29 protein-coding genes are annotated in these 45,214 nt (G+C 48.0%); 15 read left to right on the top strand and 14 right to left on the bottom strand.

The window, feature by feature from the left end; translation table 11 throughout:
* On the top strand, nucleotides 1-1,632 hold a 1,632-nt coding region (locus L0156_14685), incomplete at its 5' end, for a hypothetical protein (GenBank protein ID MCI0604241.1).
* Between the two features lie 3 nt (nucleotides 1,633-1,635).
* Here the strand turns inward: L0156_14685 and L0156_14690 are convergent.
* A complete protein-coding gene (locus L0156_14690; protein ID MCI0604242.1) occupies nucleotides 1,636-1,863 on the bottom strand; it encodes a hypothetical protein in 228 nt (75 codons plus the stop codon).
* Between the two features lie 54 nt (nucleotides 1,864-1,917).
* On the opposite strand from L0156_14690, the gene L0156_14695 reads away from it, so the two are divergent.
* Complete coding sequence (locus L0156_14695; protein ID MCI0604243.1) at nucleotides 1,918-3,735, top strand: sulfatase-like hydrolase/transferase; 1,818 nt, start codon at nucleotides 1,918-1,920, stop codon at nucleotides 3,733-3,735.
* 117 nt (nucleotides 3,736-3,852) lie between these two features.
* Here the strand turns inward: L0156_14695 and L0156_14700 are convergent, their stop codons facing one another.
* The 5 genes from L0156_14700 to L0156_14720 form a co-directional block, all read right to left on the bottom strand.
* Nucleotides 3,853-4,620, bottom strand: coding sequence for a glycosyltransferase family 2 protein (locus tag L0156_14700; protein ID MCI0604244.1), 768 nt, complete (start codon nucleotides 4,618-4,620; stop codon nucleotides 3,853-3,855).
* A 67-nt stretch (nucleotides 4,621-4,687) separates the two neighbouring features.
* On the bottom strand, nucleotides 4,688-6,253 hold the full coding sequence (locus L0156_14705) for a GMC family oxidoreductase (GenBank protein MCI0604245.1): 1,566 nt from the start codon (nucleotides 6,251-6,253) through the stop codon (nucleotides 4,688-4,690).
* Nucleotides 6,250-7,554 (bottom strand): glycosyltransferase family 39 protein, encoded by a 1,305-nt coding sequence (locus L0156_14710; protein MCI0604246.1) that lies wholly within the window; start codon nucleotides 7,552-7,554, stop codon nucleotides 6,250-6,252. Before L0156_14710 ends, L0156_14705 begins: the two co-directional genes overlap by 4 nt.
* Nucleotides 7,555-7,561: 7 nt before the next feature.
* Nucleotides 7,562-9,085: an alkaline phosphatase family protein gene (locus tag L0156_14715; GenBank protein MCI0604247.1), complete on the bottom strand. Its 1,524-nt coding sequence runs from the start codon at nucleotides 9,083-9,085 to the stop codon at nucleotides 7,562-7,564.
* 197 nt (nucleotides 9,086-9,282) lie between these two features.
* On the bottom strand, nucleotides 9,283-9,885 hold the full coding sequence (locus L0156_14720; protein MCI0604248.1) for a transposase: 603 nt from the start codon (nucleotides 9,883-9,885) through the stop codon (nucleotides 9,283-9,285).
* Between the two features lie 49 nt (nucleotides 9,886-9,934).
* On the opposite strand from L0156_14720, the gene L0156_14725 reads away from it, so the two are divergent.
* Nucleotides 9,935-10,075 (top strand): hypothetical protein, encoded by a 141-nt coding sequence (locus tag L0156_14725; GenBank protein ID MCI0604249.1) that lies wholly within the window; start codon nucleotides 9,935-9,937, stop codon nucleotides 10,073-10,075.
* Here the strand turns inward: L0156_14725 and L0156_14730 are convergent.
* Genes L0156_14730 through L0156_14740 form a run of 3 tightly spaced genes read right to left on the bottom strand, consistent with a single transcriptional unit; the run spans nucleotide 10,072 to nucleotide 13,968 of the window.
* The gene (locus L0156_14730) at nucleotides 10,072-11,241 is read right to left on the bottom strand and encodes a glycosyltransferase family 4 protein (protein MCI0604250.1); all 1,170 of its coding nucleotides are present in this window, start codon (nucleotides 11,239-11,241) and stop codon (nucleotides 10,072-10,074) included. The two genes, L0156_14725 and L0156_14730, sit on opposite strands and share 4 nt — an antisense overlap.
* Nucleotides 11,238-12,464, bottom strand: coding sequence for a DUF2029 domain-containing protein (locus L0156_14735; protein MCI0604251.1), 1,227 nt, complete (start codon nucleotides 12,462-12,464; stop codon nucleotides 11,238-11,240). Before L0156_14735 ends, L0156_14730 begins: the two co-directional genes overlap by 4 nt.
* Nucleotides 12,457-13,968 (bottom strand): GMC family oxidoreductase, encoded by a 1,512-nt coding sequence (locus tag L0156_14740; protein MCI0604252.1) that lies wholly within the window; start codon nucleotides 13,966-13,968, stop codon nucleotides 12,457-12,459. The genes L0156_14735 and L0156_14740 overlap by 8 nt, the downstream gene beginning before the upstream one ends.
* 99 nt (nucleotides 13,969-14,067) lie before the next feature.
* Between L0156_14740 and L0156_14745 the strand changes: the two genes are divergently transcribed.
* On the top strand, nucleotides 14,068-15,378 hold the full coding sequence (locus L0156_14745) for a hypothetical protein (GenBank protein MCI0604253.1): 1,311 nt from the start codon (nucleotides 14,068-14,070) through the stop codon (nucleotides 15,376-15,378).
* Nucleotides 15,375-16,889 carry a hypothetical protein gene (locus L0156_14750; GenBank protein MCI0604254.1) on the top strand — a complete coding sequence of 505 codons (1,515 nt, stop codon included), beginning with the start codon at nucleotides 15,375-15,377 and terminating at the stop codon, nucleotides 16,887-16,889. The genes L0156_14745 and L0156_14750 overlap by 4 nt, the downstream gene beginning before the upstream one ends.
* A gap of 70 nt (nucleotides 16,890-16,959) precedes the next feature.
* Here the strand turns inward: L0156_14750 and L0156_14755 are convergent, their stop codons facing one another.
* Complete coding sequence (locus L0156_14755) at nucleotides 16,960-17,385, bottom strand: hypothetical protein (protein MCI0604255.1); 426 nt, start codon at nucleotides 17,383-17,385, stop codon at nucleotides 16,960-16,962.
* A gap of 252 nt (nucleotides 17,386-17,637) precedes the next feature.
* Nucleotides 17,638-19,224, bottom strand: a complete 1,587-nt coding sequence (locus L0156_14760; protein MCI0604256.1) for a hypothetical protein — start codon at nucleotides 19,222-19,224, stop codon at nucleotides 17,638-17,640.
* Between the two features lie 262 nt (nucleotides 19,225-19,486).
* Here L0156_14760 and L0156_14765 point away from each other — a divergent pair, with 262 nt between their 5' ends.
* The 5 genes from L0156_14765 (at nucleotide 19,487) to L0156_14785 (ending at nucleotide 29,538) form a co-directional block, all read left to right on the top strand.
* Nucleotides 19,487-21,529: a sulfatase-like hydrolase/transferase gene (locus L0156_14765; GenBank protein MCI0604257.1), complete on the top strand. Its 2,043-nt coding sequence runs from the start codon at nucleotides 19,487-19,489 to the stop codon at nucleotides 21,527-21,529.
* A 184-nt stretch (nucleotides 21,530-21,713) separates the two neighbouring features.
* Complete coding sequence (locus L0156_14770) at nucleotides 21,714-22,421, top strand: glycosyltransferase family 2 protein (protein ID MCI0604258.1); 708 nt, start codon at nucleotides 21,714-21,716, stop codon at nucleotides 22,419-22,421.
* A complete protein-coding gene (locus L0156_14775) occupies nucleotides 22,418-23,803 on the top strand; it encodes an FAD-dependent oxidoreductase (protein MCI0604259.1) in 1,386 nt (461 codons plus the stop codon). The genes L0156_14770 and L0156_14775 overlap by 4 nt, the downstream gene beginning before the upstream one ends.
* A gap of 10 nt (nucleotides 23,804-23,813) precedes the next feature.
* The gene (locus tag L0156_14780; protein ID MCI0604260.1) at nucleotides 23,814-24,701 is read left to right on the top strand and encodes a glycosyltransferase; all 888 of its coding nucleotides are present in this window, start codon (nucleotides 23,814-23,816) and stop codon (nucleotides 24,699-24,701) included.
* Nucleotides 24,702-25,086: 385 nt separating this feature from the next.
* Nucleotides 25,087-29,538 carry a protein kinase gene (locus tag L0156_14785; protein MCI0604261.1) on the top strand — a complete coding sequence of 1,484 codons (4,452 nt, stop codon included), beginning with the start codon at nucleotides 25,087-25,089 and terminating at the stop codon, nucleotides 29,536-29,538.
* Nucleotides 29,539-29,550: 12 nt separating this feature from the next.
* On the opposite strand, the gene L0156_14790 is transcribed toward L0156_14785, so the two are convergent.
* Nucleotides 29,551-32,466, bottom strand: a complete 2,916-nt coding sequence (locus L0156_14790) for a carboxypeptidase regulatory-like domain-containing protein (GenBank protein ID MCI0604262.1) — start codon at nucleotides 32,464-32,466, stop codon at nucleotides 29,551-29,553.
* Nucleotides 32,467-32,637: 171 nt separating this feature from the next.
* On the opposite strand from L0156_14790, the gene L0156_14795 reads away from it, so the two are divergent.
* Nucleotides 32,638-34,668: a tetratricopeptide repeat protein gene (locus L0156_14795; GenBank protein ID MCI0604263.1), complete on the top strand. Its 2,031-nt coding sequence runs from the start codon at nucleotides 32,638-32,640 to the stop codon at nucleotides 34,666-34,668.
* A gap of 256 nt (nucleotides 34,669-34,924) precedes the next feature.
* Here the strand turns inward: L0156_14795 and L0156_14800 are convergent, their stop codons facing one another.
* Nucleotides 34,925-36,775, bottom strand: coding sequence for a sulfatase-like hydrolase/transferase (locus tag L0156_14800; protein MCI0604264.1), 1,851 nt, complete (start codon nucleotides 36,773-36,775; stop codon nucleotides 34,925-34,927).
* A gap of 4 nt (nucleotides 36,776-36,779) precedes the next feature.
* Nucleotides 36,780-38,729, bottom strand: coding sequence for a hypothetical protein (locus L0156_14805; protein MCI0604265.1), 1,950 nt, complete (start codon nucleotides 38,727-38,729; stop codon nucleotides 36,780-36,782).
* A 199-nt stretch (nucleotides 38,730-38,928) separates the two neighbouring features.
* On the opposite strand from L0156_14805, the gene L0156_14810 reads away from it, so the two are divergent.
* From L0156_14810 to L0156_14825, 4 genes are all read left to right on the top strand, one after another.
* Entirely contained in the window at nucleotides 38,929-39,765 is an 837-nt protein-coding gene (locus L0156_14810; protein MCI0604266.1) for a hypothetical protein, read from the top strand.
* Between the two features lie 2 nt (nucleotides 39,766-39,767).
* Nucleotides 39,768-42,785, top strand: coding sequence for an O-antigen ligase family protein (locus tag L0156_14815; protein ID MCI0604267.1), 3,018 nt, complete (start codon nucleotides 39,768-39,770; stop codon nucleotides 42,783-42,785).
* A complete protein-coding gene (locus tag L0156_14820; GenBank protein ID MCI0604268.1) occupies nucleotides 42,782-44,248 on the top strand; it encodes a flippase in 1,467 nt (488 codons plus the stop codon). The genes L0156_14815 and L0156_14820 overlap by 4 nt, the downstream gene beginning before the upstream one ends.
* A 302-nt stretch (nucleotides 44,249-44,550) precedes the next feature.
* Entirely contained in the window at nucleotides 44,551-44,775 is a 225-nt protein-coding gene (locus L0156_14825) for an addiction module protein (protein MCI0604269.1), read from the top strand.
* Nucleotides 44,776-45,214: the final 439 nt, after the last annotated feature.

Consider the following 45,214-nt stretch of genomic DNA (forward strand, 5'->3'; position numbering starts at 1 on the left):
CTTTCCATACTACCTGAGAAAGGACTGATGGCAGTTAATCGCGAGCGACTGCTCTTTATTTTCTTGTTAGTCCTGCATGTGCTTCCCATCTGGAGCGTCCAATACTTTCCATCTCAAGATGGACCTTCTCATGTTGGAAATGCCGTTGTTCTGCGGGAGTACAACGAACCGCATATTTCTATTTTTCGGAAATACTACCGAATGAATGAGCGGCCTGTACCAAATTGGATCACTCACGGTCTTCTTGCCGGCCTCCTCTATGTCGCATCTCCCCTCACTGCAGAAAAAATCGTTCTATCAGTATATCTTCTACTGCTTCCTGTCTCCCTCCGGTTCGCTCTCAGCCAGATTCATCCGGAGTCGCGTACCATGTCGATTCTTGTTTTTCCTTTTCTTTACAACTATCTGCTGCATAAAGGCCTCTACAATTTCTGCTATTCGATTGTTTTGTATTTCTTTGTACTTGGTTACTGGATGAAGCACTTGAAAAACTTCGGAGCAAAACAGGCAATCGTGCTTGCTGCTCTGGCTGTCGCCCTCTACTTCTCGCATCTCTCATCTCTACTTCTGGCATGCCTGGCGATCTTCTTTCTCGCGATCTGGTTTACGTCGGTGGAATTGTTATCAAAGGAAAATCATGGCGCGGCGAATACGGTTGTGAATAGAAAAGCAATCATTTCGCGCCTCTTTCTTCCGCTACTGAGTTTATTACCTGCACTTTTGCTGGCAGTCGCGTTCCTCTTGCCTGAAGAGAAACGGGTATTGGGCAACCAATCAGTCGGCGTGCTCTTGAGCAATCTCTGGCATCTGCAACCACTCGTTTCTTTTACCGAACGAGAGATCTGGCTTGCCCTGTTTGTAGTTTTCCTCTTTGTCTTGATTTTGACCAAAAGCATTCTGTTCAAATTTTTTCACCGAAACTGGAATCGCTGGGATGGGTTTCTGGTTCTCTCGTTGTGCTATTTCATTCTTTACTTTTTTCTTCCGCGACGTACGACCGAAGGCGGAATGATCAACGACCGTATGGCGTTATTCTTTTTGCTGACTCTGATCCTGTGGTTCGGTGCCCAGACGTACAAAGCGTGGTTCATGCATGGAATGCGAACAATCGCAGTTGTGCTGAGTCTTCTCTTCCTTGTTTCTCACTTTGTTGTGTACCGGGCGCTCCAGGACCCCATGCAAGAGTTTCTTTCGGGAATCGATCTGATTGAACCGAATACAACTCTTCTGCCACTATGCTTTTCACCGGATGTGCCTGCCGGCTGGAAGATGTTCTCAAAAGTAAAGATGTTTCGGCATACGTCCGGTTACATCGCGGCTCACAGGCGAGTTGTCGTAATGGATAATTATGAAGGAAACCGTAATTCCTTTCCCATTCAGTTTCGCGAGGAGCTGAATCCCTACAGGTTCCTTGGCGGGATTGAAGACGTCCCGCCGCAAGTTCGCCTGGACTCGTACGAAAAGCGGACCGGTGAAAAGATCGATTACGTTCTGGTCTGGAAATTTTCCGAAACGTTTCGCGGCAATCCCAATGTGAAGTCAATATCCGAACAATTACGGGAGGAATACAAATTGATCCACCGCTCAGACAATGGACTGATGCAACTTTACCGGCTGTCTGCGAAGAAATGAGCGCTAATTCTGTTCAATGAAACTTTCTTTACTGGTACCATTTGAAGAATGAAAATGATCCACTTCGGAAATCATATGAAATATGCCGTCATGACTTGCACGGTTCTCGTACTTCTGCAAGCCGTGATGGAATGGATCTACGTTGCCGGCATATACAGGGATCATATCTTTCGTCCAGTAGACGTAATTTTTCGGTTTCGAGTCTCTTCCTTTTTTCAGTGGATCTTTCATATTGGGAAACCTACCTCCTTTGGGCCGGTACTTAACGAGTATTTAGCGCCCGGCTTGCTGAACAAACTTCCCTTGCTGATAAGACTTGCTGCTGTTTATTCTCTGATTGGTCTTTCCATCGGCGCTTTTCAGGGATGTATTCTCTGGCTCGTGTCCCGACTGCGAAAAAAAGACTCCGGAGGTCGGGCCTCCGTGCCCGCCGGCTATGAGGAAAGGAATCTTTCCCTGATGCACTTCAGTGTTGCTATGGGGATTGGGTGTTTCCTTAATTTGCTTCTTCCTATCTTTCCCAGATATTTGCAACGGAGTTCTCTTCTTTTTCAGATCTTTGGATGTGGCGTCATGATTCTGGGATCCGTACTGCTGGCCATTGCCTTATACACTGTGGGCAAGCGACTGCTTCAACATTTCCCGCCGAAACAGGATCAAAAAAGGTTTGTGTTTTCAAAAGGAGCAATATTGCTTGCTCTGGTGGCATGTCTGCAGGCCGTTTGGATTCCGAATTTCAAAAGCCGCCAGGAGAAACAAACGGAAGTTCTTGTTCAGAAAGATAATCTTGCGAACCATGCGAATGTCATCCTGATTTCCGTGGACAGTCTTAGGGCCGATCATCTCAGCTGCTATGGATACAGAAGAGAGACCAGCCCAAACGTGGATTCGCTCGCGCGCGAAGGTACTCTGTTCACTCGCGCCCTCAGCGTGACGTCCTGGACTCTTCCAGCTCACCTATCGATGTTGACATCATTAGCGCCCGAGGCACTTGGTGTCGTTGGCACGCATGATCAACTTGATCCTCAAAGGATCACTCTGGCCGAAATTTTGCGGAAAAATGGATATGCCACTGCTGGTTTTGTATCTGCCCCGTTTCTCTATTCGGACTTCGGATACAATCAGGGTTTTGATCATTACGATGACTTCACCGTCAAATTCGATGCCAAAAACATCCGGGAAGCCAATAAGATCGCACACAGAGGAATCACTTCTCCCGCGTTAACTGCCGCGATCCACAAATGGCTCAGCAACAATCACGAAAGAAAGTTCTTTCTCTTTCTGCATTATTGGGACGTTCATTACGATTACAGTCCTCCTCCTCCCTTCGATAAGATGTTCGATCCGAAATATAACGGCACCATCAACGGCCGGAATTTTCATCTGAATCCGAAAATCAAAACAGGCATGAAGCAGAGAGACCTGGCTCACATACTCGCCTTGTATGATGGGGAAATTGCTTACACTGATTTCCATATTGGTGAGCTGATCACGACCCTTAAGAGGCTGAACGTTTTTGATGACTCACTCATCATCTTTACGGCAGATCATGGAGATGAATTTCTGGAACATGGTGGAAAAGGGCATAGACGGACGCTTTATGATGAAGTTTTGCGCGTGCCGCTGATTATAAAATTTCCATCCGGCGCGGAATTCGCGAAAGGGAAGGTTGTAGATACACCGGCCAGTATCCTGGATATCATGCCTACAATCTTGAAGTACCTTGGCCTGAAGGTTCCGATTGAAAGCGATGGAGACGAATTGTTGTCCGCATTGAATGGTCACAGGACGAATTCGAACAGAAGTCTCTTTGCCAGCCTGCGATATGATCTTTATGCGGTACAGTCCGGAAATACGAAGTTCATCGCGAACCTGGAATCATTTCAAAAAGAGCTTTACGACCTCACCAACGATCCCCAGGAACAAAACAATCTGCTTCATGAAGGGAACCAAAATAAAATAGAAGAGCACCAAAGAATCTTGTTGAACTGGCTCAATAAGGAAAGACAAAAATATCGTTCCTTGCCTCGCAACCAAATGGACACATTCGAAATGAGTGAGGAGATGAAGGAGCAGCTTCGATCCCTTGGATACATTCAGTAAAATTCAACGCAAAGCCGCAAAGAATTGAGAATCCTTGCATTACTATGAGTCCGAATTGCGTTTTTCGGCAAACATTGCAACTAGCTTTGCCACCCTTTGCGACTTGGCGCCTTTGCGTTATCGTGCGAGTTTCTTGCCGTTTTGCAGATCAAAAATTTTGAACCGGCCCAGACCCCATTTCTGCAGGCGGTAGCACAATGAAACTCGAAGCACACCAAAACCATACTGGACACTTCGACGGAAATTGATTGTGCTGGCCTCTTCAAAATAGCGGGTCGGGCAGGTTACTTCTCCAATGCTTTGGCCCGCAAACAGAATCTGAGCGAGCATTTCATTGTCAAAAACAAAATCATCGGAATTTTCTTCCAGCGGTAATGTCTCCAGAATCTCGCGTGTGAAAGCACGGTAGCCTGTGTGATACTCCGCCAGCTTTTGATTCAAGAAAATGTTTTGTATCAATGTCAGCAAGCGATTGGAAATGTATTTATAGAGCGGCATTCCTCCGGCAAGCGCACCTCTTCCTAAAATGCGCGAACCGAGCATCGCTGAAAAAAGACCGCGAGCGATCGGGTAAACCATCGCTTCCAATAAGAGTGGCGTATACTGATAATCCGGATGCAGCATCACAACAATATCCGCCCCCGCCTTTAAAGCTTCCCGGTAACAGGTTTTCTGATTTCCTCCATATCCTCGGTTCTCTTCATGCCGGATCACTCGCTGAATGGAAAGTTGTTGAGCTTTTTTTACCGTATCGTCCCAGGAAAGGTCATCAACCAGAATCAATTCATCCACTACATCCATCGGGATTTCGCGATATGTTTGTTCCAGTGTTTTTACTGCGTTATAGGCAGGCATCACGATAACTATTCGTTTGCCTAATATCATTACTCGCTCATCCTTACAAAGTAGCGCGGGCCTCTGGCCGGCGCATTCCGCAGGCGGGACGCCTGCGCTACTTTGTTTTGAATTTCGAGCTTAAGATGTAATTGCATGCGCGCAATGCAAGTGCCATGGTGGTAAGAGTGGGGTGTTGGAAACTGATTGCCGGAAAACAAGAAGAATCCACGACAAAGAGATTAGGGATTTCCCACATTTGATTGTGCTTGTTGAGAATTGAGTCTTTGGGAGTTTGCCCCATTCGGACGCCGCCACTCTCATGAATAGCGGCTCCCGGAACTGGTCCGTCGTTGATCAACCCTGTAGCGTGCACGAAGGCCGAAAGCATACGAAGCGGCAGAGGAACGAAATCGCGGGAAGTGGAGAAGCCTGCTTCCTGTGCCATTTCTCTCATTGCTTGAACAGCATCTTCGCGCAAAGCAAATTCATTTTCGGAAAACTTGCATTGAATATGAGCAGCCGGAACTCCCCATTTGTCTTTTACGTTCGGATCCAGGGTCACACGGTTTTCCCTTCTGGGTAACATTTCACAGTTTGCCCCCATAGACCAGAATTTTCCAGCACGCCCCAGCGAACCTTGCACTCCGTATGTGCCGATGAAACCTCCATCGCTAAATTCCCGTCTACGGATTCGTGGCAGATAGATTCCCATGTCAGAGGACAGATTAAACCAATTCGGTTTGATGTGACTGCTTTCGGAAGTCGATCCTGAAAGCCAAACATTGATATGGTCCATCAGATAACAACCAAGAAGTCCTGATGAATTTCCAAGACCATTGGAATTTAAAAGGAGTCTGATTGTTTCAATCGTTGATGCGCAACAGACAACGATCTCACTATAGAAATGCATGCGTTTATCGGTTGAAATTTCTATACATGAGACGCCGGTGGCTCGCCCTGCCTTGGACTCTGTAAGGATACGATCCACAACCATGGATGGTCTCAATACTGCGCGTCCTGTATTCAACGCGCTCTGCAGCATTGGAGAGACCGGGCCATGCGGATAACCCAGCACGCGAACAGGAATCACCGGTCTATGGGGCCATTTCTTCTGAACTGCTTCCTTGAATCGTTGCTCCGTTGGCGTTAGCTCATGCTCTCTGACATATTTGCCGTCGGGTAAACTCTCAATAGAGTCTTTCCGCCCTTCCAGCAGCAGAAATTCCTCCACTTGACCGTAATACGGTTCGAGGTCTTCATAACAAATGGGCCACGTCGCCCCATCCTCTGCTGTGGTTCGAAAGTCTACGGGAGCGTACCGCAGTGCAAGGCGTCCCCATGTGTGTCCGCGCCCTCCTACCTGTCTCCCCCGGAACCATCGAAACGGCTTGTCACCCGGATGCGTATATGGATTCTGTCGTTCATCCACATAGAACCGGCTCGTTGCCGTATTCAACACCGCGGCGGCTGCGATGCGACGATGCTTGCCCAAAAAGAAACCCGCACGTTGCAGGATCCCATCCTTTGGAGTACGCGCAAAATCGCGTTCTTTCATCAATGGGCCAGCATCAAGAACCAGAACACGAAGCCCGCCTTCTGACAGACCTTTGGCCATCCATTCGCCGTTTGGCCCCGCGCCAATGATAATGGCATCATATGAATCTTGATTCAGCATCTTCATTTTACGTGCGCCCGGATCGAGTAAAAATGTTTTGCAAGCAAGAAACTAAAATACACGGAGGGCAACACAAAAAACGGCAGGAATGGAAGACTATACCTGACCTCACCAAAGAAAATCAGGGTGATCAGCAAAAGATTCAGAAAAAAAATAACAGGAAAGATGGGAACTCTTTCTCCATCACTCCTGAACAAACGAACAAGATAATATAAGAACATACCGACCATGATGAGGAAAAAAGGGATGCTCTTATGCACAGGAAAACCTTGTAACAGTTTGTACAAGAAAAATTTGGGAAGATCGTTTATGTTTTGAGAATAGAATATGAAAACCTTCTTGAGCGGGGAGTAACCGGTATTCTTTAACCGGTTGTACAAATAGGTATGATCCCCTGCTTTCGCCCTTCTCCATTCGGTATGCCTGCATCCGTCTTTTAGAGAATCTTCGTTATTTCCTTCAAAGAGAACCGGTCCTCCCTGAGTTGAAATCAGAACCAGACGTCCGTTTTTCGAGCTCGCATAGACGCTCCAAGGCAAAATGAGACAAGCCATTGCCAAAAAGAAAACCGAGACCGGCAGCAATCGTTGCCGTGGTTTTCGAATCCCGAGCTGCAGAATGAAGAAAAAGGGGATGAAAATATTTAACCCTTTGATGAGAAGCAGGACGCCCGACACCGTACCAAGAACAAAAATCCTGAGAAGCTTCGGCTGCTTTTCCCACAAAATAAAAGCCACCACCCACCCGGTCAATGCGAATGTACTGAGACTTTCCGCCTGGATATTCACCGGAGGTGGACAAAAATAGTGCAGAAAGGCAAAAGAAGAAGCAATACCGCTCGCAATTCCCCATTTTCCCCAATAATGTGCGGCAATCCATGGCATTACAGCGGCAACCATAGCGAGCAATATCACCTGGAAAATCTTTACCATTCGAGGATGTACATCAAAGATCCTGTAAACAAATGCTAAGAAAAGAGGATAGCCCGGGGGTTTATCAATCGTATAAGGATTGCGATTGATGAAGGATTCATAGTAAGTGACACGACTTCCATCCGGCTTATAACGGTCGATATCGGAACGTTTCTTTGCTCTCTCATTAAACCGATAGGTCTCAAATGGCTCGACTCCGCGGTCCTGATAACCACGACCGTAACGAATATTGACGGCAAGAACCTGGTACGCCCAGCCATCGCCTACGCCGAAAAATACCGTATCGTCGCTTAAAGCGGCTTTGTTTCTAACATACAAGTAAACAAACGCGGCACAAAACACGTGGAAATAGATTAAGACCGCCCGAGATTTCATGGTTGCATCATAGGCCAGCGAGGAGCTGTTCCGCTGGGCGGCCTTTCATTTCGGGCGGAATCGGCTCCTTCATGAGTGTAAGAAAGGTAGGAGCTAGATCCAATATCTGAACTTCGCCAATATTTCCCGCGCTGCGGATGTTCGGTCCCATCGCGGCAATGAAACCAAAATCAGAATGCCCGCTGTCACGGATCGGCTCGGGATTTTGATTCAATTCTCCTTTAGGGTGCCGGACCGTTTTCAACAGATCTGCGTGCGGCTTCCACTTCACAAAAAGATCTGGAAGAATCTCAGGCGTACTTACGCCGAATAACTGAAGAGAGGAAGGAACAGTATCAATGGGACTCAGGCCGGTCTTTGGATCAATCAATTTGGATAACTCCCTTTGCAATTCCTCCATCAGATCGTCATATTTCTCACGTGTAACGACTCCCATCGGTTCGCGTCCCTTTAAATTGACTCTTAGCCAGCCTGAGTAAAAAGAAGGTGGCGCAAAAGCGGTCGTCCTGGCCCAATCGGTACCGGTTGTAAATTGTTGTCCGACCAGTTGCTCTCTCGTTTCACGCGGTAAATGACGGCTGATCGCAATACGCAAGGATTCGGGTAATATTCGGCGCAGTATCGACATTGGATGTAAAGAAGGGGAGGTCGGAACCGGATAAGGCTGGTAGGCAAGCACCCTGCAAAAAGATTCAACGAGTCCCGAGGTCGGATAATAATTTTCCATGCCTGCGGATGTAATGAGAAACACAGTAGTGTCTGAAGGAAATTGCGCGAGTAATTCTTCGATCTCCTGATCGATTGACTGGTAGATAGCCCGTAACGAATTCATCATTTCTGCATCAGGAACACTGGATGCCTTTCCGGATTCGGGAACGTATTTCCAAAATTGATGACCGCCTGTGTGCGATTCCCCAAAAGATGCAACAACGAGATCAAAACTGTCCTGTTTCAGCAAATGTCGGAGCAGAACTCCCTTTCTTTTCACACGCTCTATCAGTTTGCGATACATCACTACGTCTTGATCCAACGTAGAGTACCAATTGATTTCTGTCTTTATTTGAGGCCCGAAAATCTTGCGAACTTCCGACAGGATCCCTTGCGGCTCAGCAGCCGGACCAAATGCCGGCTCATGAGTTGACCAGTTGGAAATTTGTATGCCATTCAATCCCAGAATCGGATACATTTCCTGCGCATCAATGATTGCTACTTTCTTATCGCGGCCGCGAAGATGAAACCAGAACGGATTTGCTTTTGCATCTTTCGATGTTTTCAGTTCCAACTGGTATGTTCCCGGCTTCAATTGGCGGAAATCATAGTAGCCGGTTTGATCGCGGGAAAGGCCACTAAGTATCGATACCCAGATGCCATGCTCGATCATCAAGTCCGATCCGACTGTCGTTCCCCACGATCCCTTTTGCATGAAACGGGAAAAAGTCGGCAAATGGCCTTCTCTAACCCAATGTTGAATCAACCGAACATCCCCTGCATCAATCGCCAGGATGACTAACGGCACATTTTTTCCGCTCATGGACTCTGAAATGTTAGCACGAGATGAGCGCCGGCTTTTAGCCGGCATTAATGACCGCCGGCATTTTGCCGGCAAGACGCCTGCTGAAAGCCGGCGGACATCAATCCCGCCAGAATGGCGGCGGACATTAATGCCGTCAGAATGGCGGCGCTCATCAATGCCGTCAGAATGGCGGCGCTCATATTTGCCGGCAGATATTACAAAAAGAACCTTCGCGCAATCGCTTGCATTTCCTCAGAGCAACCAGTCCATGGCCATTGAAAAATCTCGCGACATAGACCTGCCTTGACCGGATTATTTAGAACATACCGCAAAAAAAATTCCAACTGCCGTTCGCTTGCAACCAGTATGTCAAAATACTCACGCTGCCAGAATTCGCCGCTTCTAGCTAGCAAACGATTTCCTTTTCTTGCACTGAAACTCTTCCAGCTGTGAAGAATGGAACTTACCGAAAACTCTCCCATCAATCTGAAAATGACGTGAACATGATTGGGCATGATGGTCCACGCAAGTAGTTCATAACGTTGATGGTTGAAATATCTGATTGCGTTGCTAACGATCGATGCAATTTGGGTATCTTTCAACCAACATTGACCGTAGGAGGCGTCCAGGTATTTTTGAACGGCTTCCTGGTAACGATAACTAGCTTTCTTGGGAAAAGTTGGGAATTCACGAGCCGCTTCTTCTTTGTATTGAAAGAGTATCGATGCAGGAAGACTATCCGCAAGTCGAAAGGTTACGAAGTAAATCGACCGTTGCTGAATAATGTGAGGTAAATAACCGCGGGCGCGGGAGTACATTTGTCATCGCTCCTTCCCGCCTGAGGTTTATCAGTATCAGATTATTGCGGTGAAAGCAATGCATGAGATGCCGGCTGAAAGCCGACGAAATGCCGGCAGAATGCCGGCGGTCATTTATGCCAGCCTGGAGGCTGGCGCTCATCTGAAGAGCGCCGCCATTCTGGCGGCATTGATGACCGCCGGCTTTTAGCCGGCTGGTTTCTGCAGAACGTGTTCATAAAGAGATATGAATCTGTTTACGGACTTTTCCTCAGTGAGGTGACTCAGGGCAAATTCGTGTGCTGCCTGGCCGATTTCTAGATTGTCGAATGCTCTTTGTATTGCCGCGGCAAGATCCTGAGGATTGCCTGGTTCAACCAAAAAACCTGTTTCGCCATCCTGAATAATTTCCGGGAGGCCTCCGATCCTTGAAGCGACAACAACGCTTCCATTCATCATCCCTTCCATCGCCGCGATTGGTAGAGGTTCCGGCCACACTGATGGTATCACTTGCACCCGGGCCGATGCGAAACGCTGCTGCACTTCTTCAGAAGAGATGTGGCCCGTAAATGTAACGCAAGAATCCAGATGAAGTTCCTGCTTCATGCGTTCCAGTCTCGTACGTTCCGGACCATCCCCTGCAATTACAAGCTGAGCATGCATACACTTATGTCTCACGATTCCAAAAGCCCTCAGCAGAATGTCGCAGCCTTTCTCCTTGACCAGGCGTCCGGCAAAAACAACCTGCGGAGTTGGGGACTTCTCCGGAATCTTCTCTTGAATCGCGACTCCAGGCCAGTTCACATGCGTGGCCGGCACACCTTCAGCCACAAGCCGAACACGAACAGCCTCGCTCACCGCCACAACCAGTTCGAAAACTCCTTGCCAGCGGCGTTGCATTTTCATTTGATACATCAGCGGAATCCAGTCACGCAGCGGTAGACAGCCAGTCCTAAGGCAGATTCGGCCAGCTGGATAAAAACACGTACGGTTGTCGGGTAGCATCTTTGTTCCAATTGGGCAAATCGAACGATACCAGACAGCGTAGTAAATCGAAGGAATATTTTGCAGCAGTGGAAGAATCGATGGAGAAAGCTGAGTCAGATAAATATTCGCCTGAACGACATCCGGACGAAAATCCTCCAAGACCTTCTTTAAGGATTGATAGGCCCATCGATTGTATGTTTGAAGGAGCGTGCGGAAGCTTGAAATCGTCCCAAAGCATTCGTAATCCGAAACAGACTGCTTCTTGCTCGCAGTGCTTGTAAACAGACGCGCGTCATGCCCCCTTTTCCGAAGTTCATTTCTTAATCCCAGAAATTGCTTTTCAGCTCCTCCACCGGGCGGAGGATTGTCGTGCAGTAAAAGGATTTTCAAGATGAAACCAATTTGGCTTCTACTTTTTGCCGTTGGGCAAGATATAGAAGAAAAGCAGTCGTCAGCATCCACAAAATTACGTTTGTTGAGGTAATCAGCTCAAATCGTAGTTTTGAGATGTTGTGCAGCCGGGCTAAGTTGAAAAAGGCAATCATGGAAAGCAGAAATCCGGCAACAAATGTAGCGCGGGCGTCTCGCCTGCGATTTCCCAGTCCGGAAGACTTTGCGATCCTGAATAAAGAAATCATCGGTAAGATGATCAACACATCGTCATAGTATCGATGATACGACCAGAACCTTGCAACGAGAGCTGTGATTCCTATGACCAACCATATTTCCACCTTGCGGTGGAAATAAACCCAGAGCCCGAACAACCCGAAAACAAACAGGGAAGCCGGAGCCATCCAGGAATCCAGGTTGATGGAGCTAAGAAAAGCGTGAAGGTTACCGTATCCTCTTTCGAGAGCCACAATTGAAGCCCGATGAAACCAGCTTTCGAAAACAGCAATCGCCGGCTGAGGTTGAAACGAGAGTGCCAGCCAGGTGATCGCAAGATAAGCGATGGAGGTCAGAAAAAGAATTCGCTTCCCATGCGGTGCAAAAAGCAGGATCCACAGGAATGGAACAGAAATCGTTGGCTTAGCCAGAGCAAACAGTACAAGTAAAGACGCGAAGAATTGATTTTGGATTGATAAGTCTTTGTGTTGAATCAGGAGAAGGGCAGTGACCAGTGCTGGCAAGATGTGAAGTCCGAGTTGCCCGTTTCCGATCGTAACTCCCGTACCGTTCATTGATAACAGAAACAGAGCCGCCAGGATCCGTTCCGTGTGACTAGTTGCCTTGCTTTCGCGTATGATCAGAACGATCAACCAGGCTAGAACGGCTACAAGGGTGATTGCCCAAAGCAATCGTGCTTTTGATAAGTCCAGCCAGCCCAAGAAAGGCCAGAAGATCGCATAACTTGCCGGCGGATAGGGAGACGTGCCGAGTTCTTTGTAGATGGGTTGTCCGGCAAATAGGCCTTTCATGGCGTTTTGGAAATTTCGTAAATCGTTGGGACCACCCAGTGTAGACAAATCCCAAATCACCAGCCGAAGAGACTCGTGCAACAACCGGAATGTGGCGGCAATCGCAAGCAACACAACAGCCATTCGAAGGATCCTGTTCCCGTACTTCTCCCAGAAAATTTGCATCTTCTTTAAAAGATGGGACTGACTAACCATTGCTAAGATACGATCCGAGCCGAATGGCAAGTGCAGCAATGGTCAGAGTCGGATTCGCCGCAGAGTAGGTAGGAAATGCGGAGCCACCAAGAATGAAAACGTTGTCGTAAGGATGATATCGTAAATTGGGATCCACAACTCCATTCTCCGGCTTTCCGATTTTACAAGTCCCAAGAAGATGGCCGGCAAAATACGGATCGTGTCTTACAATTCCTTTGGGCCCCAACGGTGCAAAGAATTGTTCCACTCCCGCAGCAATGTCTCTGTGAGCCCGGTCCACATAGGAGGAATACTTGTTGTAATAGATCTCCGTTTGCGGAAGCCCCAGAGAACTACGGTTTCTACCAATTCGAACAAAGCTATCGGGATTGGGAACATCTTCGAACATGAAGGTGAGGCTGATCTGATTTCGAAATTCGCGAAGAACTTTGTTGTGCAGATCTCTTCCACTCAGGCCATGATTCATTGCGACATCCCTTACAAAATCGCTCACGGGATAGCTGTTCCGAATCAGTGCCAGTGACGAGGCTCGACCAGACCGGAACGGACCATCAGCGAAAGAGTAACAGAACGCAGTAGAAATGCTGTAACCATAGTTTGGGAATCCGTCTTCCTTAATTTGGGCGGTAAGCGATAAGACCGGATGGTCGAAAAGGTACTTGCCGACGTACGGGTTTTGTTTAATCGTTGGGCTGCGTAAAAGAATGGCTGCATTCTCAACCGCATTTGCCGCCAGAACAAAAGTTTGAGCCTCAATCATTATTTCCGAGCCATCTTTCGCTTTCGCCGTTGCCCGGTTTACATGACGATTCCCATTCGACACCAGAGAAAGGACTACAGTTTCAGATAGAAAACGGATTGCCGGGTTTTTTTCCAACTCAGGAATGTGTGCATTCATGGGAGTGTACTTTGAATCGACCGGACAAATATCACAAACTGCAGAACCGCAGCAAGCAGGGCGGTTTCCGATCGCAGATGAAGGACGAGCCTGAGGAAGTGAAACAACATCTCCTTCAGGAAAACATCTCTTTACAAGGAGATCGGCCGGACTAAATGGATGGGGCAATTGAGGGTAGGATTTGGAACGGGGGATTCTCTTGTTATCATCTGCGCCGGCGATCGCCATCTCCTCCTCAGCCAAACAGTAGTAATGTTCCAGTTCCTCGTAGCTGATCAGCCAATCTTCCGTAATGCCATACAAAGTTCTCACGCGAAAATCGCCGGGTAGAAAACGGGGCGAATGTCCCATCCAGAGATTGGTGGTGCCTCCCATGGCGTAAACATATTGAATGTTTTTCTTGAACTTTCCTTTTACGATGTGGTTATGCTCGGCAGTTGGAATCGGTTGTTCGTGCCGGCGCGTCTTCACGCGCCAATCATGAGTTACGCGGGCTCCACGCTCTACAATCAGTATGTCGTCAATTCCTCGTGCAAGAAACTTCGCACAAAGGCAACCTGCAATTCCCGAACCAATGATGCAAACTTTTGTCTTAATGACATTCATTCTTTTATCAATATTTGAAGATGAGCGCCGGCATTTTGCCGGCATAGATGTCTGCCGGCCTGTGGCCGGCAGATGCCGGCTGAAAGCCGGCGGTCATTTATGCCAGCCTGGAAGCTGGCGCTCATTTGTAGTCTGATAGATGGTACCATTCGAACGAGAGGATATATAGATCTGGCTTTCATCGAACGCTTCTGGTTGCGATACAGGGCTGCTCTACTGTGGGTTGGCATCGTTCTTATGATTCTGGCCTCCGCGCACAGACTAACAAACGAGTTTCATCGACTTTTATTTGACCAGGGGCCAGATGGCGCGATTGACCTGAGGTATCGTCACAATGACGTTCAGCGCTGGTTCAGCGGTCTTCCTTTGGACGAACACGCCATTTATCCGCCTGCAACTTATCTGATGTTATGGCCGTTACTGAGTTGGGTAACGCAGGATCAGGCGAGATGGCTCTGGGCAGTCACAAGCGCTGCAGCCATGGTCTGGTTGATGGTTCTATTGGTGAGACAGAGCCAGGCGAAGGATTTGCAGCAGCGGCTATTTGTAGCGCTGCTTGTACCATCGATATACGCGACAGGAGCTACGATCGGCAACGGACAGTTCATCCTTCATCTCCTTCCTTTTCTAATCACTGCCTTGCTTCGTTGTAGCGCGGACGTCTCGTCTGCGCAATGTTCGCAGGCGGGACGCCCGCGCTACTTTTCTAATGATTTGTTGATTGCAATTTGCTTTCTTGTTGCACTCATCAAACCTGCGCTAACTGCTCCTTTCTTCTGGATACTTATGTTTTGTCCACCCAGAATGCGCCCCGCATTGTTTGTATGCGCAGGTTATACCGTTTTGACTATGCTCGCGATACTTCCGCAACAATCTGAGTTCGGCGTGCTGATTTCTGATTGGCTGGCACGAGGTTCTGCAGCTGCTCTAAGAGGCGGATACGCGAATCTCCACAGCTGGCTGAATCTATTAAATCTACAACACTGGATCCTACCTGCCTCGCTGCTATTGCTGGCAGCACTGGGGTTTTGGATTTTTTATTTCCGGAACAGCGAATACTGGATCTTAATGGGAGTGACCGCGTATTTCTCACGTTTCTGGATTTATCATCGCCTTTATGATGATTTTTTGGTGCTGATTCCCATGATTTCTCTGTTTCGAATTGCGGTCACAAATTCGACAGTATCGCTCAAATTCTGCGCGGGCGTTATTCTGACAATTACATGGGCAGCTGCTCTGGCGCCCGCGCGACTGTTGTCCTTTCCTCTTCCGTATAACATTCTCTTTGAGGCCGGCCAGACTTCTATTTGGATGGTTGGACTGGTATTCCTGATGTACATGGCAAAGCAACGAGAGTATCGGAAATTCGCAGGCGGGACGCCCGCGCCACTTTTCGAGCAGAACTCGTGATTCTGAAGAGAATAGCTTTTCAAAGTATTCTTTCGCTGCTCATTGTCGTCCTGTATTGGGGAACTTTCTCGTACCCATACATCATGGATGATTGGCGCTTTTTGTACTATTTCGATTCCACGCCGGACTGGATGAGGTTTCTTGATTATTATGATCCGAATGAGTTTTACCGGCCGTTCGGATGGTTGTATTTCTACTTTATCGTCAATACGTTCGGAAATCTTTCTATCGGTTTCCGGATATTGAATCTCCTGGTACTTTTCGCCAGTTCTCTCGTTTTCAAAGCAATTGCGTTTCGTTTGCTACGAAATGAGGTTCTTGCATGGGCTTCTGCCGCATGGTTTGTTTTTTCGGGCACTCTCCTGATGGATCCGTTGATGTGGATGGTTGGAATGTACGATCTGGGTGCACTGTTGTTCTTCCTTTTGTCGATTCTGTTCTTTTTGGAAAAGAAACCCTGGTTCTCCGCAGGCTGTTATCTTGCCGCGCTTCTGTTTAAAGAAGGTCCTTTTTTTTTGCCGGTCATACTTTTTGCGTATTCCATATGTAGCGCGGACGTCTCGTCTGCGCAGTTCCGCAGGCGGGATGCCCGCGCTACTTTTTCCAACATTCTGCCTCACGGAGTAGTGATGTTCCTTTACGTCTTACTGTGGTTCACCAGAGCTGGCGCAACGGAAAAACATGCGTATCAAGTTGACTTTTGGGGGATGCATTTCATTACAAACTTCATCAAGTATCTCATTTGGATAGTAGAAGGATTGACCGGCCGGGCGAATTTGCATGACAACTGGAACTGGGGCATCCCGATTTTTGCCGTGGTTCTGGCGCTCCTACTCGCGCTCTTTAAGAATTTGGAATCTCTACACTCCAGAATTCGGGAGAATCTTCGTTTGATTTATTTGCTTCTTTTATGGGGAGCCGTCTGCTTGTTGCCGGTTCTTTTTCTGCCCAATCATTCCTACCGTTACTACCTGATTTATTCTTATCCCGCCATCATTCTTCTATTAGTCTTACTTTTCGATCTCGCATTCCCTCCTTCGCAGAAACGGAATCGGATTGCTGTTGTGTTCCTGATTCTCCTGTATTTTTCAAACCTGGCAACGCTCAACTTATTCTTTGGAAGAGAACTGAAAGCGCCTGTGCTTTCCGGCTCCAATGCTCTAGTGCAAAGAGGAGCGACAGTTCAACTGATGCTTTCGTATGTTCATCAGGAATTGAAAAAAGTTCCGGAAAACTCTGTCTTTATTTTCGATGGAGTAAACGAGCGAGCAAAATCATTTCGGGGGATTGATCCGGTTTCTTTTCGCGGAAGAAACTTCCTTCGATACATCTATCATGACAACTCCATTGATTACATCAATCTTCGAGAAAATGACTACGCAGCTTCCAAAAAAAAGTTAACACTGGAACGTGAAACAACAGTGGTACTTGGCCTGAAGGAAGGGAAGATCAAGCGTTACACTTTGGAAGATCTCTACAACCCACAATCCGCGTTCTACACGGATAATTAACCGCCAAGACGCCAGCCGCCAAGAATTGAAAACTTGCTCCTAACTTGGCGATCTTGGCGTCTTGGCGGTTCTACTCAGGGCGGATCAATCCATCGCAAATTGGATCGTCGCTTACAGAAGGGTAGTTGACATACTTCCATCCGATGCTGCGTCGAGAAAGTAATCTCCAACTCCAGTAGTTGACGATTCGATACCGTATGCGGCGAGGGACAATAGCCTGGAAACCCCAATCTGCCAGAGTAAAAAAGAACACAGAGGCGGCCCACCAGGAAAAGTGTTCCTTTTTCAATGATTCTATTTCACTCTTGATCACTACCTGTACCGAATGATCCAGACCGAAAAAATTCTGAATCGACAGAACGGCTGGAGTCCGGCGATACATCCAGGCGACGAAACCGAATAGTCCTCCCAGAAGAACTATGAAAAAGAACCTGCGAGAGAATCTGACCCCTTTCAAACCATCAGGTGGTAATTGGCTGCTCGTTTCGTCGCTCATGGTAAATACAGATTCTATCAAAAACTCCAAAGTTTTAGGAAAACGACGATGCCGGCAGAATGCCGGCGGTCATTTATGCCAGCCTGGAGGCTGGCGCTCATCTACCGGCAGCAAAGATGAGCGCCGCCATTCTGGCGGCATTGATGTCCGCCGGCTAAAAGCGGCGGATACTGTAAGCAGTATCCTTTTCGTTGGATTTAAACCAGTCGATTTCATCGTTCGGACCGGCAAAGAAACCATCCACTATTGATCTCATTTCGGAAGACCGAGTAATTCCTTATCCTTTTCCTCCATGTCCTGGAGCCTTACACCGAACATCATCTTCTCGCAATAAAAATAAGGAAGTGCATAGGGCGCCGAAGGTTGAAAAACGGGGTTGGACTGTAGTTCAGGCGTTCTTGCCACTTGATGAAATATTTCGCGAGCCGGATTCCCAACGGACGCATTTCTGTAGTTGTAAACGGCTTGAATGCTCTGGTACATCATCGGTTTCAGCACACCAACGGATCCGAGTATCAATAGTAGCGCGGCTCCCAGTTTTGCCTTCTGAAAAGGAATTTGTGAAATATGAGTCGCAAAAAGGAAGAAGAAGATCCAGGTGGGAAGCAGCATCCCTCTCATGCAAAAATTGTTGAATCCCGAGTAGGCTACGAAATCGGTCAGAACAAAGAAAAAAAACGAGCATAGAAAGTAGGCTCGCTGCTTCGCGCTGAATTGTTTGTAAATAGCAAGCAGCATCAGCGGAATTCCACAAAATTCCACCAGTGGAATGAGAGTAAGGTACAGGGGAAAACCAAGTGCTTTGTCGATCCAGAAATGCTTCGTTAGGGGAAGATTGAAGCTGGAAATAACAAAATGCTGTGAGCCTACCTTGCCTAAATACAAAAACATTGGAGATAACAAAAGCAGAAAGGCCAGCACCGTCACGATAGGCGATCTGCGGGCACGATGCAGAACCACCTTCCGTTCGATCCATAGAAGAGCAAGGACCGGAAGAAATGCAAAAATGCTGGAATAGAAGGAATGAATCAACAATAAGAATATCACCGCAGTTTTTTTGGTTGCTGACCCAACCCGATAGAATCGTGCCACAACAAAAAAGAGAATCAGTGAGTAAAAAGCAGCGAAATGATGAATAGTCCAGAACATGGTTGTGTAAAACGAGGAGATCTGAGTGTTTCCACGAAACCAGGAGTACTTCTGCCACCATTCGAAATTCTGGAGGCTTAGCAGGGGAAAGAAGATCCAGTCGAGGCCGCCAAAAAAAGAGCAAAGAAATAAAAAGAGTCGCACTTGAAAACGAGTTCTGAAAAACAAAAGCGCAACTTCCAGCAGGCTGAAAACAATTAAATAGGAATAAATCAGATTTCCTAGAAAAATGGCGTCCTTGATCGTGATGAATGGAATCAGCAACTTCAGAACTGCAAAAGGAATCAATGAGCAGTAATAAAATGAGAAGAGGTAGTCCTGATTTAGATAATGTTGGAGCGGGAAGGAAGGGGATAGAGTCATACTGATTAGTTCTGCAAGTCTGTAATAGTCGTCTCCTAAAGCTCGAACCACGCCGGGAACCTGCCATTCCATGGGATAAGATAGCCGGGGGAGGTTCATTAAGATCCAGAACAGAAGGCTCATGGCGGTTGTGATCGAGTCGGAGTGAAGTGCTCTTCCTCGCACACGTGCAGGAAATATGACAAAGATGGCGGCGGACAGAAATCCTATATATGCGAACGGCAAAAGTTTTGTCGGAAGCCGGAGAAGATTGAACACCGAAAGACTGACGATGTTGGCAAGAAAAACTGCGATAAGAATCTTTGAGTTACAATTATATCTGATCAATGATTAGACCCTGCACGAGCTTGGTCGAAACCATCCTCTACCACCCCCGCCAGAGTCAAGATCGGCGCTTCAAACCGCGCGAGCTATGAACAGCGTAACATCTACACCCGATCTATTACCCATTGTATCTTCATCTCCTGCCGCACGGCAATTTTTGTAAGCAATTGTTTTTGGGGTCGCATTCACGACCGCGTTTACTTGCCACAAACACATCGAAAGGCGTACACTGAAGTGGGGGAAACAGGGTGACGATTTCAACCGAATGCAGAAAGCTGTTTCTCTCTGGAAAATCCTGAACCGGGATATCACGGTCGGGATCATTTTCAGCCTTTCGATCGGTTTCTTTGATTTGCTGGCTACTACCATTTTCAAGCCAGCACGATTCGCTTCCTTCAGCTTAATGCTGACTCCGCTGATCGCATCAATCTTAATTGCATTTTTGGTGTATCTCGTTTTATCGCTTTTACTTCACTTGTTCGATTCCGATCAAAGGATCGGCCCTTTGAATATCCCGCTTGCCGCCTTTCTTGCAAGCCTTGCGGTGATCTTGCAAGAGAAGCGTTTAATTTCGCGTGCTCTCAGACCCTCTCAGGAAATTATGATGCTGGGAATCGCGTTCATTTTGTCTTTTTTCGTTGCTTTTGCAGCGCATCAACTTATGCGAAAGGCGTTTGAATCAGAAAGGAAAAGGTGGATTGAAGCGACGTTATTTGCGCTTCCTGTGCTGATTTGTGAAATGTGGTTGATCACGTGGAGGCAGATCTATCACGGAGAGCCTTTGTTTTCGTCAAGCTCAATTCTATTAAATGGTTTCTTGATCCTTTGCTGCGCTTTGAGCTGGCTCGGCTTTTATCGAACAAACTTTCGTGCCAAGGTCCGGATAGTTCGACTCCTGGCGGTTCTCACCATTTGCAGCCCGTTGTTGGGTGGGCTTCAGATAGATCAGGCTTCGGCATCGGCGCAGTCAACATCGGATCATCTGAAAATCCGGCATGTGATGTTGATCACCATCGACACGCTTCGCGCGGACACATTAGCGGCTTATGGAGGAACCGGGATTTCCACAACAGAGATGGATCAACTTGCGAGTGGCAGCACCGTTTTTTCCTCGACATATGCAGTTTCCCCGTGGACGCTTCCGTCTGCTGCATCTCTGTTGACCGGACATTCTCCTCTGACGCACCAAGCACTCGAGCGCGAATCACGGCTACCAGAAAATCTTCCAACTCTGGCCGAATACATGCAAAACGCGGGATACAAAACAGAAGCGATCGGAGATAACGTTTATCTTGCGAGAAACAATTTTTCCAAAGGGTTCGATGAATTCAATATCTACCCGAAAAGCACAGATCGAACCCTGGGGACTTTCTTCCTGAACTTTCTTTTCCCGCGAACCTTTCGCCCGGAAGCGCAAACCAGCGATCTTACTGACATGGCAATTGATTGGTTAAAAGGACATCACAGCGATCCTTTTTTTCTCTGGCTCCATTATTTCGACCCCCATATTCCATATTCACCTCCTGCTTCGTACTTGCCCACCGATGTTGATTCCAACATCGCGAACCGTTTCGACCGCCTGACACATATCAGAGCGGGTCATCTTTTTCCGTCTTCGGAAGAAAAGAAATGGATCCAAAGCTTGTACCTGGCTGAAGTCCGTTACGTCGATGATCAGATTGGTAAAATCGTAAACGAAATGAAGGAGCTTGGAATTTACGACGAAACACTTTTGATTTTAACTTCTGATCACGGAGAAGAATTCTGGGAGCATGGCGGATTTGAGCATGGGCACAGTCACTTTGAAGAGCTCCTCCGCGTCCCGCTAATCGTGAAACTTCCAGGCTCCAAACTGCGCGGAGTTCGCATAGATACGGTCGTTTCAGGGGAAAGCGTCACTCCTACGATTTTGGATCTGTGCGGTATTCCTTATCATGATGAGTATCTGTCGCGGAGATCCCTCTTCCAGCAGTTGAGCGGAGAGCATCCCGCATCTCAATGGAATTCTGATCCGATTATTGTTGCCGGAACCCTATATTACGAACCTCGCATATCTGTGATCTTCAACGGACTGAAATATACCAGGCTTCTGGTCAGCGGGAATGAGCAAACATTTAACCTTCGTGAGGATCCACACGAAAGACAAACGACTCATGATCGCTCCGTGCTGGAGACAGCACGCCAATTATTGTCTGAAAAATCGGAAACAGCGGACAGGATCAGGCAGCGCCTTGGCTTGAAAAAAGAGACCACACCTCTGAACGAAGAAACGGAAAAACAGCTTAAGGCTCTGGGCTATTTGCAATAACAGCGAGTTGACGCATGTAGCATATGCCGGCTAAAAGCCGGCGGACATCAATGCCGCCAGAATGGCGGTGCTCATCTTTGTAGCGGTCAGATGAGCGCCAGCCTCCAGGCTGGCATAAATGACCGCCGGCATTTTGCCGGCGTAGTTTCTCTGCTAGTATTAACGCTTTGTATGGCGGTGTGGATTGCCTGATTCCCTGTCTATTGTTATGCCCGTTTTCAACGAGCAGGATGTGATTGCGGATGTCCTGAGTGAGTTCGCGCAGGTTCTCCAGAGATTTGAGCGGCCGGAGTTTATCGTCGTCAACGATTGCAGTACCGACCAAACTGGAATGATTCTTCAGTCTGTGCAAACACTGATTCCGTACTTACGTGTAATCAATCTGCCACAAAATCGGGGCCATGGAGCAGCCCTTGCGAGAGCCTTTCGCGAAGCCACGGGTGAATTGATATTTCATTGCGACAGCGACCGTCAGTTTGTTGCGGAAGATTTCTGGTTGTTATATCAAAAAATGGAAGAAGAAGGACTGAACGCTGTGATCGGTTGGCGCGGAAAACGAAAGGATCCGTTCGCGCGTCTCTTGCTCAGCCGCCTTCTGCAAACATTTTTGTTCCTGCTATTTGGTGTTCTGCTTCCTGACAGCAATTCCCCCTTCCGTTTGTACAGAAGAGAAGCGTTGGATCGCCTTTTGTTGGTCCTGCCGGAGCAGCCGATGGTCCCATCAATTCTTATGGCAGTCGGCGCTAAAAAGATGAAGATGAATGTGGGTTGGGTCGAGGTTCGTCATCGGGCGCGCACAACCGGCAAGTCGTTCTTGCGAAGCTGGAAGATATTTCGGTTGTGCATTCCTGCATTCCGTGAAGTGCTTCAGTTTAAGCGTCAACTCCCATGAATCACCCCGTGAATGATCCAAAGATTGTAATCCTGGGAATGGGTGCTTGCGGTCTTGGGGCTGCCTGGAGATTGCAGGAACTTGGATATACCAATTACAAGATTTTTGAAAGGAATGCTTATCCTGGCGGTCTGGCGTACTCAGTCACAGATGAGATGGGTTTCACATGGGATATCGGAGGGCATGTTCAATTTTCCCATTACCGGTATTTTGATCACTTAATGGATCTCCTCATGGGTGACGAATGGGTGTTCCATGAACGAAGCTCCTGGGTTTGGATCCGCGATCGCTTTGTTCCATATCCGTTTCAAAATAACATTCGCTATTTGGCTCGGGAAGATATTTGGAAATGCCTGTCGGGATTGATCGAACTGTACAAACATCCTTCCTTGCAACCGAAAACCTTTCGCGACTGGATTCTGAGCGTTTTCGGTAAAGGAATTGCAGAGCTTTTTCTGTTGCCTTACAACTTTAAAGTATGGGCGTATCCTCCAGAAAAATTATCCTACAATTGGATCGCCGATCGAGTTTCCGTAGTCGATCTAGCGCGAATCATCGAGAATATTCTTTTTGAACGTGATGATGTTTCCTGGGGTCCGAATAATCGCTTTCGCTTTCCGCTCAAGGGAGGCACGGGAGAAATCTGGAAAAGACTCTATGAACGGCTGGATCACAGTAGAACATATCTGACCCATGAAGTAGTCAGGGTGGATACGAAGAAACGTCTCGTTGCATTTGACAATGGCCGACAGGAACCCTATGACGCTTTGATCACCACGCTTCCCCTGGATCGATTCCTGCTGCTTTCGGATTTAGAGGAGAGGTCTGCTGCGGAGAAACTTGTACACTCATCTACCAACATCATAGGAATCGGACTGAAGGGACAGCCTCCCGAACATTTGAAAACGAAATGCTGGATGTATTTTCCCGAATCGAATTGTCCATTCTATCGAGTTACTGTGTTTTCGAACTACTCTCCTTTCAATACCCCGGACCCCAAACAATACTGGTCTCTGATGGCTGAAGTTTCAGAATCTTGCGATAAAATGGTAAAGCACGAAGCAATTTCGCGAGAGGTAATCGAGGGGGCACTCAATACGAGGTTGATCACAAATCGTGAGGCTATCGTGGATCTCTGGTTTCATCACGAGCCTTATGGATATCCGACACCCACATTGCAAAGAGACGAGGCGTTGAGAGTGCTTCTCACTCTGGAGGAGTTGGCAATTTTTTCCAGAGGAAGATTCGGTGGATGGAAGTATGAAGTTTCCAATCAGGATCACTCCTTGATGCAAGGGGTTGAAGCAGTGAACAGGATTCTTCTGAATCAGGAGGAACTTACGCTGTGGAATCCACACAAAGCAAATCTAGGCGGGAATTAGAGGTGATCCATTGAGCGCCCCCACCTTCTCCATTGTAATTCCCACGTATGGCCGCCCCTCTTTATTGCAGGAATGTCTTAATTCAATCTCAAGACTGGTCTATCCACGTGAGTGTTTTGAAGTGATCGTAGTTGATGATGGGGGTCCCGAGCCGCTCGACTGTATCGTGGATAACCTCAGGTCACAATTGAATGTGAAATTGATTCGTCAATTTCATGCCGGACCAGCAGCTGCACGAAATAGAGGCGCCTCGGCAGCGCGTAACGAGTATGTAGTTTTTATTGACGATGATTGTATTCCGCACGAGGATTGGTTGCAGAAATTTGCCGGAAGATTTCAGATCACGCCCGATCATGGGATCGGAGGAAGAGTCATCAACAGGCTCCAGGAAAATGTGTACTTAGCAGCCTCCCAACTTCTCGCTGACTTTCTCTATTCCTATTACAACGGAAACGAGCCAGGTACGGCGCAATTCTTAAGTTCAAACAATCTTTCGTTTCCAGTGAAATCATTTTTTGAGATCGGTGGATTTAATACAGTCTTCCCCGGAGCCGCGGCAGAGGATCGCGAACTTTGTATGCGGTGGCTGCAATCAAAACGCTTGCTGACCTACGAACCTGAGGCGAAGGTTTCTCACGGTTATCCGATTAGCCTCAGAGGATTTTGGAAGAAGCATTTCAATTATGGCTACGGGGCCGCTCTCTTGCACGACATCCTTAAGGAGCGCAACGGTGCTTCTATTCCGGTAGAACCGCCTTCGTTTTATTGGGACCTCCTTCGACATCCATCGCGTCAAGGCGCTTCGCGCTCGGCCATACTGGCTGCACTTGTGGCGATATCTCAGATCGCAAATGCTTCAGGATATTTCTCGCATAAGGTGCGAGGAATCCGGAACTAAGTAGTTTGAAGTAGCAGCTCATGGAAGGCCCAAAGGATTCTCCACCATATGGTTGAATATTCAAGACAACTTGACAACACGTTTCACGCGGTATCGGATCCAACGAGGCGGCCATTCTCAAAATTCTGTCGGAGCGGCAACCACGCGTTACCGGAATCGCAAAATCCTTTCCCTATTCATTAAAACGCGATTTCCAAGCATCTCAAGGTGCTGATCCCTGCCACGTGCGAAGAGGTATTCCAGCCTGCCATTATTCCATTCATCATGGAAAATCACCTTACATAAAATATAGGAAATCACCGGTGCCGGGGCGCACATCCATTTCTAACCTGCGAACGACCCAGTTGGCGGTTCCTCCAAAAGAATGCGAAAATACGAGAACAGGATGAATGACAATTCTGATTCACCTCTTAAGGACGGAACTGGTTCCCTATCAGACCTTCCCACTACAGATGCTCCTCCGCGTCCGCAAAGGCGGATTATAGCCGACCGGTACGAGATCCGTTCGAAATTAGGCAAGGGAGGAATGGGCGAGGTATGGCATGCGTACGACCTGAAACTGCGGGTCGAAGTCGCTCTGAAATCGTTGCGCGTGGATTTAAAAGGGAATCACGGGCATGCAGAAGCGCTCAGACGAGAAGTTCGAACCGCGCGCGAAGTGATTTCTCCCAACGTTTGCAGAATCTTTGATCTCGTTGTTGAAGAAGACTCCGAACTGATCTCGATGGAATACATCGATGGAATCACCCTCATAACACTGCTCATCCGAAAAGGTCCGTTGAATCTGCGTGAGGCAAGGGATATTGCGGCGCAATTTCTTGCTGGTCTCGAAGCGATCCATCAGGCCGGCATGGTTCACCGCGACTTGAAGCCTGAAAACATCATGATTACACGCACGGGCCGAGTTGTGGTGATGGATTTTGGAGTTGCGAAGGAATTAACACAGTTGGATGGAACCATTTCAGGAACGATTCCCTATATGTCTCCAGAGCAAATGGCCGGAGAGAGGATCGATGTTCGTACAGACATTTTTTCAGCTGGAGTGGTGTTGGCAGAAATGATTCATCCGGATGGAGTGATCAGCCAGAAAACGCGCGAAGCGATCTGGAATACCATTCGGAAAAATCCGATGCAACTGCCTGACACTCCCTGGAAAGGAGTCATCGTTCGCGCTGTTGCCGCGAACGCATTAGACAGGTTTCCGTCGGCTGCGGCAGTGGCTCGTGCACTCGAAGAAGTAACGCAAAGAATCGAGACCATCGAAGAACGAAGACCGTATCCCGGTCTTGCTTCATTTTCAGCATCGGAAGCAGAATATTTTTTCGGTCGTGAATTAGAAGTAGAAATGCTGATCAAGAAATTGCAGCAACTGCATTTCATGGCTTTGATCGGCCCATCCGGAACAGGAAAGACTTCGATGCTTCGTGCGGGACTCATTCCGGCCCTTCCACTCGGCTGGAGCTATGTGTTGTGTTTTCCGGGTGATGCCCCGATGGTGAATCTTGCGCAGGAACTTGCCTCAAAACTTTCCGGGGATGCTGAGGCCTTCGCCAAAATGATTCGTTTCGAAGAACCGGATGTTTCTGTTTCGATTTTGCAGCGTTGGCGCCAGAGACATCCGGAAGCGCTTCTGATTGTGGATCGATTTGAAGAGCTCTTCACATTAAACAACTCCGAAACTCAATCCAAATTTGCGGAACTGCTTGGACGAGCCGTGTTAGAAGCAGACCTTCGCGTGCTTTTAACAATGCGGGATGATTTCCTGATGTTTTGCCACCAGCAACCATCGCTCACTCCTGTTTTTTCAGAGCTCAGCGGTCTTTCGCAACTAACAGGAGCCGCTTTGCGGCGAGCTCTGGTCCAGCCGGCCTTGAAATGTGGCTACCGTTTTGAAGATGAAGCACTGGTAGATGAAATTCTCACAGATGTGGAAAAAGAGCGTGGCGCCTTACCCTTGATGGCATTTGCGGCGGGGCGGTTGTGGGAAAAAAAGGAACGGCAACTGGGAGTTTTAACACGCGCAGCTTACAGAGAAATTGGCGGAGTGGCCGGTGCGCTTGCACAACATGCGGAAGCAACGATGGAGCGAATCGGAACAGAACGCCAACCGGTTGTGCGGGAGATTTTCCGCAACCTGATTACTGCACAAAACACAAGAGCGGCCCGAGACACGGAGGAGCTGTTGAGTGTTTTTCCGCAGAAAAATGAGGCCGAAGAAGTATTGCGAATGTTGATCGATGCAAGGCTTGTCACTTCGTTTGAAGCCCCGGCTGCAGAAGGGGAAAAGCCCAGAAGTCGCGTGGAAATCATCCATGAATCGCTGCTGAGCAATTGGCCACGATTGGTTCGGTGGCAGACACAGGATGCGGACAGCGCACAGCTTCGCGATCAATTGCGACAGGCAGCGCAGCTCTGGGAACAACGAAACCGCTCGGAAGATTTGCTATGGACCGGCGGGGCATTCCTGGAATTTCAAGCATGGAGAGAGCGTTATTCAGGAGGGTTGAGTTCCGTAGAAGAATCCTTCGCGCAGGCGATGACCATTCGAGCCACAAGGCGGCGCAGACAACAAAGAGCTTTGGTGACTGCTACTATCATAGTACTACTCATTGTTCTGGTCACGATCGGTGCCTTCTGGCGCAGCGCGGAAGTGGCGCGCAAGGATGCTGTTCTGGAAACACGACGGGCCGAGGCAGGAAAGCTGCTGGCTCTGGGACGGGGAGAGTTGGAAACCGATCCAAATGCGGCTCTTGCTTATTCTCTGGCTGCCACGGAATTGGCCGACACGCCCGAAGGACGCATCTTTGCGTTAAGAGCATTGTGGAATGGACCGCTCGCAAGGTTAACAGAGTTGCCCATCAGGCCTCTTTCGTTCGGTGATTTTGACCCTGAGGGCAAACAGCTTGTCATCGGAGGTGTAGGCGGTGTGCAACTTCTTGATCTGCGTGGTTCCCCACCGCTCTTTCTTAGCGAATCCCTATCCAGGACCGGCTGGCAGGCATGGCCGCAGTTTTCGCCTAATAAAGACCTGATCATCTGGAGATCTTCGGAAAACTTGCGAGTGATTACGGTCTGGTCTGTAACTCAGAAAAAAGTGGTTCGCGAATTTGCGATGGAAGGATACACCGGCCTTCTTGTAAGAGGAGGAAAAGCTTTCTTGACTACAGACATGACCGGTCAAGTTGAGAAGACTGGTAAATTTGGACAGGTTCTTGTGCGGACCTGGGAATTTGATTCTCACGAACCAATTGTGGTTGGCCAATGGAACAGAGAAGAAACCGCCGCCTGGGATATCGATCCGAAGGGAAAACTGCTGGCATTCGGGAAAGGCAATGGTGTTTATGCAATCTCATTAGATCGTCCTGGAACTTCATCGGGGACATTGCTCGAAAAACACAACGCAGAGGTAACCGCAGTGACTTTTCATCCGGACGGCGAACAGGTCGCTTCCGCCGACGCTTCAGGCGAAATCCGTATCTGGCCTGTGACTGCAAATTCAAAGAAAGAACGTCGCGTCTTTTTTGAAAAAGAGGCGGCGCTGGGATTATACTTTGACCACTCAGGCTCACATCTGGCAATTAAAGCCGGTGAAAGAAGTGTTCGCATCAAGGATTTGTTAGCTCCTTCTGAAACTGAATCGCGTCTTCTGTTTCAGGCGGGATTGGATAGTGTTTTTCATGTGGCATTCCATCCGACCGACCCATGGGTCGCCGTGGTCGGTCGGGAACGGCTTCGATTTTACCCGCTCGATCATCCGTACCCTTTTTTCTTCAAGGGAACCGGTCAGATCGGTTCCTTTGATATCGGTTTTACTCCGGATGGCCGTTCACTTGTCACTGCCTTCCCCCTGGTTGCGCCCTTACAACTCTGGCACGTGCCGGGTGAACCGGCTCATCCACGACGAGATGTAGGGAAAATTCTCGAAGCAATCTCTAGAATCGCAATCGATCCTGTGGGCAGATATGTTTTGGTATGTTCGGGGCCAAATACTTATCTGCTGTCGCTTCAAGATGGAACTACTCAGGTTTTGTCGGAGCTACTTCGCGGAGTGGAGCGTTCCGTTGCATTTTCCACCGATGGCAAGCTGGCGGCTAGTGCAGCTGCAATCGGTCCGCCCGAAAATCTGGGCATCGAAATCTGGAATCTTGAAGACAAAGGCGTCCGCTTATTGGACCAAAGTAAAGGCAAATCATTCCACTCACTAAAATTTTCCCGCGACGGAACTGTTTTCTCAGGAGACGCAGAGGGAAATGTTTGGCAGTGGGATCTGAGAAAGAACACAGGCACTGTCATAGCAAAGGGCAAAGGAATCGTTTTCGATCTAGACGTTTCCGGAAGCGGACGTTACGTTGTTGCTGCTGTCGTCTCGGCAAAGCACCTGGGGGAGTTCGAACGAGCAACGTGGGAACTGATTCTCTATGATGTTTCAGAAAAAAAATCAAGCAGCATCACTTCTCATGGCAATCGCGTCTGCAGCGTTGCTTTTGATCCTGGAGAAAAAAGGCTTGTCACCGGTGATAGGGAGGGCATAGTCAGGGTTGGACCAATTACGGACGATGCGCCGCCACATCTGTTATTCGGGAGTGAAACACCCGTGCTGAACATTGCAGTGCATCCGAATGGAAAATGGATTGCTTCCGCTGAAAGAGGCCGCGCCAGTGTACGTCTCTGGTCTATGCCTTCAGGAACGCCTTTCCATACGCTACCTCGTGACGAGTTTCTCAACCGTCTGCGCGCGTTGACGAACGTTCGCGTGGTGAAAGACAACTATGCCTCAACGGGGTATCGTATCGACCTAGCGCCCTTCCCCGGATGGGAAAAAATACCCACATGGTGATTTCAGATTTCTTCAAAAACTGTAGCGCACTCCTAATCGTGCGGCGCGCGGCGACAATACTTGCTGGATCTTGTTAAAGTTTCTTCGGTTGATATCTCTGTTTCTCGAAAGCACAGTACCTTCATTCGTCAGGTTGAATATATCGAGAATCAATCCAATCCGTCCGTAGTCTTTCATTTGAATACCCTTCTCAATTCTGAAATCCAGAATGAACTTGTTGTCATAAAGCCTGCTTCCAAATGGTTCCACAAGAATTCTCCGGAAAGGACTTCCCTGGTAAGCGGCAAAAGTCGGGTCTAAGATGACGGCTGAGAGAACGTAAGGATAACCCTGTTGAAAGCGCATGTTGGCGCCAAGAGAAATATTCCATGGCAGTAGATACACTCCGCTCATTTTCAGATACCATTCTGCAAACGTCGGAAACGTCGGCGCTAATCGATCGAACGCCCAGAATGATTGCCCGTCCAGGAAAGGAAGGTTTGTCGGATCAAACTGAAAGGGACGTCCAGGGAATCCGCCGGCTCCGGTTGGCCGGGCCAACGAGTCTCCACCGTTGTAGTGCGCAGTCTGTCTTTGCAGTGTAAGCGACCCGTTCAACAGGAAGTTTTTGCTCATTCTTTTGCGCAGCGTGATGTCAAGCCCGTGATAGGTTTGCCGGTAATCTCTGATATTTGTATAGACCCCTACGCCATCGTGCACGAAGCGCAATCGAAAATAGGGAACCTCAAAATGCCCGAGCGTCGTATCGAATTCCAGTGTTCCGGCAGGTAAATAATCTTCGGTCGTAACACCAACAGGGATGTTGAACTGAAAATTTCCGTAGCGCCGATAAGTGTAATTCAGTCCGACCGAAAGATCTTTGGCTACTTCACGCTCAACGCCCGCAATCCATTCATCAATCCACGCATTGGAAAGGTCCGGATCGGTTCGATGCTTATCCAGGAATGCATCGAGATCAAATCCTCCTCGTGTCAATCCCCCGTAGTAGCTGGGAGGACTGACCAGCTCATCCGGCGTTATTTCGCGGTCTCCGTTTAAGTTTGAATAGAAGAATCTGGCTCCGTTGAACGTATAGGTTGGATTTGAATAGAGGACGGAAAAATTATCGAATACTTCATAGTATCGCGCGTAGTTGCCTCGTAGAAGTGTTTTCCCATCTCCTGTGAGATCGTAGGTAGCTCCGATTCTTGGAGAAAAATCGCTTAGCACGATTCCGGGATCCCCTCCGGGATAATCGAAAGCCCCAACAAGTTGTTCGAAACCGGGTACGGCTTCTATATGGGAAGGCAGATTCTCACCGGTTCGGTAGTCGAATCTCGCTCCCAGACTCAGTGTCAATCTGTCTTTGCGGTAGGTGTCGCTTACATAAAAGGAAGTACCGTGAAAGGTTGACCGGCCATCCACCGCATGCTGTGCAAAAACAACTCCGGAAGTGAGTGGACCATGAGACACTGTCTGATAAAGATCATAAATGAAAACACCGTTGCCGTAGCTGCTGAAAGTGTGGGAGGTTGTAGTACTGTATTCGAAACCGAACTTCAGTTCGTGATCCCCGCCAAGAAAATTCTCTTTAAAGGAATTGCCTTCCAGAATTAGATTATGCGTCGGATTGGTAACAGGGCCTCCAAAGATCGTACTTTCCCATTGAGGAATCGCAGCAAGAAAGATCATGGGCACATCGCTTCCGCCTCTCGGGACAAATTCGAAGTCGTTACCAATGTATCCGTAACGCGCGCTGATCAAAGTGTGATCGTTTGGTATCCAGGTGTGCTGTAAGCTCCAGACTCCATGCAGCACGTTGTCTGAGGGTCCCTGATCGACTAACGTCTCAGGGCTTTGCTGACCTGGAAAGTAAACGCGGCCGCTCTTGTACTTCTCGGGAAGAAAATAACTGAATTGCGATTCATGGTCCTGGTTCCAATGTGCATTTAGCTTGAAATTGTAGTCTCTCAAAGTGGTACTGTCGGCGACATCCTGAATCGTGAATTGGTCGATATCGTTGTTCCTGAAGGCGCTCCAAAGAAATAACCTGTCCTTAATGAGTGGTCCTCCGATGTCCAGGCCATATTCGTAAACTTTGTGAATCCGATTAGATCCCTCCGCCGGCTTTCCAGTTTCAGGATTGATGATTGGATTGTCCAGCAGTTCCTGAGGTGTATTCGTACTCTGTAATGCTTCGCTTATAAAGTAGTAGGAAGCATTGGCAGCCCACTGGTTACCGCCACGTTTAGTAACAATGTTAATTGCCACACCGCCTGTTTTGATGGAGGCATCGTTTCCGCCTGTGCTGATCTGAATTTCTTCGAAGGCATCAAAGTCGTAATATTGAGCGCCGATATTCAGGCCGTCATAGTTCCATCCGTTGTTTCGGAAACGATCTCCGCGCGCGAAAAAAACGTTTTGATTTCCGGATTCCAAAGCGGCTACATTAAAGCGATCAGAATCTATCCCGGGAGTCAGATCAATGATGTACCATGGATCACGGCTACTCGGTATCTGATCCAAATACTCACGGGAATACGACGTGTTGTTGCCCGCCGACGTTCTGTCCAGTAAAGGGCTATCGGCGACAACAGTGATTTCTTCCGCTACCACAGGTTTCATGATGATCTGCAATTGGACATGACCGCCTACAACAACTCGAATTTGTTTCTGTTTTACCTCCGTAAAACCATCGAGATGGAACGTTGCCGTATACATTTCCGGTGGCAGGTTCGTGAATCGGAAAGCCCCTGCGGCTCCACTGACTGCGGAGATGGGAGGCATGACGCCGCATTCCAGTTCTATACTGACACCCGGTAGTATTCCACCGTTTTGATCGATGATTTTTCCGTAAATGTTTCCTGTTTTTGTAGCAATTTGTGCATTCACTCCAAAACTGAACAAGATGAAAATGAACGGAAGGAATATTCGCAAACATCTGTTCATGGTAACCTCCTAAGGCAACTGGATGACCTGTGAGTCAGATGCATTCTTGCCCCCAATTCTTCCGATATGCTAGACTGACCGTAAACACTGAATCTACGAAATGGACCATGAAATGTCCTTCGATTCCCCTGAATCTTTTATGAATTTTTTCTGAATGATTCACTCGACGCTATGTCTAACAACGGAACGGCTTTATACGAGTTCTCAGATTTCCGCTTAGACGTTCCTGAGCGGCTTTTGCTTCGAAAAGGGAAACGTGTTTCGCTTTCTGAAAAAGCTTTTCAGACACTTTGTGTTCTTGTCGAACAAGCGCCTCACCTTGTGACGAAAAATGATTTGATGTCAAAGGTATGGCCGGACACGATTGTGGAAGAGAACAATTTGGATAAAAGCGTATCGGCTCTCAGACAGGCTCTGGGTGACAGAAAAGGAAAGGCGAGATTCATTGAGACGGTGCGTGGACATGGCTACAGGTTTGTTCCTAAAGTCCGATGCATCAATTCGGAAGAGCGTTCAACAGATAACGGAAAATCTCAGATTGATTTCCCAGTTCAAAAAAATCACACGAGAAATACTGTTCTTGTTGCAAGCGTGTTCCTCATTTTGGTAGTTGCTGCCATTCTTTTTGCTCCGTTGAAAAGAGAGAGCCAGCAAAATACCGGCACATCAGGAATTCAATCCGTGGCCGTGATGCCGTTTGTGAACTTGAGCAATGACAACGATCAAGATTATTTTGCCGATGGTCTCGCAGAAGATATCCTGAACGCTTTAGCAAAGAATCCAAAATTGCGGGTCGTAACGCGAAATTCGGCGTTTGGATTTAAAGGAACCAATGAAGATCTGAGCGCGATTGGCAAAAAGTTAGACGTTGCAAATATCCTGAGCGGGAGCGTGCGAAAAGACGCAAGACAATTGCGGATCACAGCAAAACTGGTGCGTGTGGCGGATGGATCGCAAGTCTGGTCTGAAACCTATGACCGCGAAGTGAAAGATGTTTTCGAAATTCAGAGTGATGTTGCAACACAGATCGCTACCGCTCTGCAAGCTAAGTTTTCTCCGTCCCAGAAGAAGCGAATGGAAAAGAATCCGACGGTCAGTATCACTGCATATGACTATTACCTGAAGGGCCGGGAATATTACATAAGACGGCACAAAGAGGATAACGAACGTTCGATTCAGCTCTTTCAGAAGGCACTGGAGGTCGATCCCAATTTTGCCTTGGCCTATACGGGGCTTGCTGATGCTTATCACAAACGATCCTATTTGTTTGGACTTCCTGAATCCTGGCTTGATGAATCGATCAAAGCATGTCAGAAAGCGATTGCAATTGACCCTGATCTGCCCGAAGCTTATGAAGTGCTTTCCAAAGGTTATGAGTCTAAGAGGAATATTGCGAAGAGTGTGGAAGCCGCACAAAAAGCACTTGTCTTGAATCCGAATTCGTCCAATGCGATGGGAATGTATTCCCTTTATCTAACCGAAACCGGGAAGCTTGTTGAAGCACTGGAGTTGGCAAAAAAAGTTGTAGCTCTCAGCCCAACAGATTCCTGGTCTTATTACAATTTGGGATCGATCTATATGGAGTTAAATGATCTAACTCAGGCAAAGTCCTGGTCGAAAAGAAGCCTCGAGCTTCAACCAGATTTCACTTTCCCGGTCTATTTGCTTGCGATGATTAGTCTGATCCAGGGCAACGTTGCAGAAGCCCGCGATTTTGCCGGAAAAGTAGTGGCGATTGATCCAAGCACTCTAAATCTTGCACTGGTTGGCAGGGTTGAGTTATACGCCGGAAACTACGACAAAGCGGAGGAACAATACCGCAAGGCACATTTGCCGATGGGCGCTAAATGGATTAGGCACTGGATGCAATATAGTTTTGCGCTCTTGAAGATGGGACGGATCGAGGATGCAACAAAAATTTTAGAAAGAAGCAAGAAAACTATTCACGAAGTCGAAATACTGAGTCGTAGTGATCTTTATAACCTAGCCGCCATCTCAGCGATGGAAGGAAACAAGCCCGAAGCCTACCTGTGGCTGCAAAAATCGATCGATGCAGGAAACTTGTGCTACCACACAATGATTAACGACCCACTATTTGAAACCCTTCACGATGAAACCAGATTTCGTGAGATGATGAAGAAGCTCGAAAACAGACTCGCAGAAATGCGGAAAAGCGCGGCTAGCAAAATCGTAAGTGACTGAACCGCTCAAGCCAGTTTGGCGAGCTTTGCATCGATTAACTTATCCATGTAGGCTGTATACGTCTCTACGGCAGAGCTTTTTCTTTGAAACGACATCGAGCCAGAGCTCATAAAGTCTGATCTTGGCAAAAACTGCTAGGAACCCGGAATGGAAGTAGGTTGAAGTAGAGTCTCATGCACACTCTCTATCAATTTTCTGGCCCTCATCCGCCCGGGCCATTGGAATCAGCCAGACAATTCCGGTTACTGCATCGATGTTAGAGGTAACCAAGCGCTTCTAATTGTTCGCGAACATCACTTTCCGGTGACTGCAGATCGTACAGACGTTGTGGCAAACGGCTTTTCATCGCGCTTCTAAGATATTCCAAAACAGGCGGAGCAGTGGAGATCAAGTTGTGTTCCTCATTCGGATCAGAGCTCAAATCGTAAAGCTCTTCATATGCCGGAACCGGGTGGGTCAGTTCACGGCGATCGAAATTCCAGATGAGTTTGTAGCCATTCATCCGCACGTAATATCGCGAGCGTGACGAATCTCCGGAACCCTGCTGAAGTTCACCGAAGCTCACGCGCGGTTGAGATTCCGTTCCCTTTAAAATTGGAATCAGACTTTCGCCATCGATTTTGTTCGCCATCTTTTGACCCGTAATTTCCAGAATCGTTGGCGCCAGATCAACAAGCCTCACTTGATGTGAAATTCTTGTTTTCATTTGCGACTTTCCGGGAAACCGGATCAATAAAGGAACAAGCACGCAGGTTTCATAAAGATATTCGCCGTGATCAAAATACCAACCGTGTTCAGTCAGGCTCTCACCATGATCAGCCGTAAAAATCACAACTGTATTTTGATCCAACTTAAGTTCTTTTAACTTATCCATCAATAAGCCGAACTGCGAATCGGTGTATGAAATTTCCCGATCATACGCTTGTTTCACTCGTTCTACACGCGAGGGGTCGGAGAGGATTTGACGCTTGATCTCAGCCGGCTGGGAATAGTCGAATACAGCCGCGGTATCGCGATGAGAGCTGGTAACGTTGGATGGATCGATGTGGGGGCCATGCGGATCGAAATAGTGCACCATCAGGAAAAACGGCCGATTCCTTTTACCAGAAAGCCAGCTCAGGACATCGCGTGTCGTAGCTTCCGCGGGACGTTCGCGGTGTTCCAGATGGTATCCGATGACGGAACCGGTCAGTCGCACGAGCACGCGAGGAACAGTCAACTTCAAAATAGAATCGGGAAAAATCCGGGTACAAGAAAAATCTTCTCCATAATGAGCAAACTTAGTGGACAGACCGACCGAATCATTCTTTAACGTCCAGCCGCTCACAAATGCCGCTGTTTCGTATCCGGCTTTCGCCAGAGTTTCTGGAACCGTAATCAGATTTTTGCTGAGGCGAATCCCATTCGCAGGAACGCCGTGACGATGCGGATACAAGCCGGTCAACATCGTGACGTGCGAAGGACCTGTTAGTGGAATCGGTGAAACAGCATCTTCAAACAGGACGCTTTGCCGCGCGAGCGCATCAATGTGAGGGGTCCGAGCGGCTTGATATCCATAACAACCCAACCTGTCTCTGCGCAGTGTATCCACTGAAATCAACAAAATATTGGGCTTACCCTTTGCTGATGCATCCTGAGTCGCGATCCTGGAACGATTCCAGAATGAGAATAAGATACAAATCAACAGGAGAAAACCTGAGAGAACTTGCCAGGGTCTGACGTTCTCAAGCAAGGAAACGCGCCGGATCAACCTGTTGAAAGACCATGTCAAAAAAGAGATAAGGAGAAGGGTTCCAACGATGCTCCAAGAGAAATGGAGCCCGGCCGTGCGCATCACTAACGCGATCCGAAATGACAAAAACAGCGCGATGGGAATCGCTACCGCTGAACCGGACTTCATCCTTTGGTCGGACGTTAGCCGCAAAGCAATGAGGTTCCACAAGAACGTGGCGGCAGAGCAGAGCAGACCGAATCCAATGCATCCGTATACAAGAAATAATACGAACTCGAAAGGGGAGACCTTCAGCGGCTGAAGCAGTACGAAGAGCAACTCCAGTGCTATCACCAGGAAGCCTACCCAGAACGAAAGGACGATCAGCTTGCGCATGTACTCATTGGATTGAGCTTACCACCAAACTGAAAACCCCACGATCAGTGCCCGCGTAGTAGGTATCCGGATGTGCGGGATTTATTAGAAGGTTCCAGACTGCAAAAGGACCGGGACTCCTGGAATCAAAAACCGACCAGCTTTCACCGCCATCACTTGAATGAAAGATTCCCGCTTCGCCTGCAGCGTATACATGTTGATGATTTCTTGCATCCACATCAACGAAGTTATACCAGGAATCCGGAAGTCCATTTGTCTTCCTCACCCAAGTCTGACCGGCATCTATGCTTTTGAATACAGAAGTATATGTTGCTACGTACATCGTACTAGAATCCGAAGGATCCGGAACAATAGCACGTATCGAACTTTGATCGAGGCCGGCGCTCCGGTCGATCCAGGTTTCTCCGGCATTGCCGCTGACAAAGAGCTTGCCGCTGCCGGTTCCTGCGTAAATCTTCGAGGATTCCTTTGGATGAACGGTAATGACCCAAACATCTTTTGCTGTAAGACCGTTATTTAACAATTTCCATGATTTGCCGAGATCTTTGCTTCGCGCCACACCAAGCTGGGTCGTTCGATTGCCGGTTTTGTTAAACGGCGCCACATACAAAGTCTTTTGATCACCAGGGTCGAACGCAACGCATCGCGCGCAGCCATAATTCACTCCGGAGAAATGTTTTCCCGCCTCCCAATTTTTCCCTCCATCTTTGCTGAATACAATGGCTCCTGGTTTATCCTTTCTGGCACCGGCCGCGACAATCAAATCAGGATTGACAGGATGAACAGCAACGTCGCTGAAATAGAATGCAGAGCTCCGGCTTCTCAGAGGAAGATCCCAGGCGTGGCCTCCGTTCAGGCTAAGGTAAACTTGCTGACCGGCTACGGCTAACAAACGGTTCGGGACTTTTGGATGGACAATCAGGCGAACGACGTTTAAAGCATCAAGCTGATCGTTTCTCGTTTCCCATGAGTTTCCACGATCCTTTGAACGCGCGACTCCCGCGCCAAAACCCCCTACAAATACCAATTCCGGATGCGCGGGATGTACTGCCACAGAAAGAAAAATCGACGCAATGTAAGGGTGAGGGCTGAACCATTCCCATGTAGCCCCCTTGTCTGCGCTGCGAAGGGCTCCTTCTCCTGCTGCGTAAAGAATGTCCGGGTTTTTTGGATCCAACGCGAGACTTCTAGCAGAACACTTGCAACCTCTGGATTTCCACTGAAATCCGCCATCCGTTGTGCGGAAAATGCCGTTCACTCCGCCGGCATAAAGTGTCCTCGTATCCTTTGGATCAATGACAAGAGCATGAGCCGGATCCGTGAGCTTCAAACCAGTGCTTGCCAAACGCCATGATTCCCCTCCATCCGTTGTCTTGTACACCTGCCTGGAGGGCATTAAGACGTACACGGTTTCCGGATGATTGGGATCCACTTCCAGTTGAGGAGTATCCACACAGCATCTTGCCTGAGTCGTTAAAGATAATCCCGAATTTTTGGCGATCCAGCTTCGCCCGCTATCTGTGCTTTTAAAGACTCCATGGTAGTAACTAATAGCGTAGAGAACCGCCGAATTCGACGGATGAAATTCAAAGTCGTAGAAGCTGTCCTCTTCAAAAGGATATTGAAAGACTTGTGTCCACGTAACTCCATCATCAAGACTCTCAAAGATGCCGTTCGCATAGTTGGCTGCAATTATGATTTCCGGCGATTTCGGATGCATTCGTACGTTGAATTCTCCGCCAGGAATCTGCACTCTCTGCCATGTGAGTCCCTGGTCGACGCTTCGAAAGAGCCCGTCAAACTCGCTGGCAAAGATCAGCTGTTCATTTGCAGGTGAAAAAGCAAAGGAGTGGAAGTACCCTCCATAGGGTCCGTAGGATGTCCAAAGATCCTTATCACCCCAGGCAAACTGTGAGAGCAGAAGAAGCACTAAAAACGCTGCTGACAATCGCATACGCAACACGGGGACGGCTACGCAGCGCGGGCATTTTGCCCCGCATTAGGGGCCGCAGGCATCCTGCCTGCAAATTCGCGGACTTGAAGTCCGCGGCCCGTAATGCAGGCTGAAAGCCTGCGCTCCGTTTGACCCAGGATTTTTTCTTTGCTCTCAAATTCTACCATGCCGGCGCGTGCTCTATCCGAATTCTGTTAAAATGACGACTATGCAGACAGGTTTTCGCGAAGAAGAATCGGCGTTATATGAAATTCTTCATCCCCTGGTGATTCGATGGAAACTCATCGCAGGTGGTGTACTTACTGGAATTATACTGGCTGGAGTTGTAAGCTCTTTTCTGCCAAAGCAATATGAAACCTCTCTTCTTCTGAACATTGGATTGGCTGTAGAAAAGATTCTGGAAGATCCATACACTGTCGCCAAAGTCATTAATAGCGAAGCTTTTCAACAAACGATTGCCGGCAAAGTTGGCTTGAACGTTTCCTCAAAGCGTTTGTCAAAAATGATCGAAGCAGAAACGGACTCCATCAGAGTCTCCCCCTGGGTCAGCGTCCGAATCAGAGCGAACAGTCCTCAGGAGACTGTGCGGCTTGCAAATGCAATCGCTGATGGGATCATACTGCGACATTCGAAGTCTTTCGAAGAAAAGATGAAGGGTTATAAGGATTACAAAAACGAGCTGCAAGAGAGTATTGCTCAATTCACTGAGGAAGCGCAAACTCTCAGAAAGAATTTGGATGCCTACCGGTCCGGTACCAAACCTGACGTTTCAACTGAGATCCTGCTTCAAACCAGGCTCAGTGAGAAAGAGAATCAAGCCATTGTGTTCAAGCGTGAATTGCGAGACATTTCGTCTTACATGGCGAAGGTACACAGTCGAGAAACCTCCGTTGTTGCCGCGCCGATGCTTCCCGAGGCGCCGGTGAGCCCGAAAATGAAATTGAATCTGCTCATTGCTGCTGTGACTAGCCTATTCATAATGATTTCCTTCGTTTTATTCAGGGAGCAGTACAGGAAGAGTTCACTCGGCATTTGAAAATGGCATTGCTGGTCCTGCTTGGAAGCGGTTTCTTCCTGGCATCGGTAGCGATGCTGGATCAAACAATTCTGCAGCTTGTTCTGATGCTGCTTTTTGTTAGCGCCGGCTTCCTGGTGCGCTACAGACTGTTTACAGCTTACCTTGTTTTTATTTTCTTGTATCCACTGTTACCCTCACAGTTTCAGTACCTTTTCAAGCTTGATCTTGTTGAATTCCTTTTTCTTTCTCTGGCTTTCTGGTGGGCCTTTCAACGAATACGTTCACAGCGCTGGCGGCTTCCGGATCATCCGCTGAATCCGCTTCTTTCGTTGTTCTTATTGGTCAGCGCTATTTCCGTGGTTCTCGCTCTGATAAGCGGCCATTTTGTGTTGTCAGAAGTCTTTCTTCTGAAACTCAAGGATAACTGGAATATTTTTCGCGTTAATCCTTACTCCGATCTCGCTCCTTTGCACAGTCTGATCTACATGATGGAAGGAATGCTCTTTTTCTACATCACGATTGATGCGCTGGATACTTCAGAAAAAATTCAAAGAGCGGCCCGGATCATATTCTATTCTGCCGTTCTGGTATCGGTTCTAGGCATTCTTCAATACGCATTCAGATTCCAGTTGCTTGAATACTGGATCAAAGTGAATCCGAAAATTGTCCGCATTAATTCGACCTTTAGTGATCCCAATTCTCTTGCGACTTATCTCGCTACGATCGTTTGTTTTGCTGCGTTTGCGTATTGCTCCAGTCCTGTGGAGCGCGGACGTCCCGTCCACAATGCAGGCGGGACGCCTGCATTCCATAGATTTTCGAAGGAAGCTCTCCTTCACATCGTGCTGGTGGCCGTCGTTTTTCTGGCGCTGGTCTTTACTGTCTCTAGAGCCGGGATAGGCGCCGCTTTCCTTGCGCTATTTCTCCTTCCCGCGTTACTGAGGTGGGCCGGTATCGATGGATCGAAATATTTGCGTGGCCCAACCGCGTGGTTAGTGAAGCGTGGAGCGTACGTGTTAATGAGTGGGTTCGTGTTACTCGTGTTCACGGCGTTCGTTATCAATTATCAAAATCCAAAACCTGTTTCTCTCTTTCAAGTTGTGATGTACACATTCAACCCACAGATCACTTTCGACCGGATGTTGCAAGGAAGGATTACATTCTGGAAAGCTGCAATTGATCTATTTCGAGACTATCCGGTGTTTGGGTGCGGGGCGGGTGCGTTTACAAATGCATTGCGAAATGCTCCTTATTTTCAAACACAGCCGGAGAATGCACATAACTATTTTCTACAAATTCTTTCGGAAATCGGCCTTCCCGGTCTTATTTTATTCTGCGCGATACTGATACAAATCCTGCGTTACGCAATAAAAAAACTTCGCGCTTCGGATGTCCTGGATTTCCCGTTGATTTTTGGTTTGTTTGCTGGATTGATCGCATTTCTTCTAACCTGTTTTACGGGCCATCCACTGCTTCTTCTTAAGCTGCAGTTTGTTTTCTGGGGTTTTATCGGACCGCTGGTGATTCAACCCGGCTCAACACAACCGGTGCCTAGATTCTCTTGGGGCACACGGATTTTTATTTGCACAATCATCTTGGTGGCTGCTTTTCAGATTCGCTCAACACTTCAATCACGCAGAATCCCGGTTTATGAACACGGTTATCATGAATGGGAAAAGGATCAAGAAGGGAATAATTTTCGTTGGACAGGACGTGCGGCGATTTCAAAAATGGAGGTTCGTGGAGCAGTGCTTTCCATTTCTCTTCGCCAGCTCAACCCTGAAGCCGTGAAGAAATCAGCTGCCGTGAAAATATTCGTGAATAACGAGCTCGTCGATAATCTACATTTGTCAAGTTTTGAATGGAAAGAATTCAAATACTACTTACCTCATTTGATGAAAGGTAAATACGCTGTTTTACGGATCGAACCGGAAATCTGGTTTGTTCCTGATAAGCGTGAGTTGGGGATCGCAGTCGGTAATCTTGCTTGGATGTGCTCGCTTTCTGATCCGATCGGAGTTCATGAATTGGAGCAGGAAGGTACGGAAAGCCTTTACTGGACGCGGGGGCAGGCTTCGTTCCCGCTGCAGATTTCCGGAGAGATGATTTCCTTTCAGCTTTTGGCAAATCCGTCAGTTGAAAAGGAACCTGTAGAGGCCCTTTTTTACTGGAACGATACTTCCATTAAACGGATGATTTTGACCCGGGCACAATGGCAAAATGTCTCTGTGGGTATTCCTGAAGGCGAACGGGAGGGCATTTTCACAATCCGCGTTTTACGGACTACAAATCCAAAAAGAATGAGATTGGGCGCCGACGCTCGAGACCTGGGTGTTCGATTGAGCTGGCCTTTGCAATCCGGAGGTAAACCGGTCATTCTGCAAGAGAATCCAACCGGTCTACTGACGCACGCCGAGATCTACGGTATTAGTAACAACAGAAATCATCCGTTCCAGTTGGTTTCTTATCCTATCCAATCATCCAGCTCAAAAATGCAGATACGAAGTTGCGGAGTTGTGCTGCGGCCCGAACCAGCCTTGCTTGATTCTGTTTCTCCACGAGAAGGGAATTGGATTCGTATTTTTCCGAAATCAGGAGCCCCGAAGCACGTAAACGTTTCGATTCATGTGATAAAAAACGTTCACCTTCCTCCTGGACCGGTTGTGATCCGCATGACTGCAATGGGGAACATTGCAGCGGGCGAGGTACCGGTGGCCAGTTTGCGCATCAATGATCGCGAAGTCGCAAGACAACCGGTTCCTTATGAGGATTGGAAGGACTACTATTTTTCTGTTTTATGGCCAAAGAAAGGGAAGAGATTGACCCTTGAATTCGTGAACGATTATTATGAGGCTCGTCAATGGATGGACAGAAATCTCATCATTAAAGAAATTGTTGCTGCAGCAGCGAAGCAGGAACCACGCGAGTTGAAGCCAGGCTGGCAATTGTTGCCGGGCTGGGTTCTGCTTGCTGAACCTGTGGGGATGAATCTTCCGTTTTCTCCTCTAGACAATTGCTATAGCATTTCGTCAAAATGAACCTTTCCGCCGGTAGAATCGAAGAGCAGCAACAAACCGGCGAATCGCGCCGGTCCTTTTCATTGCGCTGGGCAAAAAATTCCATCTTTTACTTCGCCTCTCAACTTGCAGGCAAAGGACTCTTCTTTCTCACAACCGTTTACCTGGCACGCCTTCTCGGCGCTTCAGAATATGGAAAATTTGCGTTCGCTTTCGGTTTTGTAACGTTGTTTTCAGTGATTACAAAATTTGGTCTTGATCTGCTGACTTCGCGGGATGTTGGAGAAAATCCGCAGCTTGCTGCTCAATATTTTACGGCCTCTCTCACACTTCGCACCTTGCTCTCCTTTGTCTTTCTTTTTCTGATGCTGATCGGAATTCTGATTTTCAATAAGGAATCGGAGGTCAACCGGCTGATTCTCCTGCTGGCAATCAGTGCCGCATTGCAGTCGATTGCAGGAGCCAGCACCTCTCTGTTTGAAGCGCTCCAATCCTTTGTGTACCGTTCCATTCTGAATGTTCTCATGTACGGTGTCATTTTCCTGGCGTTGCTCGCAGCCACAACCTCGAATCCCGCTCTGGATTCTGTGGGACCGGCGTTTTTGATCGGAACGGTCTTGTACTGTGTTACTGCTCTCAGTCTTTGTCATTTTAAAGTTGCGCGGTTGAGTCTGCCGCGAGATATGAAATTCCTCTGGAGGCTCTTCAAGCTGGCCCTTCCGTTGGGTCTCACTGAGATCTTCATCGGAATCTACTATCGTGTGGACACAGTATTGCTGTCGCTATTTACAACAGATGAGATTGTGGGATGGTACGATGCAGCATACACATTTGTTTATGGACTAAGATTGTTGCCCGTCACAGCCGGGATGGTGTTGCTGCCCGGATTGTCCAACCTGTATTCAAAAGAACCGCAAAAAGCCGCAGGAATCTACCGGCTCACGATGTACTATAGCATCGCGTTCGGCCTGTGGATTACTTTCTTGATCGCTATGAACTCGACTCAGCTGGTCTCGCTCGTTTTCGGCCCAGGATTCGCTGCCTCCTCCAGCGTGCTGAGCTTGCTGATCTGGACGTGCGTGATCATGTTCGCAAACGCCTTTCAGGGGATCCTGCTTGTGGTTACTCAGCAACGCGCGGCTTTATTCCGCGCAACAGCTCTGGGCGCAATTTCGAATATTGTTTTGAATCTAATACTCATTCCTGCATGGGACATGTATGGCGCAAGCGTGGCCACGGTTCTATCCGAATTCTGCGTCTTCCTTGTTTGTGCGGGTTACTTGAGACGATTCGTGAGCGTTACCTCTTTCCTCCGATTTATTTTTGCGCCTTTGCTTGGAGTTCTGCTAATGGCTACACTCTGGTTTTACTTCGGTAAAACGAATTTTCTACTCGCTTCGCTCCTTTGCACGTTGGGATACTTCGGCGTGTTTCTTGCGCTGAGGAGATTCGGACTAAACGAAGTGATGCGGGCGACCCGCTAGCAGAGTTAGTCAGTCCTCGGACGTTTTCATTTTGGCTGCCGCTAGTTGGGGCTACTCAACGGAAGCCATCGTAATGCCCAGGATCGGGCTTTTCCGACCTGAATAAAGAGCCGAATGAGATTCCAGTGGGACGCCGAATTCTCAGAAATCCATAACAGGAGACAAAGAAATACGCTTCGGTTGTGAATTACACAGCTCACTCTCCGACACCCTGAGCAAATATTAGATCGGAACACAGGAACTGGAGTTTGCACAAGATTATCGTAATTTGTATAATTTTGATCAGACTCGAAGGAGTTCTTATGTCCCAGAAAGCCGAAAAAATCCTTTCTGAAGCTATCGAATTGCCGCCGATTGAACGTGCCGAGTTGATTGAGCAACTGCTGTCCAGTTTCGAGTTTCCGTCGAGGAAGTCGATTGATGATCTGTGGGCAGCTGAGGTTGAAGATCGTATTGACGCGTACGAAAAAGGACAACTTCTTTCAATTCCCGCCAAGCAAGTTTTTGACAGGATCAACAAAAAATAATTCCTGTGGAACTCGAGTTTCTCTGGATAGCTGAGACTGAATTCGCAGAGGCCGTGGACTATTACAAGGCTCAATGATTTCAGAAACTTCGTTGGCCGTTTGTAACGCCGCGTCTCGCCGGCAGAGCTAATTTGACGTTGAGTGAAAGCCCGAAGGTTAGGGATTTTGAACACGGGATTTCCAGGAGTTCGGGTCTTTGCGAAGATGCATAATAGCGACAACAAGGATTTTCTCGTCGCGAATTTGATAGATGTAACTAGGGAGATGAAAACAAAACGGAAATTGATGCAAAATTCAATAATTTATTCCTTATCTCCATATCGCGTTGTTTATCTCCCTATCTCCCTTCTTACCTAACGCGGCATAGCCGACAACCAAAATGATAGCGGAGAGAAGTCCGAATATCGAACAAGGAACTCCGAACCGCAGAAGTCTGGCC

The organism is bacterium (assembly GCA_022616075.1).
Lineage (GTDB): Bacteria > Acidobacteriota > HRBIN11 > JAKEFK01 > JAKEFK01 > JAKEFK01.

What these genes read in the sequence shown, in the direction of transcription:
- L0156_14815 (MCI0604267.1), top strand. Translation starts at nt 39,768, where the DNA reads ATGGCATTGCTGGTCCTGCTTGGAAGCGGTTTCTTCCTGGCATCGGTA.
- L0156_14740 (MCI0604252.1), bottom strand. Translation starts at nt 13,968, where the DNA reads ATGAATGTCATTAAGACAAAAGTTTGCATCATTGGTTCGGGAATTGCA.
- L0156_14795 (MCI0604263.1), top strand. Translation starts at nt 32,638, where the DNA reads ATGTCTAACAACGGAACGGCTTTATACGAGTTCTCAGATTTCCGCTTA.
- L0156_14690 (MCI0604242.1), bottom strand. Translation starts at nt 1,863, where the DNA reads ATGAAAGATCCACTGAAAAAAGGAAGAGACTCGAAACCGAAAAATTAC.
- L0156_14710 (MCI0604246.1), bottom strand. Translation starts at nt 7,554, where the DNA reads ATGAAATCTCGGGCGGTCTTAATCTATTTCCACGTGTTTTGTGCCGCG.
- L0156_14825 (MCI0604269.1), top strand. Translation starts at nt 44,551, where the DNA reads ATGTCCCAGAAAGCCGAAAAAATCCTTTCTGAAGCTATCGAATTGCCG.
- L0156_14705 (MCI0604245.1), bottom strand. Translation starts at nt 6,253, where the DNA reads ATGAAGATGCTGAATCAAGATTCATATGATGCCATTATCATTGGCGCG.
- L0156_14735 (MCI0604251.1), bottom strand. Translation starts at nt 12,464, where the DNA reads ATGGTTAGTCAGTCCCATCTTTTAAAGAAGATGCAAATTTTCTGGGAG.
- L0156_14700 (MCI0604244.1), bottom strand. Translation starts at nt 4,620, where the DNA reads ATGATATTAGGCAAACGAATAGTTATCGTGATGCCTGCCTATAACGCA.
- L0156_14805 (MCI0604265.1), bottom strand. Translation starts at nt 38,729, where the DNA reads ATGCGATTGTCAGCAGCGTTTTTAGTGCTTCTTCTGCTCTCACAGTTT.
- L0156_14820 (MCI0604268.1), top strand. Translation starts at nt 42,782, where the DNA reads ATGAACCTTTCCGCCGGTAGAATCGAAGAGCAGCAACAAACCGGCGAA.
- L0156_14775 (MCI0604259.1), top strand. Translation starts at nt 22,418, where the DNA reads ATGAATCACCCCGTGAATGATCCAAAGATTGTAATCCTGGGAATGGGT.
- L0156_14765 (MCI0604257.1), top strand. Translation starts at nt 19,487, where the DNA reads ATGCAGAAAGCTGTTTCTCTCTGGAAAATCCTGAACCGGGATATCACG.
- L0156_14720 (MCI0604248.1), bottom strand. Translation starts at nt 9,885, where the DNA reads ATGTACTCCCGCGCCCGCGGTTATTTACCTCACATTATTCAGCAACGG.
- L0156_14810 (MCI0604266.1), top strand. Translation starts at nt 38,929, where the DNA reads ATGACGACTATGCAGACAGGTTTTCGCGAAGAAGAATCGGCGTTATAT.
- L0156_14800 (MCI0604264.1), bottom strand. Translation starts at nt 36,775, where the DNA reads ATGCGCAAGCTGATCGTCCTTTCGTTCTGGGTAGGCTTCCTGGTGATA.
- L0156_14755 (MCI0604255.1), bottom strand. Translation starts at nt 17,385, where the DNA reads ATGAGCGACGAAACGAGCAGCCAATTACCACCTGATGGTTTGAAAGGG.
- L0156_14785 (MCI0604261.1), top strand. Translation starts at nt 25,087, where the DNA reads ATGAATGACAATTCTGATTCACCTCTTAAGGACGGAACTGGTTCCCTA.
- L0156_14745 (MCI0604253.1), top strand. Translation starts at nt 14,068, where the DNA reads ATGCCAGCCTGGAAGCTGGCGCTCATTTGTAGTCTGATAGATGGTACC.
- L0156_14790 (MCI0604262.1), bottom strand. Translation starts at nt 32,466, where the DNA reads ATGAACAGATGTTTGCGAATATTCCTTCCGTTCATTTTCATCTTGTTC.
- L0156_14715 (MCI0604247.1), bottom strand. Translation starts at nt 9,085, where the DNA reads ATGAGCGGAAAAAATGTGCCGTTAGTCATCCTGGCGATTGATGCAGGG.